Annotated in this window: 43 protein-coding genes (1 of these 43 cut by a window edge); 32 read left to right on the forward strand and 11 right to left on the reverse strand. The window is 64.7% G+C overall.

The window, feature by feature from the left end; all coding sequences use genetic code 11:
• The 8 genes from VSR34_RS26275 to VSR34_RS26310 form a co-directional block, all read left to right on the forward strand.
• Positions 1-826: the 3' portion of a LysR substrate-binding domain-containing protein gene (locus VSR34_RS26275; protein ID WP_028231278.1), read on the forward strand. The gene continues 107 nt to the left of window position 1, outside the view; only the last 826 of its 933 coding nucleotides appear in the window; its start codon lies beyond the left edge, outside the window; the stop codon is at positions 824-826.
• Positions 827-971: 145 nt separating this feature from the next.
• On the forward strand, positions 972-1760 hold the full coding sequence (locus tag VSR34_RS26280) for a TIM barrel protein (protein WP_028211500.1): 789 nt from the start codon (positions 972-974) through the stop codon (positions 1758-1760).
• A 53-nt stretch (positions 1761-1813) separates the two neighbouring features.
• Complete coding sequence (locus VSR34_RS26285) at positions 1814-2797, forward strand: sugar kinase (RefSeq protein WP_342963995.1); 984 nt, start codon at positions 1814-1816, stop codon at positions 2795-2797.
• A gap of 113 nt (positions 2798-2910) precedes the next feature.
• Entirely contained in the window at positions 2911-4194 is a 1284-nt protein-coding gene (locus VSR34_RS26290) for an MFS transporter (protein ID WP_028211502.1), read from the forward strand.
• Positions 4195-4215: 21 nt separating this feature from the next.
• Entirely contained in the window at positions 4216-5181 is a 966-nt protein-coding gene (locus VSR34_RS26295; protein ID WP_028231279.1) for a D-glycerate dehydrogenase, read from the forward strand.
• Entirely contained in the window at positions 5178-6266 is a 1089-nt protein-coding gene (locus tag VSR34_RS26300; protein ID WP_042288869.1) for a substrate-binding domain-containing protein, read from the forward strand. The genes VSR34_RS26295 and VSR34_RS26300 overlap by 4 nt, the downstream gene beginning before the upstream one ends.
• Before the next feature lie 170 nt (positions 6267-6436).
• Positions 6437-7246 carry a YhfC family intramembrane metalloprotease gene (locus VSR34_RS26305; protein WP_342963996.1) on the forward strand — a complete coding sequence of 270 codons (810 nt, stop codon included), beginning with the start codon at positions 6437-6439 and terminating at the stop codon, positions 7244-7246.
• 35 nt (positions 7247-7281) lie between these two features.
• On the forward strand, positions 7282-7647 hold the full coding sequence (locus VSR34_RS26310) for a DUF3022 domain-containing protein (protein WP_028211506.1): 366 nt from the start codon (positions 7282-7284) through the stop codon (positions 7645-7647).
• Positions 7648-7706: 59 nt separating this feature from the next.
• On the opposite strand, the gene VSR34_RS26315 is transcribed toward VSR34_RS26310, so the two are convergent.
• Together VSR34_RS26315 and VSR34_RS26320 are read right to left on the reverse strand one after the other, a co-directional pair.
• Complete coding sequence (locus VSR34_RS26315) at positions 7707-8141, reverse strand: PGDYG domain-containing protein (protein ID WP_342963997.1); 435 nt, start codon at positions 8139-8141, stop codon at positions 7707-7709.
• A 235-nt stretch (positions 8142-8376) separates the two neighbouring features.
• Positions 8377-8928, reverse strand: a complete 552-nt coding sequence (locus VSR34_RS26320) for a Spy/CpxP family protein refolding chaperone (protein WP_342963998.1) — start codon at positions 8926-8928, stop codon at positions 8377-8379.
• Positions 8929-9163: 235 nt separating this feature from the next.
• On the opposite strand from VSR34_RS26320, the gene VSR34_RS26325 reads away from it, so the two are divergent.
• Positions 9164-9628 carry an Lrp/AsnC family transcriptional regulator gene (locus VSR34_RS26325; RefSeq protein WP_028211509.1) on the forward strand — a complete coding sequence of 155 codons (465 nt, stop codon included), beginning with the start codon at positions 9164-9166 and terminating at the stop codon, positions 9626-9628.
• Positions 9629-9833: 205 nt separating this feature from the next.
• Positions 9834-10937 (forward strand): saccharopine dehydrogenase C-terminal domain-containing protein, encoded by a 1104-nt coding sequence (locus VSR34_RS26330; protein ID WP_342963999.1) that lies wholly within the window; start codon positions 9834-9836, stop codon positions 10935-10937.
• 4 nt (positions 10938-10941) lie between these two features.
• Here the strand turns inward: VSR34_RS26330 and VSR34_RS26335 are convergent, their stop codons facing one another.
• Positions 10942-11553: an ATP-binding protein gene (locus tag VSR34_RS26335; RefSeq protein ID WP_028211511.1), complete on the reverse strand. Its 612-nt coding sequence runs from the start codon at positions 11551-11553 to the stop codon at positions 10942-10944.
• A complete protein-coding gene (cydX, locus tag VSR34_RS26340; protein ID WP_051381430.1) occupies positions 11550-11723 on the reverse strand; it encodes a cytochrome bd-I oxidase subunit CydX in 174 nt (57 codons plus the stop codon). The genes VSR34_RS26335 and cydX overlap by 4 nt, the downstream gene beginning before the upstream one ends.
• A gap of 164 nt (positions 11724-11887) precedes the next feature.
• On the opposite strand from cydX, the gene VSR34_RS26345 reads away from it, so the two are divergent.
• The 9 genes from VSR34_RS26345 to VSR34_RS26385 all read left to right on the forward strand — a co-directional run bounded on the left by VSR34_RS26345 (position 11888) and on the right by VSR34_RS26385 (position 22967).
• Positions 11888-12331, forward strand: coding sequence for a hypothetical protein (locus VSR34_RS26345; RefSeq protein ID WP_028211512.1), 444 nt, complete (start codon positions 11888-11890; stop codon positions 12329-12331).
• Positions 12332-12451: 120 nt separating this feature from the next.
• On the forward strand, positions 12452-13429 hold the full coding sequence (gene corA / locus VSR34_RS26350) for a magnesium/cobalt transporter CorA (protein ID WP_342964000.1): 978 nt from the start codon (positions 12452-12454) through the stop codon (positions 13427-13429).
• Positions 13430-13608: 179 nt separating this feature from the next.
• Positions 13609-14568 (forward strand): sugar ABC transporter substrate-binding protein, encoded by a 960-nt coding sequence (locus VSR34_RS26355; protein WP_028211514.1) that lies wholly within the window; start codon positions 13609-13611, stop codon positions 14566-14568.
• Between the two features lie 289 nt (positions 14569-14857).
• Complete coding sequence (locus VSR34_RS26360) at positions 14858-16567, forward strand: sugar ABC transporter ATP-binding protein (RefSeq protein ID WP_081723438.1); 1710 nt, start codon at positions 14858-14860, stop codon at positions 16565-16567.
• Positions 16567-17646, forward strand: a complete 1080-nt coding sequence (locus VSR34_RS26365; protein WP_028211515.1) for an ABC transporter permease — start codon at positions 16567-16569, stop codon at positions 17644-17646. The genes VSR34_RS26360 and VSR34_RS26365 overlap by 1 nt, the downstream gene beginning before the upstream one ends.
• Positions 17647-17795: 149 nt before the next feature.
• Positions 17796-18833, forward strand: a complete 1038-nt coding sequence (locus tag VSR34_RS26370) for a LacI family DNA-binding transcriptional regulator (RefSeq protein ID WP_028211516.1) — start codon at positions 17796-17798, stop codon at positions 18831-18833.
• 84 nt (positions 18834-18917) lie between these two features.
• Entirely contained in the window at positions 18918-19859 is a 942-nt protein-coding gene (rbsK, locus tag VSR34_RS26375; RefSeq protein ID WP_036018720.1) for a ribokinase, read from the forward strand.
• A gap of 167 nt (positions 19860-20026) precedes the next feature.
• Positions 20027-21808, forward strand: coding sequence for a methyl-accepting chemotaxis protein (locus VSR34_RS26380; RefSeq protein WP_342964001.1), 1782 nt, complete (start codon positions 20027-20029; stop codon positions 21806-21808).
• Between the two features lie 397 nt (positions 21809-22205).
• The gene (locus tag VSR34_RS26385) at positions 22206-22967 is read left to right on the forward strand and encodes a hydratase (protein ID WP_028211519.1); all 762 of its coding nucleotides are present in this window, start codon (positions 22206-22208) and stop codon (positions 22965-22967) included.
• Positions 22968-23097: 130 nt separating this feature from the next.
• Here the strand turns inward: VSR34_RS26385 and VSR34_RS26390 are convergent, their stop codons facing one another.
• A complete protein-coding gene (locus VSR34_RS26390; RefSeq protein WP_155836833.1) occupies positions 23098-23481 on the reverse strand; it encodes a hypothetical protein in 384 nt (127 codons plus the stop codon).
• Between the two features lie 298 nt (positions 23482-23779).
• On the opposite strand from VSR34_RS26390, the gene VSR34_RS26395 reads away from it, so the two are divergent.
• The 11 genes from VSR34_RS26395 (at position 23780) to VSR34_RS26445 (ending at position 43425) form a co-directional block, all read left to right on the forward strand.
• Positions 23780-25702, forward strand: coding sequence for a PrkA family serine protein kinase (locus tag VSR34_RS26395; protein WP_028211520.1), 1923 nt, complete (start codon positions 23780-23782; stop codon positions 25700-25702).
• A gap of 178 nt (positions 25703-25880) precedes the next feature.
• Complete coding sequence (locus VSR34_RS26400) at positions 25881-27149, forward strand: YeaH/YhbH family protein (RefSeq protein WP_342964002.1); 1269 nt, start codon at positions 25881-25883, stop codon at positions 27147-27149.
• Positions 27146-28870 (forward strand): SpoVR family protein, encoded by a 1725-nt coding sequence (locus tag VSR34_RS26405; protein WP_028211522.1) that lies wholly within the window; start codon positions 27146-27148, stop codon positions 28868-28870. The genes VSR34_RS26400 and VSR34_RS26405 overlap by 4 nt, the downstream gene beginning before the upstream one ends.
• Before the next feature lie 201 nt (positions 28871-29071).
• Positions 29072-30748: a SulP family inorganic anion transporter gene (locus VSR34_RS26410; protein WP_028211523.1), complete on the forward strand. Its 1677-nt coding sequence runs from the start codon at positions 29072-29074 to the stop codon at positions 30746-30748.
• Between the two features lie 207 nt (positions 30749-30955).
• The gene (locus VSR34_RS26415) at positions 30956-32362 is read left to right on the forward strand and encodes a GH1 family beta-glucosidase (RefSeq protein WP_342964003.1); all 1407 of its coding nucleotides are present in this window, start codon (positions 30956-30958) and stop codon (positions 32360-32362) included.
• A 209-nt stretch (positions 32363-32571) separates the two neighbouring features.
• A complete protein-coding gene (locus VSR34_RS26420) occupies positions 32572-33810 on the forward strand; it encodes an ABC transporter substrate-binding protein (protein ID WP_028211525.1) in 1239 nt (412 codons plus the stop codon).
• Positions 33811-33818: 8 nt separating this feature from the next.
• Positions 33819-34763: a sugar ABC transporter permease gene (locus tag VSR34_RS26425; protein WP_028211526.1), complete on the forward strand. Its 945-nt coding sequence runs from the start codon at positions 33819-33821 to the stop codon at positions 34761-34763.
• On the forward strand, positions 34760-35689 hold the full coding sequence (locus tag VSR34_RS26430; protein ID WP_028211527.1) for a carbohydrate ABC transporter permease: 930 nt from the start codon (positions 34760-34762) through the stop codon (positions 35687-35689). The genes VSR34_RS26425 and VSR34_RS26430 overlap by 4 nt, the downstream gene beginning before the upstream one ends.
• 9 nt (positions 35690-35698) lie before the next feature.
• Positions 35699-36793, forward strand: a complete 1095-nt coding sequence (locus VSR34_RS26435) for an ABC transporter ATP-binding protein (protein ID WP_342964004.1) — start codon at positions 35699-35701, stop codon at positions 36791-36793.
• Between the two features lie 35 nt (positions 36794-36828).
• A complete protein-coding gene (locus tag VSR34_RS26440; protein ID WP_028231286.1) occupies positions 36829-37836 on the forward strand; it encodes a substrate-binding domain-containing protein in 1008 nt (335 codons plus the stop codon).
• 336 nt (positions 37837-38172) lie between these two features.
• The gene (locus VSR34_RS26445) at positions 38173-43425 is read left to right on the forward strand and encodes an AAA family ATPase (RefSeq protein ID WP_342964005.1); all 5253 of its coding nucleotides are present in this window, start codon (positions 38173-38175) and stop codon (positions 43423-43425) included.
• Positions 43426-43598: 173 nt separating this feature from the next.
• Here VSR34_RS26445 and VSR34_RS26450 read toward each other — a convergent pair whose 3' ends face one another.
• Both VSR34_RS26450 and VSR34_RS26455 read right to left on the reverse strand, forming a co-directional pair.
• On the reverse strand, positions 43599-44174 hold the full coding sequence (locus VSR34_RS26450) for an isochorismatase family cysteine hydrolase (protein WP_342964006.1): 576 nt from the start codon (positions 44172-44174) through the stop codon (positions 43599-43601).
• A 178-nt stretch (positions 44175-44352) separates the two neighbouring features.
• A complete protein-coding gene (locus VSR34_RS26455) occupies positions 44353-44574 on the reverse strand; it encodes a hypothetical protein (protein ID WP_028211532.1) in 222 nt (73 codons plus the stop codon).
• 267 nt (positions 44575-44841) lie between these two features.
• Between VSR34_RS26455 and VSR34_RS26460 the strand changes: the two genes are divergently transcribed.
• Entirely contained in the window at positions 44842-45036 is a 195-nt protein-coding gene (locus VSR34_RS26460) for a hypothetical protein (protein ID WP_342964007.1), read from the forward strand.
• Positions 45037-45054: 18 nt separating this feature from the next.
• Here VSR34_RS26460 and VSR34_RS26465 read toward each other — a convergent pair whose 3' ends face one another.
• Positions 45055-45504 (reverse strand): hypothetical protein, encoded by a 450-nt coding sequence (locus VSR34_RS26465; protein ID WP_028211534.1) that lies wholly within the window; start codon positions 45502-45504, stop codon positions 45055-45057.
• Positions 45505-45643: 139 nt separating this feature from the next.
• Here VSR34_RS26465 and VSR34_RS26470 point away from each other — a divergent pair, with 139 nt between their 5' ends.
• On the forward strand, positions 45644-46192 hold the full coding sequence (locus VSR34_RS26470) for a hypothetical protein (RefSeq protein ID WP_028211535.1): 549 nt from the start codon (positions 45644-45646) through the stop codon (positions 46190-46192).
• 96 nt (positions 46193-46288) lie between these two features.
• Here the strand turns inward: VSR34_RS26470 and VSR34_RS26475 are convergent, their stop codons facing one another.
• The 3 genes from VSR34_RS26475 to VSR34_RS26485 form a co-directional block, all read right to left on the reverse strand.
• Positions 46289-47233 carry an FAD-binding protein gene (locus VSR34_RS26475; protein ID WP_342964008.1) on the reverse strand — a complete coding sequence of 315 codons (945 nt, stop codon included), beginning with the start codon at positions 47231-47233 and terminating at the stop codon, positions 46289-46291.
• Between the two features lie 10 nt (positions 47234-47243).
• Positions 47244-47993 carry an electron transfer flavoprotein subunit beta/FixA family protein gene (locus tag VSR34_RS26480; protein ID WP_028211537.1) on the reverse strand — a complete coding sequence of 250 codons (750 nt, stop codon included), beginning with the start codon at positions 47991-47993 and terminating at the stop codon, positions 47244-47246.
• 40 nt (positions 47994-48033) lie between these two features.
• Positions 48034-48425, reverse strand: a 392-nt coding sequence (locus VSR34_RS26485) for a 4Fe-4S dicluster domain-containing protein (protein WP_342964009.1), incomplete at its 5' end; no start/stop codon positions are given.

Here is a 48425-nt window from a genome sequence, read left to right on the forward strand (position 1 = left end):
GCGGCTCTTGCAGGAGGAGATCGGGGAGCCGCTCTACCAGCGCGACGGCCGCGGCGTGCGCCTGACACCCACGGGGGCGCAACTCGCGGGCTATGCGGCCCGCTTGCGCGACACGTGGCGCGACGCGCTTGCTTACCGCGACGCGCTGCGGGGCCTCGAGCGCGGCACGCTGCGCATCGGCGCGACCACCACGCCCGCGAGCTACCGGCTCCCCTACCTCGTCGCGCAATTCCACGCGCACTATCCGCACGTCAAGCTCGAAACTTCGAGCGGCAACACGAGCGACGTGGTGAGCATGCTCGGCGCAGTCGATATCGCGCTGATCGAAGGGCCGGTGGGCGAGCAGTTGCCGCCCGACACGGCTGTGCATCCGTGGCTCGAAGACGAGATCGTCGCTATCGTGCCCCGCTCGCACGCGCTGGCGTCGCAGCAGGCGGACGCGCAAGGCGAGCCCGGCGTACCGATGCCGTCGATCACCGTGGAAGCGCTCGCCGAGTGGCCGCTGGTCTTGCGTGAAGACGGCTCGGGCGTGCGCCAGGTGGTCGAGCGCGCGTTCGCGCGAGTGGGGGTGCCCATGCGCGTGGCGCTGGAGATCGCTGGCGTGGAGGGCGTGAAGGAGGCCGTGCGGGCGGGCATGGGCATCGGCTTCGTCTCCGCGATGTCGATGCGCCATGAGGACGGCGCCTTGCGGCAAATCCGTCTTGGCCCCGAACCGCTTGCACGGCGGTTCTCGATCCTCGTGCCGCATGCGGGCGCGGCTTCGCGCGTCGCGCAGCGCTTTCTCGAGCTGTGTCTCGCCGATATCCCCGGGGTGCCGTCCGCCTGACCCAGGGCAATCCAGAATGGCGCGCTCAACGGCCAGCGCGCACTATCCGACGAAATCACCCGGCGCGCAGGCGCTTTTTTTCGGACTGGGTTTGGAACCGGTTCCAAGAAAGCGGCGCGCCGAAAGCAGGCAGAGGAACAGGGCAATGGCGGAAGTGGCAATCGTGGCGAGCGCGTTCGGCGCGCAGGCAATCTGGCGCGACGGGCATGCGGCGTGGAGCCGGACGGCGCGGCGCGCGGGCGCGCAGGCCTTCGAGGTGCGCCGCGAGTTGATGGACGATGCGCAAGTGCAGCCCGAAGCGCTGCGCGCGCTCGGTCTCGCGCTTGCGGGCGAGGGTTTGTGGCGCGTCTGGTCCACGCCGGACTCGCTCTATGGCGAGGACGGTGCGCTCGACGAAGCGGCGCTCAGCGCGGCGGTCGCTGCGGGCCGCGCGCTCGGGGCGCGTTTCGTCAAGCTGCAACTGGGTGGTTTCTCCGGCGATGCTCACGCGGCGCGCCTCGCGGCTCTGCTCGAACAGCTCGGCGCGCGTACCGGTGAAGCGGGCGACGGCCCTCGTGTCGTCGTCGAGAACGGCCAGCTCGAGCAGGGCGGCAAGCTCGCCCAGTTCATCGATCTCTTCAACGCGTTGCGCGACGGCGGCGCGGGCGGCGTGATCGCGATGACGTTCGATATCGGCAACTGGCAATGGCCGGGCGAGCCGCCGCTGCTCGCGGCCGCGGCGCTCGCGCCGCACGTCGAGTACATCCACTGCAAGGCCGTGGCGGGCGAGGGCGCGCGCCGTTTCGTCACCGCACCAGCCGACGACGACCCCCTGTGCCGCGCCGCCCTGGCGTTGCTGCCCGGCCACGTGCCGCGCGGCATCGAATTCCCGTTCGACCCTGCGCGCGTTGCCGACGCCGCCGCCCACTACGTCGAGTGGCTCGCCGCCGCTTGAGCGAAGCGCACCGCCAACGTCCCCAGACCACGCATACGATTCAGGATCGCCTCATGACCACACTCGATGTCATCACCTACGGCGAAGCGATGGCGATGTTCGTCGCCACCGAGCCGGGGCCGCTCGCCCAGGTCGGGCACTTCACGAAGCGCGCGGCGGGCGCGGAGCTCAACGTCGCGACCGGCCTCGCGCGCCTTGGCTTCAAGGTGGGCTGGATGAGCCGCGTGGGCGCCGACTCGTTCGGCCAGTTCGTGCGCGACGTGCTCGCGCACGAAGGCGTCGACGCGCGCTGCGTGACTACCGATTCCCGCTTTCCGACCGGCTTCCAGCTCAAGTCGAAGAACGACGACGGCAGTGATCCGGCCATCGAATATTTCCGCCGAGGCTCCGCGGCAAGCCAGCTCTCGACCAGCGACTACCAGGCCGATTACGTGCTCGGCGCACGCCATTTGCACCTGAGCGGCGTGGCGCCCGCGATCTCCGTGTCGTCGCGCGAACTCGCGTTCAAGCTCGCGCGCGAAATGCGCGCCGCGGGCCGCACGATCTCGTTCGACCCGAACCTGCGCCCGACGCTGTGGAGCTCGCAGGCCGAGATGGTCGCCACGCTCAACGAACTCGCGAGTTTCGCCGACTGGGTGTTGCCGGGCGTGGGCGAAGGCCGCGTGCTGACGGGCTCGGACGATCCCGAAGCGATCGCGCGGTTTTATCTTTCGCGCGGCGCGCGCGCGGTGATCGTGAAGCTTGGCGCCCAGGGCGCGTACTACGCGAGCGCAGACGGCGAGCAGGGCCGCGTGGCGGCGCAGCGCGTCGAGCGCGTGGTCGATACGGTGGGCGCCGGCGACGGCTTCGCCGTGGGCGTGGTGAGCGCGCTGCTCGAAGGGCGCGCGCTGGCCGAAGCGGTCGCGCGCGGCAATCGGATTGGCGCGCTGGCCGTGCAGGTGATCGGCGACTCGGAAGGCTTGCCGACGCGTGCGCAGCTCGATGCGCTCGAAGGCGCGCAGCCGCGTGCGGGCACTGCCGCCGTGGCCGCAGCGTAGCAGAGCGGTAAAAAGCGGCGCAACGCGGAGCGAATTCGCTAGGCGTGCGCCAACCGACATGAAACAAGAGGGCAGCACTGCCGGTGCCAGGCCCCGTTCAACTGGAGACACCGATGACCTCAACCTCGCTCGCACCGCGCCGCTGGTGGGCAATCATGCCGATCGTGTTCATCACGTACAGCCTTGCCTACCTCGACCGCGCCAACTACGGTTTCGCCTCGGCGGCCGGCATCAACAAGGATCTCGGCATCAGCCCGGGGCTCTCCTCGCTGATCGGCGCGCTGTTCTTCCTCGGTTATTTCTTCTTTCAGCTGCCGGGCGCCGTGTACGCCGAACGCCGCAGCGTGCGCACGCTCGTGTTCGTGAGCCTCGTGCTCTGGGGCGGCTGCGCCGCGCTCACGGGCGTCGTCACGAACATTCCGTCGCTCATGGCGATCCGCTTCGTGCTTGGCGTGGTCGAGGCCGCCGTGATGCCAGCCATGCTCATCTTCATCAGCAACTGGTTCTCGAAGTCCGAACGCTCGCGTGCCAATACGTTCCTCATCCTCGGCAACCCGGTCACGGTGCTGTGGATGTCGGTCGTCTCCGGCTATCTCGTGCACTCGTTCGGCTGGCGCCACATGTTCATCGCCGAAGGCGCGCCCGCCATCCTGTGGGCCGTGTGCTGGTGGTTCCTCGTGCGCGACAAGCCCGCGCAGGTGAGCTGGCTCTCCGACGATGAAAAGCGCGTGCTCGACGCCGCGATGCGCGCCGAGCAGGCCGCCATCAAGCCGGTGCGCAATTACGCCGAAGCGTTTCGCACACCGGCCGTGATGCTGCTCTCGGCGCAGTACTTCTGCTGGAGCATCGGCGTATACGGCTTCGTGCTGTGGCTGCCCTCGATCGTGAAGAACGGCTCGGCGCTCGGCATGGTCGAGACCGGCTGGCTTTCCGCCATGCCGTATCTCGCGGCGACCATCGCCATGCTCGCCGCCTCGTGGGCCTCGGACAAGCTCGACAACCGCCGCGCCTTCGTGTGGCCGTTCCTGCTGGTCGGCGCGCTCGCCTTCGCGGGTTCGTACGCGCTCGGCTCGACGCACTTCTGGGTCTCGTACGCGCTGCTCGTGGTGGCGGGCGCGGCGATGTACGCGCCGTATGGCCCGTTCTTCGCGATCGTGCCCGAGCTGCTGCCGAAGAACGTGGCAGGCGGCGCGATGGCGCTCATCAACAGCATGGGCGCGCTCGGCTCGTTCGTCGGTTCTTATGTGGTCGGCTATCTGAATGGCGCGACGGGCTCGCCTGCGGCATCCTATGCGTTCATGAGCGCGGCGCTGCTCGTTTCGGTCGGCCTCACGCTCGCCGTCAAGCCGCAGCGCGAGGCCGCGCGTGGCTACGCCACGGCGGTTCACGGCAAATAACGCACATCACCTGGCTGACCCATGAAGCAGAAAATCGTTGTCTACAAAGCCGTGCCCGCCGATGTGGCCGACTACCTGCGCGAGCACGCCGAAGTCGTAACTGTCGACGCCGACGCGCCCGGCGCGCTGGCCGCCGCGCTCAAGGACGCCGACGGCGCGATCGGTGCGAGCGTGAAGATCACGCCCGACATGCTGGAGGGCTCGCGCGTGAGGGCGCTCTCCACGATTTCGGTGGGCTACGACCAGTTCGACGTGCCCGATCTCACGAAGCGCGGGATCGTGCTCGCACACACGCCCGACGTGCTGACCGAATCGACGGCCGACACCGTGTTCTCGCTCATCCTCGCGAGCGCTCGCCGCGTGGTCGAGCTGGCCGACTGGGTCAAGGCGGGGCACTGGAAGGGCAGTATCGGGCCCGCGCAATACGGCGTGGAGGTGCAGGGTAAAACGCTCGGCATCGTGGGGCTCGGACGCATCGGCGGCGCCGTCGCGCGGCGCGCGGCGCTCGGCTTCGACATGAGGGTGCTCTACACGAACCGCAGTCCGAACGAAGCCGCCGAGCGCAACTATGGCGCGCGCCGCGTCGAGCTCGACGAACTGCTCGCGAGCGCCGATTTCGTCTGCCTCCAGGTGCCGCTCACCGCGGCCACGCGTCACCTGATCGGTGCCGAAGAGCTCAGGAAGATGAAAAGGAGCGCGATTCTCATCAACGCCTCGCGCGGCGCGACCGTCGACGAGCCGGCGTTGATCGCGGCGCTCGAAGCGGGCACGATCCACGGCGCGGGCCTCGACGTGTTCGAGCACGAGCCGGTCGATCCCGCTTCACCGCTTTTGCGCATGCCCAACGTGGTGGCGCTGCCGCACATCGGTTCCGCCACGCACGAGACACGCCACGCCATGGCGCGCTGCGCGGCCCGGAACCTCGTCGCGGCGCTCGCAGGCACGCTCGACGTGAACATCGTCAACCGCGAGGTGCTCGCGCGATGAGCGCGGGACCGGGGCGCCCCGATGGCGTGGATGGTGCGGAAAAGCGCGCTGGGGCCGCGCCTGCGCGCCGCGCCACCATCAGCGATGTGGCGCGTGAGGCCGGCACCGGCAAGACCAGCATCTCGCGCTATCTGAACGGCGAGCTGGGCGTGCTATCGCCCGATTTGCGCGCACGCATCGAAGCGGCGATCGAGCGCCTCGACTATCGCCCCAACCAGATGGCGCGCGGGCTCAAGCGTGGGCGCAACCGGTTGCTCGGCCTGTTGCTCGCGGATCTCGCCAATCCCTATTCGGTGGAGGTGCTCCAGGGCGTCGAGGCCGCATGTCATGCGCTCGGCTACATGCCGCTCATCTGCCACGCGGCGAACGAGATTGAAATGGAGCGGCGCTATCTCCAGTTGCTCACGACGTATCGCGTGGAAGGCGTGATCGTCAACGCGCTCGGCGTGCGCGAGTCGATGCTCAAACCCGTGGGCGGCGGCGGCATTCCCGCCGTGCTGATCGACCGGACCGTAGACGGTCTCGATGCCGATATGGTCGGTCTCGACAACGCGGCGGCCGTGCATCTTGGCACGAAGCATCTCCTGTCGCGCGGCTACCACGACATCGTGTTCGTCGTGCAGCCGTTCGCGCAGGTCAGCTCGCGGCGCGAACGCGAAGCGGCGTTTCGCGAATCGATGCAGGCCTCCGGGGGAGCGGCACGCGGCCTCACGCACGTGCTCGATCTGCAGGACGAAGCGGCTGTGCAAATCTCGCTCGCGGCGCTCGATGCCCGTCTGGCCCGCGCCGCCGCAAGCGGGGCGCGCTGCGCGCTATTCGCGGCGAACGCGCCGGTGGCGCTGCGCCTTGCGCTCCATCTGAAGGCGGCGCTCGGCGCGCACTGGCAGCAGCGCGTGGCGCTCATCGCCATCGACGATCCCGACTGGGCCGAGCTTGCCGGCATCACCACGATACGCCAGCCGACGCGCGAGATAGGCTACCGCGCGGTGGAGTTCTTGCACGAACGCATCGAGGGTGCCGCCCTCGCGGCCCGCTCGGCGGCGTTCGAGGGCGAGCTCGTGGTGAGGGCGTCGACATTAGGGTGATTACAGCGGCAGCCAGAACGCCTTTTGTGCATGGACCGCGCGGCAGGAAACCACGCAATGGACACTAGACGCACGTCGCCGCGCCGCCAGGGCTGCGCGCCGTGGCCGATATCTGCGATCATTCGGGCTGCGGTGCGCGTCGATGCGTGCCGAACGTCATAAGGAAGCCCATGTCCGTAGCCCCGATCACGCTCGTCTGCCTCTCGCTCGCGACGCTGTTCGTCGCCGCCTTGCCCGTATCGCTCTATCGCCGGTTGCGCCAGCCGCTCGCGCTCGACTGGCGCGATACGATCGCGGGCGTCGCCGTCTTCGCGTTCTTCGCGGCTGTGATCGAGCGTGCCCTCAACGACTACGTGCTGCACGGGAACGCCGCCACCGCGCAACTGATGGCGAATCCCGTCTTCTTCGTCCTGTACGGCGCGTTCGCCGCGGGCGTGTGCGAGGAAGTCGGGCGTTATATCGCCATGCGCCTCATCGAGCGCCGCGCTGCGCGCAAGCCCAACATCCCCGCAGACAGCGCCGCGTTCGGCTACGGTATCGGCCATGCCGGTGCGGAGGCGTGGTTCGTCGGCGTGCTCGTGCAACTGCAATGGATCGTGTTCGCGGTGCTCGCCAATCGCGGCAATCTAGACGAGCACCTTTCCAACCTCACGCTGGACTCTGTCCTGCGCGTGCATCTGATTCTTTCGAGCCTTTCGCCGCTTTTCGCGGGCGTGTTCGCGATCGAGCGCACGGCGGCATTCGTGTTCCAGATCGCATTGTCGGTGCTGATGTGGCGCGGCGTGCGGGCGGGATGGAAGGGGATTCTGCCGCTCGCGATTCTGGTGCACGCGCTCATCGACGTGCCCGCCGCGATGTACCAGGCGCGTCTCGCGCCGCTCGCGGCCGTGGACGGCTTTTATGCGGTGGCGGCTGCCGTGGTCGCCGTCGCGCTTTTCAGGACGTGCCGCCGCGAGCGGCGCGTTGCGCGCGCCGCGTGAGCGCGCGTGTTCCATCACTCACTTTTCTGGCGTCAATGGAAGCCTATCTGTTTGAATGCGCGAGCCCCGAATTCGATGAGCTCGCACGTGTGATCGCCGACATCTTCCCCGAGCAGACGCGCTTTGCCGAAGAACGAAGTGAAGAAGGCGTGCCGCAACTGGCCGTGCATTGGGTTGCCATGCGCTTCGGCTCGAAGGCGCGCCGCATGGTGCTGACCATCGCGCTCGCGCCCGCCGCGCTCGCCCGCTATCGTGCGTTGCCGCCGCGGCTGCGCGGCCGCAGCTTCGCCGTGCTGCGCGCCTACGTGGAGGCGACGATCGAATCACTCGAGGAACAGCACGCGAAGGGCGAGGACGTGCCGCGCGAGGTGACGATCGCGCTGGACGAAGAATTTGCCTGAGGTTGCTTGAAGCGACGAAGGAAGGGGCGCGGCGCGCCCGCTCCGTGATCGCCAGAGGCTCAGTCGGCGAGGCGGTAGACCTTGGCGAAACGGGCGGCCTGCACGACGCCGTAGTCGCCAGGCGCGTATTGCATGACCCAGTCGCCGGCCACGCCGCTCAGGCGGTCGCCGCCGGCCGAGCGCACGAGCGTGAAGGGTTCGTCCATGCGCTTTGCGAGCACCACGACCTGGCGATTGCGATACGCGCCTGCTTCGCCGTGGGGGAGCGCATCGCTGGCCGGCAGGTATTTCGCGTCGAAGCGTTCGCGCGAGACGACCCAGCGGTCGCCGGTCGACCCGGTGATGATCGCGTCGCCAGGCGCATAGCGGTTCGGGCCTTCGAGGCTCATCAGTTCGCCGGCAAGCGCCGCGAACTCGACGCTCACGGTTTCGTCCTTGACGACGCGCTGGGCGGCGGCGTCGCCGCGCAGGTCGAGTTGGGTCAGTTCAATCATGGTGGCAGCAGCGGACCTGCTTCCCAAAAGTCGTGTTCCAGGGAAGCGACGGACGGGCGAGTGCGCCGGTCCGTCGCGTGGCCCGCAAGGGTAACCTGGATTGGACTGCCGCGCACGAATGGCAGCACGGGCGCCGGGCCGATCGACGGGGCGCTGCGCCCGCCTCGGACCGAATGCCGGGCTTAACTGCGAGACTTAACTGCGAGACTTAACTGCGAGACTTAACTGCGGGGCTTTACTGCGCAGCCGGCGTGCTGGCCGGCTCGGCGTCGCTTGCCGCGGCGCCTGGCGAAGACTTGCTCTTGTGCTTCGGCTTCGTCGCTTTGCCCGACTGGCCATGCTCATGCTCGTGGCCGTGGCGGAAGGTCTGGTCGGCGAGCTTCTTTTGCTCGGGCGAAAGGCTCGTGTAGAGCGGCTCGAATGCGGTGACGAGCTTCTGCATGTCTTCGGCGTGCGCCTGGGCGATCTGCGCGTACTGCTTCATGTCGTCGAGTGCGTTGCGCGTGTTTTCGGTTTCCATGCGCTGCTTGTAGAGCGCGCCCATGGTTTGGCCGTTGCTGCGCATGACGTCGGCGAACGTCTTCCACTGCGGCTCCTGCTCGGGCGTGATCTTGAGCTGCGTGTGCAGCCACGTGATGCGCTCCTCGACACGCTGCTGATGCTGCGCGGCGCGCACATCGGCGCTCGATGCGGCCGCGACGGTGGCCGAAGCGGCAGGCGCGGCGCTTTGCGCGAACGCGCCGCTCATCGAGAGCGAGGCGGCAAGGATGACAAGCGCTTTTTTCATTGTGACTCCTCGAATCGTTTCGTAGCGGGTGTTTCGTAGCGGGTGTTTCGTAGCGATAGCACGGCCAGAACGGCTGCAGCCGCTATTAGTATCACGTTATCGCTTCGCTACGCCCCGGCTGCGACACTTGCTTACAAACGAAACGCGTGGAAATACCCGTCGCGCATGGGACACGACGCGCCTGGCCTCGCGCGATAATGTCCGCCTTCCGACTACCGATACCGACCGCCTCCCGATGAGACCCCCGCGCCTCGATCAACTCGACGACCTCGACCGCAGCCTCGTTGCGCTGCTGCAGGAAAACGCCCGTGAGAGCGTTGCGAATCTCGCGCGGCGCCTCGGCGTCGCGCGCACCACCGTGCTCGCGCGGATCGCGCGCCTCGAGCGCACGCAGGTGATAGCCGGTTATGGCGTGCGGCTCGGCCAGGACGTGCTCGATGCGAGCCTGCAGGCGTGGGTGGGGCTCATCATCGCGCCGCGCCACGGGCCGGACGTGCAAAAGCGGCTCGGCAAGATGCCCGAAGTGCAGTTGCTCTGCGCGGTGAGCGGAGAGTACGACTACGTTGCATGGCTGCGCGCCGATTCGCCCGACCGGCTCAACGACCTGCTCGACCAGATCGGCGGCATCCCGGGCGTGGAGCGCACGACCACGTCCATCGTGCTCGCGCGCAAGATCGATCGCGGTTCCGTGACGGGCTGAAGTGGGATGCCGTCGCGGCTGAAAAGCGGCGCGTTGCGCATCGAAATCCGCGCTTTTCGACATTCCGACGAAGTTCATGGTCAGAATGACGAAAACTGCGGTCGTAGCGCATCGTTTTGCATCTAGGAACCGTTTTTGACTCTCCCTAGACTGTGTTTGAGCGGGCGCTGCCCATCCCCAAGCATAGAAAACCAAAGGAGAGGACATGAAAGTCGCAATTGCAGGCGCCGGTTTGATCGGCCACACCATTGCCCATATGCTGCGCGAAAGCGGCGACTACGAAGTGGCCGCGTTCGACCGCGATGCGAAAGCGCTCGAGCCGCTCGCGGCGCAGGGCATCCCGACCGCGCGTGTCGATTCCGGCGACGCCGCCGCGCTGCGCGGCGCGCTCGAAGGCTATGACGTGCTCATCAACGCGCTGCCGTATTACCTGGCGGTGAACGTCGCTTCGGCGGCGAAAGGCGCGGGTGTCCATTACTTCGATCTGACCGAGGACGTGCGCGCCACCCACGCAATCCGCACGCTGGCCGATGGCGCCGATCATGTCTTCATGCCGCAATGCGGCCTGGCGCCCGGCTTCATCGGCATTGCGGCCCACGCGCTCGCGAGCCGCTTCACGGAAATCCGCGACGTCAAGATGCGCGTGGGTGCGTTGCCGCAGTTCCCCACCAACGCGCTCAAGTACAACCTCACGTGGAGCGTGGACGGCCTGATCAACGAATATTGTCAGCCATGCGAAGCGATTCGCGACGGGCGCACGCAGTGGGTGCAGCCGCTGGAGGGTCTCGAGCATTTCTCGCTCGACGGCGTGGAGTACGAAGCATTCAATACGTCGGGTGGCCTCGGCACGCTCTGCGAGACGCTTTCGGGCAAAGTCGAGTCGCTCGACTACAAGTCGGTGCGGTATCCGGGCCATCGCGCGCTCATGCAGTTCCTGCTCGAAGACCTGCGCCTTTCGAGCGACCGCGACACGCTCAAGGCCATCATGCGCCGCTCGGTGCCCGCCACCGAGCAGGATGTCGTGCTCATCTTCATGACCGTCACCGGCATGCGCGATGGCAAGCTCGTCCAGGAAGTGTTCACGCGCAAGATCTTCGCGAAGACGGTGTGCGGCGTGCCGATGAGCGCGATCCAGATCACCACGGCCGGCGCGATGTGCGCCGTGCTCGACCTGTTCCGCGAAAAGCGCCTGCCGCAAGCCGGATTCGTGCGTCAGGAGCAGGTCTCGCTCCAGCAGTTCCTCGCGAACCGCTTCGGCCAGGTGTACGAAGGCTCGACGCTCGAGGCTCGCGCAAAGGTGCCGGCCTGACGGCTTACGGCGCTGACTGTCCTGTGCCTGGCCTGCCAGCCGATACGATGCGCTGCAGCAACGCATCGTAGTCGGCTTCGGCGGGCGCGGTGTTGTCGAACAGGATGAGACCGTCGAGCTGCGCCCCCGACGGCATGAAGCGCCGCTTCCGGTATTCGTCCCAGTGAGCGAGCTTGTAGGCGTCGATCGGATGCGCCCGCGCGATGATGCGCTCGTGCGCCGTTTCCTCGCTCGTATGGATCCACACCACGGTGATCGCAACCTGCGGTCCGACATTCAGCCACGCGCGATCGAACAGCTTGCGATCGCGCACTTCCCGCGAGAGCGGTCCCACCACGAGCACGCTCACCCCCAGTTCGAGGTTCTCGCGAGCGGTGTCGATGAGCCCCTGGTACTCGGGGTCGCGTAGATGCTGCAAGAAGAGGGGGCTGTCGCGGTCGTTCGGGTCCTGCGTGAGCGCGCCCATCGCGGCCGCGCTATAGCGGCCGTAAAGCGTGTCCTTGTCCAGCAGGCAGAACGGCTCGCCGGTCTCGCGCGCGAGCGGGCCGAACAGGCGTTTGGCGAGCGACGTCTTGCCGGTTCCGGCGTGGCCGCAGAGGAAAACCAGTCGCGTCACGGGCGGGGTGCCTCGCCCCGCTGCGTGTCGGCCTGCTGGGAGCCGGCTTTTTCCGCGCCGCCCGGGCCGTGCCCGTCGAGGAACTTGCCGTTGGCGTCGAGCCACATCACGTTGATGATGCCGAAGCCGAGCGCCACGCCGATGCCGAGGATCCACGAGAAGTACCACATCGCTTTTGCCTCCCCTACGCTCATGTTGCGCGCTGTCGCGCGATCTCCGAAGCATATAACATCGATCATCGGCACGACGCGCCCGTGCGGATATCATGGGCCCGAACCGGGCAACGAAGCCAACGAAGCCACCGAAGGCCAGGCAAGACAAGGGGAAAGCGCCCATGCCATCGCGCAGGTTGCTTGCATGCATCGCCGCCGTAGCGGCGCTAACCACTGTGACGGTGCTCGGGCTCGGCGGCTGTGCCGAAGAACCTGCGCCGGCGCAGCCATTCAAGGCCGTGCCGGCCGAGCGTATCTTGCGGCCAGGCTATACGGAGGCGGGCGAGGGCCTCGTCGCCGTGGACGTGCGCCGCGAGCGCACGCGCAACGTCATCGTGAAGTTCCGCGACGCGCCGGTCTACATCGACGGCGAGCCCGTCACCGACCTGATGGACGGCGAGCACGTCACGTTCTACCTCAAGCCCGGTATTCACCGCATCGGCGTGACGACGCAGTTCGATCCCGTGCTCGAACTGCGTTTCCTCGTGGATCCGCGCTATTCGAACCGTGCGAGCGTTACATTCGACAAGGATCATCGCATCGGCATTCGGCGCGTCGCGCAGTAGGTTGCGTGGAGATGATGGGGAACCGCGCGTGGGCGCCGCCGGTCCACTGAACACCTTACACTGGTCAACCGGTGCAACTCGAAGCGGCGCGGGCGCGCCCCGCCGTCCGGAATAAACGACATGCTCATCAACTGCGTCGCGTATCAAGGCGGCAAGAAACTGGCCGACGTCCCGGTCGAGGCCATCAGCGACTATCTGGTCAAGCCGGAATGTTTCGTCTGGGTGGCGCTCAAGGACCCCGACGCCGGCGAAATGGCGGCGATGAAGGAGGAGTTCGGCCTGCACGCGCTCGCCATCGAAGACGTGATGAACGGCAACCAGCGGCCGAAGATCGAGGAATACGGCAACACGCTATTTTGTGTGCTCCACACGCTCGAACTCGACGACGACGGCGAGGTCATCACGGGCCAGGTGAATGTCTTCGCCGGCCCCAATTTCGTGCTCTCCGTGCGCCACCGCGCGCAGCAGGGCTTCGCCGATGTCCGCGCGCGCTGCGAGCGCGAGCCCGAGCTGCTGCGCGAAGGCTCGGGTTTCGTACTCTATGCGCTCATGGATAGCGTGGTCGACCGCTACGCGCCCGTCATCGAAACGCTTTCGGCCGAGATCGAGGAACTGGAGGACCGCATCTTCGAGAAGCACGACCTCGCGGGCTCGCGGGCGATCATCGAGGATCTCTATTCGCTCAAGCGCCGCCTCGTGATCCTGGCGCACCATGTCACGCCGCTCGTCGACGCCGTGGGCAAGCTCGTGGGCGGTCGTATCCCGCAGATCTGCGTGGGCATGCAGGCTTATTACCGCGATGTCTACGACCACCTCGTGCGGGTGTCCAACATGATCGACGGGCGCCGCGAGATGATCGTCACGGCCATCCAGGTGAGTCTCGGCATGATCTCGCTTGCGGAAAACGAGGTCACCAAGCGGCTCGGCTCGTTCGCCGCGCTGTTCGCCGTGCCGACGATGATCGCGGGTATCTACGGCATGAACTTCGAGCACATACCGGAGCTTCATTTCAGATTCGGCTACCAGATCTGCCTCGCCGTCATGCTCCTGATCGACGTATTCCTGTTTTTCCTCTTTCGCCGGATCAACTGGCTCTGAAGGGGCCGGGCGTCCCTCGGCTCGCGCTGCTGCGGCGCCGCATGGCCGCCGCTGTTGCCATCGACATCGCGAAGTTGACACCACGAAGCGCCTGCACCGAGAATGGGCCGGCAGAGAACGTTTGCGCATAACCAGAAAGCAGGGCCCATCCGGGCCCGACAAACCGGAGCCTTTCGAAAATGAACTCCCGCATTCGCCGCCGCATCCTTCTTGCCAGCACCGCGCTCGCCACCACGGCCGTCACCGGCACATGGCCGCTCGCCGCCCGTGCGCAGGCACGCAAGCCGAAGGTCGCGCTCGTCATGAAGTCGCTCGCCAACGAGTTCTTCCTCACCATGGAGAACGGCGCGAAGGAATACCAGAAGCACAACTCCGCCGACTTCGATCTCATCACCAACGGCATCAAGAACGAAACCGACACGGCCGCGCAGATCCAGATCGTCGAGCAGATGATCGTCTCGAAGGTCGACGCCATCGTGCTCGCGCCAGCCGATTCGAAGGCGCTCGTGCCGGTCGTGAAGAAGGCCGTGGACGCCGGCATCATCGTCGTGAACATCGACAACAAGCTCGATTCCGACGTGCTCAAGTCCAAGGACCTCAACGTGCCATTCGTCGGCCCCGACAACCGCAAGGGCGCGCGCCTCGTCGGCGACTATCTCGCCAAGCGGCTGAAGGCGGGCGACCCGGTGGCCATCGTGGAAGGCGTCTCCACCACGACCAACGCGCAGCAGCGCACCGCGGGCTTCAAGGACGCGATGCAGGCCGTCGGCGCGAAGATCGTGTCGACGCAGTCCGGAGAGTGGGAGATCGACAAGGGCAACGCGGTGGCCGCCGCCATGCTCAACGAGTATCCGGACATCAAGGCGCTCCTGTGCGGCAACGACAACATGGCCATCGGCGCCGTGTCGGCCGTGCGCGCCGCGGGCAAGCAGGGCAAGGTGTACGTGGTCGGCTATGACAACATCGGCGCCATCAAGCCGATGCTCAAGGACGGCCGCGTGCTCGCCACCGCAGACCAGTTCGCGGCCAAGCAGGCCGTGTTCGGCATCGATACGGCCTTGAAGGCGCTCAAGGAGCACAAGAAGCAGTCGGAGCTTTCGGGTATCGTCGAAACGCCCGTGGTGCTCGTCACGAAGTAAGCCGGCGCGGCCGCGCGGCCCGAGCGCCGCCCCCGCGCCGCCCCGATACATGGCGGCGCGAGGGGCTCTTACGCGTGCAAATCAATAAACGCTCAAGAATCCCGCCGCGCGGCCGTTATTTGTACCGGGATGGCCGCATGGGCGGCCGTCTGTCGCCGAGCGGCGAATCGCTGCCCGGCGCGCCGTTTGAGGCCGCTCTACCGGAGCGTGCGGCGGCGCAACCCGCAGCATCCGGGCTGCGCATGCGCCGGTTCGACCCGGCGGCGCCGCTCGCGACTACAGGATCGTGATGGATGCAAATGCCCCCGATGTAGGGTCACCTTCGCCCGCCGTGCTTGCGGTTTCGGGCGTCGGCAAGACCTACGAGCAGCCGGTGCTCGCCGACGTCAGCCTCGCGCTGCACGCCGGCGAAGTGCTTGCGCTCACGGGGGAAAACGGCGCCGGCAAGAGCACGCTCTCGAAGATCGTGAGCGGCCTCACGGCGCCGAGCACCGGCAGCATGACGCTGATGGGACGCCCGTACGCGCCGGCGAGCCGCCGCGAAGCCGAGGCGCTCGGCGTGCGCATGGTCATGCAGGAGCTGAACCTGCTGCCCACGCTCACCGTCGCGGAGAACCTTTTTCTGGATCGCCTGCCGCAGTCGGGGCCGCTGCGCTTCGGCTGGATCGATCGCAAGCGGCTGCGCGAGAACGCGCGGACGGCGATGGCGCAGGTCGGGCTGGAGGCGATCGACCCCGATACGCTGGTGGGCGAGCTTGGCATCGGGCATCAGCAGCTCGTGGAGATCGCGCGCAACCTGATCGGCGCCGCCGATGGTCCGGGCAGCGCGGATGCCATGCGCGTGCTGATCCTCGACGAGCCCACGGCCATGCTCACGGCTCGCGAGGTCGAGCTGCTGTTCGAGCAGATTGCGCGGCTGAAGGCGCGCGGCGTGGCGATCGTCTACATTTCGCACCGGCTCGAAGAACTCGAGCGCATCGCCCAGCGCGTCGCGGTGTTGCGCGACGGCAAGCTCGTGCGCGTCGATGCCATGTGCAACCTCACGCCCGAGCGCATCGTGGCGCTGATGGTGGGGCGGGAGCTTGGCGAGCGCATCGATCTGGGCCAGCGGCGCATCGGCGCACCGCTCCTGAAGGTGGAAGGGCTCACGCGGGCGAAGGCCGTGCGCGAGGTGTCGTTCGAAGTGCGCGCGGGGGAGATTTTCGGCATTTCGGGGTTGATCGGGGCGGGCCGAACGGAGCTGATGCGGCTCATCTACGGGGCCGACCGCATGGAGCGCGGCACCGTGGCGCTGGCGCCGCGGCCCGGCGCGGCGCCGGAGCCGGTGCAGATCGCTTCGCCCGTCGACGCCGTGCGTCTAGGCATCGCGCTCATCACCGAGGACCGCAAGGGCGAAGGGCTGCTGCTGCCGCAGCCGGTCGCTGCCAACGTGACGTTAGGCAACGTGCGCGCCGTGTCGCGCTACGGCGTGGTGGACGCCGCCCGCGAGAATACCCTCGCGCGCACGCAGATCGACGCGCTGCGCATCCGCACGGCCGGGCCCGCGCAGCCGGTGGGCGAACTCTCGGGCGGCAACCAGCAGAAGGTCGTGATCGGCCGCTGGCTCGCGCGCGACATCACACAGTCGATGCGCGTCGTGCTGTTCGACGAGCCCACACGCGGCATCGACGTCGGCGCGAAGTTCGACATCTACGCGCTGCTGGGCGCGCTCGCACGCGAGGGACGCGCGCTCGTGGTGGTGTCGAGCGACCTGCGCGAGTTGATGCTGATCTGCGACCGGATCGGCGTAATGTCGGCGGGGAAGATGACGGCCATCTACGGTCGCGACGAATGGAGCCAGGACAAGCTGCTGGCCGCCGCTTTCGCCGGTCTGCGCGCCGAGGATGCGCTGCTGGCCGACGCCGCGGATTTGCCTGGGACGCCTGGCGTGGCCGGCATGCGAGCCAGCGTGCAAACGCGAAACGCGCAGCAGGAAAACGACCCACGAGGGAGCGCTTGATGACGAACGAGCCATTGCGCGGGCAACCGTCGCCCCAGGGCGACAAAAGCGGTGGACGAACCGGTTCGTCCCAAAGTCTGTCCGCCAGCGTGCCGGATTCGGCCGCACATGCTGCAGCGGCGAGCGGCAAGCCAGTGGGCACGCGCTTTGGCCTGTCGAACTACCTGGGCCTCGCGCTCGCGCTGGTGGCGATGATCGTGCTGTTCTCGCTGCTGAGTTCGCACTTCCTCACGTACGATACGTTCAGTACGATCGCCAATCAGATACCCGATCTGGTGGTGATGGCCGTGGGCATGACCTTCGTGCTGATCATCGCGGGAATCGATCTCTCGGTGGGCTCCGTGCTCGCGCTGGGGGCCTCGGTGGTGAGCGTGGCGGCGCTCAAGTGGGGCTGGGGCGCGCTGCCGGCGGCGCTGCTCGGTCTGCTCGCCGCGGCGGCCACGGGTACGCTCACGGGGGCGGTCACGGTGGGATGGCGCATTCCTTCGTTCATCGTCTCGCTGGGCGTGCTCGAAGCGGCGCGCGGCCTTGCGTATCAGATGACGAATTCGCGCACCGCGTATATCGGCGACGCGTTCGACTTCCTCTCGAACCCGATCGCCTTCGGCATCTCGCCGGCGTTCCTGATCGCGGTGGCCGTGATGGTGATCGCGCAGCTGACGCTTACGCGCACGGTCTTCGGCCGCTATCTGGTCGGCATCGGCACCAATGAGGAAGCGGTGCGTCTGGCGGGCGTCGATCCGAGACCCTACAAGGTGATCGTCTTCGCGTTGATGGGCGCGCTTGCGGGGCTCGCGGCACTCTTCCAGATCTCGCGCCTCGAAGCCGCCGATCCCAACGCGGGCGTGGGTCTGGAACTGCAGGTGATCGCGGCGGTGGTGATCGGCGGCACGAGCTTGATGGGCGGGCGCGGCTCGGTGATCAGCACGTTCTTCGGCGTGTTGATCATCTCGGTGCTGGCCGCCGGGCTCGCCCAGATCGGCGCGAACGAACCCACCAAGCGCATCATCACTGGCGCGGTGATCGTCGTCGCGGTCGTGCTCGATACGTATCGCAGCCGGCGAGGCAGCAAGCGGTAGCAGGACATAACAACGTTTACGAGGGCGCGGCCCGCAGTGCAACGCGGGCCGGCGGAAATGACCGGGAAAGCGACGCCTGACCATACCAACAACGGGCGCGCATAGAGCCGGCAGCAACAGGGCTGCAGAAAAGCAGGAGCAACATACAGATGGCGACGATCAAGGATGTGGCCGCCGTGGCGGGGGTATCTTTCACGACGGTGTCGCATGTGGTGAACAACTCGCGTCCGGTGTCGGCGGACGTGCGGGCCAAGGTCGAGCGCGCGATCCGCGACCTGAACTACGTGCCGTCGGCGGTCGCGCGCTCGCTCAAGGCGCGCGCCACGGCGACAGTGGGGCTGCTCGTGCCGAACGGCACCAATCCGTATTTCGCGGAGCTGGCGCGCGGCGTGGAAGATGCGTGCGCGCGCAAGGGCTACTGCGTGTTCTTCTGCAACTCCGACGACGATCCGGCCAAGCAGCGCAACTACCTGCGCGTGCTGCAGGAAAAGCGCATCGACGGCCTCATCGTCGCCTCGGCCGGGGACGACGCCGTGCTGGCCTCGACGCTCGCCGATGCCCGCGAGCCGCTCGTCGTCATCGACCGCAACATCGAAGGGCTCGACGCCGATCTCGTGCAGATCGACCACGAGCGGGGCGCCTGGCTCGCCACGCGGCACCTTCTCGAGCTCGGACACTCGCGCATCGGCTGCATCACCGGGCCGGTCACCGCCGCGGTGAGCGCGATGCGCATGCATGGCTTCCTGCGCGCCATGTCCGAGCGCGGCGTGGAGATCGCGCCGGACGCGATCGTCGAAAGCGATTTTTCCGGTGCGGGCGGCTACCGCGCGGCGGCGCAGCTGTTCGACACCGTGCGGCCGACGGCGATCTTCGCCGGCAACGACATGATGGGCATCGGGGCATTGCGCGCGGCGGCCGAGCGCGGGTTGCACGTGCCGCGTGACTGCTCGATCATCGGTTTCGACGACATCGAGCTCGGCCACTTCACCTGGCCCACGCTCTCCACAGTCGGCCAACCGGCGCGCGCGCTCGGCGACATGGCGGCGCTCACACTGATCGAGCGCATTGCGAGCGCCCGCGCGGATGACGCGAAGGTGCGCCGCCGCGTGATGCCGCCCACACTCTTCGCCCGCGAATCGACAGGGCCGTGGAGCGGGGCGGAGGATGTTGCGCCGCTTGCGGCCTGAGCCAGGGACGGCCCGGGCCATTGGCCCATAACCCAAACCGCGCCCGACGCGGTGCCCGACACCAGCAGCCATCGAGGAGGCGTCGTGACGACTGATGCATCAAAGCCAGCGGGCGCGCGCGGGCGCGTGGCCGTGGTGGGTAGCCTGAACATGGATCTCGTTGCGCGCGCGCCGCGGCTGCCGAACCCCGGCGAGACGCTAGCGGGCAGCGCATTCGCGCAGGTGGCGGGCGGCAAAGGCGGCAACCAGGCCGTGGCTGCGGCACGCCTCGGCGCCCACGTGGCGATGATTGGCCGAGTGGGCGCGGACAGCAACGGCGACGTGCTGCGCGCGGGGCTCGTGGCCGAAGGCATCGACTGCGGCGCGCTCGAAACGTCCGCGAGCGCGCCGACCGGCGTGGCACTCATCATCGTGGACGACGCGAGCCAGAACGCCATCGTCATCGTTGCCGGGAGCAATGGCGAACTCACGCCTGAGACGATCGCGCGCCACGAGGCCGTGCTCGCGCAGGCCGATGTGGTGGTCTGCCAGCTCGAAACGCCCACCGATGCCGTGGCGGCCGCGCTTGCCGCCGCGCGGCGTCTCGGCAAGATCACCATCCTCAATCCGGCGCCTGCCACCGGACCGCTGCCGGCGGCGTGGCTCGCGCTCGTCGATTATGTCGTGCCAAACGAACTCGAGGCGGCGATGCTGACCGGCTTGGCGGCGGGCACGCCGGACGAGGCCGCGCGCGCCGCGCTTGCGCTGCGCGAGGCGGGCGCGCACAACGTGCTCGTGACGCTCGGCGCACGGGGCGTGTGCGCGCTGCTCGACGGCGCGGCGCCCGTGCATTTGCCCGCGCCGCGGGTGAGGGCCGTTGACACCACGGCGGCCGGCGACACCTTCATTGGCGCACTGGCGGCGCGTCTGGCCACGGGCGCGGCGGCGCTCGATGCCATCGCGTTTGCGCTGCGTGCGGCGTCGATATCGGTTACGCGCGCGGGCGCGCAGCCGTCCATCCCCACGTTTGCCGAAGTGGCGGGCTGAGCGGCTCTTTACATTTTTGGTCGCACAGTGCCCTCGGTGTAAATCCCTAATACTTCATACCATATACAGATTTCAAGGCCCTGAAGCCCTTTGCCGTTAACGCCGCTTAGAGTGCCAACTCAATATCGGGCATCGAGCCCGGTCACAACACAAGCATTGGGGGCGACATGGGCAAGGGCATCAGCATCAAGGCGCGCATCGGTATCACAATGGGTTTCCTGGCGACGTTGATCGTCGTCATTAGCAGCGTGGGTCTGCTCGGCCTCACGCGTTCGAACGAAGCGTACCGCGAGACGTTCACGGACCAGATGCCCAGTTCGCACGCGGTCAACCTGGCCGAAATCTACGCGGCGCGCGAGCGCCTTGCACTCGACCGCGCCGTCTTCGAGGCCGGCACGCCCGACGCCGCCGCGACGATCGAGCGTGCGCACATGCTGCGTGGCGTTTCGGACGACTTCTGGAAAAAATACACGGCGCTGCCGCACAACGGGGAGGAACAGCGCCTCGCTCAGGACGTCGCGGCCCGGCGCGAAGCCCTGCATCATGTCGCGGACCAGTTCGGCGCGAACGTCCAGTCGGGCGACCAGGCTAAGGTGGTGGCAGGCGCCAAGGCGCTCAAGGAGGCCTACGACGCGCTCTCCAAAGCGGACGCCGTCCTCGACAAGTTTCAGATGACGCAAGCGCAAAAGGGCTTCGACGAGGCTGAGGCGGCATTCTCGCAACTGCGCATCGCGGCCATCGCTGCGCTTCTGGTAGGCATCGGCGCGGCGGTGTACTCGTTCTTTTCATTGCGCCGCGCCATTGCCGAGCCGCTTCGCGACGCGCTCGGCGCGTTTCAGGCCATCGCGGCCGGCGACCTCCGCCGGCCCGTGGTCGTGCGGCGCAACGATGAAATGGGCGAACTGCTTGGCGGTGTCGCGCGAATGCAGCGCAGCCTGACGGAAACGGTGCGCTCGGTGCGCGCCGGCACGGACTCGATCGCCACGGCCACGCGTGAGATCGCCGCGGGCAATATCGACCTGTCGTCGCGCACCGAAGAGCAGGCTACGGCGCTGCAGCAGACCGCTTCCAGCATGGAGCAGCTCACGGGCACCGTGAAGCAGAACGCCGACAATGCACGCCAGGCCAGCACCCTCGCAGCCAATGCCTCGGAGATTGCCAACAAGGGCAGCTCCGTCGTCACGCAGGTGGTCGGCACCATGGGCGAGATCAACGAGAGCTCGGCCAAAATCGCCGACATCATCACCATCATTGAAGGCATTGCGTTCCAGACCAATATCCTTGCGCTCAATGCAGCCGTCGAGGCGGCGCGCGCGGGCGAGGAAGGGCGCGGTTTCGCCGTGGTGGCGGGAGAGGTGCGCAGCCTGGCCCAGCGATCGTCGGCGGCGGCCAAGGAGATCAAGGGGCTGATCGACACGTCGGTCGAGCGTGTCCAGGCCGGCTCGGCGCTCGTCGACGAGGCGGGCCGCACGATGTCCGAAATCATCGGCGCCGTGCAGCGCGTGACCGACATCATGGGCGAGATTGCTGCGGCTTCGCAGGAGCAGTCGGGCGGGATCGACCAGGTCGCGCGCGCCGTCACGCAGATGGATGAAGTGACCCAACAGAATGCGGCGCTTGTCGAGGAGGCGGCGGCCGCGGCGCAGTCGCTCGAGGACCAGGCGGGCCGGCTGCGCGCGGCCGTCGCTGTGTTCAGCCTCGATGACGGCGCGCTCGCCCCAGCGTCGGATCAGCCTGCGCTGGGGCGAGCGCCGCACACGGCGGCTTCGCGTCCAGTTTCTCGTCCGGCTTCCGCTGGCGCCGTCGCGGCCGCCATGCCCGCCATGGCAAAGCGCGCACCGCGCCGGACGTCTGCGGGCGCCCAGGCGGTTGCCCGGCCGGCCGCCGTCGCCTCCGCAAGCGGGGTGCCGGCCGGCGCCGCCACGAATGGCGACTGGGAGACGTTCTGAACGCCTTCCGGGCTCCTTTCCAGCCCGTCATGCGCGGCACTTGAGGCTGCCGCGCCTGCCAGCCAGCCGCTGCGACGCAGCGGCTTTTTTGTGCCTTCGACCACGCTGAACGGCCCCCCGATGCGCCATGCGCGCGCCGTTACGGTACATTGTCAGCCGTGTCACCTTCGCGGCCGGGTTGGCGCGCTACACTGCGGCGCCCAGCGGCGCTTGCCAGCGACATCGCCTGGAGCGGGGCGCTCGCCCGAGCCCGGGCCTCACGAGGTGGGTTCCGGGAAAGCGATGGTATCCAAGGGCCCGCGCCGCTGCGCAACGGAGGGGCGCACTGCGCCATGCAGGACTGATTGCGCCGGCCTTCAGCGCCGGCGCCGCTCGACAGCACAAAAAGGAACCCGACATGACGCATGACGATCTCGCGCAACGCCTCGTGACTGCGCGCCGGCATCATCATCTGATCGAAACCCTGGAGCCGGAACGCGTGCCGCCGGACGCAGCCACGGCTTACGCGATTCAGCAGAAGGTGCTCGCCGGGCTCGAAACGACCACGGGCGGCTGGAAGGTCGGCGCTCGCACGCCGGGCGGTCCCGCATCGGGCGCGCCGATCCCGGCGCCCCACGTGCACGCCTCGCCGGCGCGGCTGGAGCGCCGTCTGTTCTTCCGCGTGCTGGTGGAGCTGGAAATCGCGTTTCGTTTCTCGGAGCCGATCGCACCGCGTGCCGAAGCTTATGCACGCGACGAGGTGCTCGCTCGTGTTGCCCAGGTGCTGCCGGCAATCGAAATCGTCGACAGCCGTTTCGCGCAATGGCCCAATGTCGCACCGCTCGCGCAGCTCGCCGACGCGCAGAACAACGGCGCACTCGTGACAGGTCACGCGCTGGCGTACCCGACGCTGGCCCGCGCACTCGATTTCGTCGCACCGGAGCTCGAACTGACGTTCGACGGCGTCTCCCTCGTGCCCGAGGCGCCTGGTAACCCTGCCGGCGACCCGCGCGAACTGCTCGTCTGGTTCGTCAATCATTGCGCCGCGATGGGCATCATGATCGAGCCCGAGTGGACGATTACGACCGGCACCTATGTGGGTGCGCACCGCATCGATAGTCCCGGGCTCCTGCACGGTCACATCGACGGATTGGGCGAAGTCGAGGTCCAGTTCGTCTAGTTCTCTTTGCTGCGCCTGAGGGGCGCGAGATGTAACAGAAGTGCGCCACGTTTTCCGCAGTCACACCAGCTTGTCACATTTACCCGACGAAGGGCCGCCGCGCTTTGCGTGGCGGCCTTTTTTATGCGCCTCATGCGGCGGCCGGGCGCAGACCCGGGAACCTGTCACGTGCGTCATGTTCAGAGTGGGTTCGCACATCGTGTGTTTTTTGGCGCGGGAAAACCACTACGCCGGCCAAGGCTGTCGGCGCCGGTTCAGGCTGCCGTCGAATGCGCGGCAGGTCACCGACGCTGGCGAGATCGACGCGTAAAACGGGAAAAAAATGGCCTTGATGCGCGCGCACAACGTCTGCGGAGTCATGCTTCGGTGGTTGCGGGCTAACGGTTCGTAACAAGCGGGTGTGCACCGACGCCGTGCTGATGCGTTTGATGAAGTAGCGCTGCGTATACCGAACTCCGCCGAACTCCGCGCAGTGCACATGACGCGGCGAAAACCAGTCGATAAACTGGCGCAACGACGTACTGCACCCTGTATTGCAGCGAACGCGCTGCCCGACGAATCATGGCGACAGGTGGGCACGAGATGTGAGAGGGAGCGCAATTCCGGTCTGAAATTTGCACCAGCGGGAAGATGATTGTAAGTCGTTGCCGGGCGTGCTCCAAGCGCTCAATAATGCTTAGCTTCGAAGGCACATCAGGCGCGATTTGACGGTGCGAAAAATTTCAAAAGGGTTTAGGATGAATTTGAGCGATGTCGTTTCCGAATAGCGCGCCGCGCACGACATCGGTCGCAGATCTAGGCGAGGAGGTAGCATGGATATCTACAGCAGCTTCGCGACCCGCTTCGAAAAAACGCGAGAGGAGGAGTTCTCGCTCGAGGAGTATCTCGCGCTCTGCAAGGAAGATCCCAATGCGTACGCCACCGCTGGCGAACGCATGCTGACGGCAATCGGCGAACCCGAACAGATCGACACACGCAACGATCCGCGCCTGTCGCGCATCTTTGCGAATAAGGTCATCAAGGTATATCCAGCATTCCGCGAGTTCTATGGCATGGAGGACGTGATCGAGCAGGTCGTCGCGTACTTCCGCCATGCGGCGCAAGGACTCGAAGAGAAGAAGCAGATCCTCTATCTGCTCGGCCCGGTGGGCGGCGGCAAGTCTTCCATCGCCGAGCGTCTGAAGCAGCTCATGGAGCGCGTGCCGTTCTACGCGATCAAGGGCTCGCCCGTGAACGAATCTCCGCTAGGGCTTTTCGACTACGACGAAGACGGTCCCATACTCGAAGAGCAGTACGGCATTCCGCGCCGCTATCTGAGGAGCATTCTGAGCCCGTGGGCGGTGAAGCGCCTGCACGAGTACAACGGAGACATCCGCAAGTTCCGCGTGGTGCGCCGCTTCCCTTCCATCCTGCGTCAGATCGGCATCGCGAAAACCGAGCCTGGCGACGAGAACAATCAGGACATCTCGTCGCTCGTCGGCAAGGTGGACATCCGCAAGCTCGAGCAATACGCGCAGGACGACGCCGACGCCTACAGCTACTCGGGCGGCCTGTGCCTCGCGAATCAGGGCCTGCTCGAATTCGTCGAAATGTTCAAGGCGCCGATCAAGGTTCTGCACCCACTGCTCACGGCCACCCAGGAAGGCAACTTCAAGGGCACCGAAGGATTCGGCGCGATTCCGTTCAACGGCATCATCCTCGCGCACTCGAACGAGTCGGAGTGGAAGGCGTTCCGCAACAATCGCAACAATGAAGCCCTGCTCGACCGTATCTTCGTGGTGAAGGTGCCGTACTGCCTGCGCTATTCGGAAGAGATGAAGATCTACGAGAAGCTGTTGCGCAATTCGTCGCTTGCCGAGGCCGTATGCGCGCCTGGCACGCTCAAGATGATGGCGCAGATGTCGGTGCTCACGCGCTTGCAGGAGCCCGAGAATTCCAGCCTCTTCTCGAAGATGCAGGTGTACGACGGCGAAAATCTCAAGGACACCGATCCAAAAGCGAAGTCCTACCAGGAATACCGCGACTTCGCCGGTGTGGACGAAGGCATGAACGGGGTCTCCACGCGTTTCGCGTTCAAGATCCTGTCGCGCGTGTTCAACTTCGACTCGACGGAAGTGGCCGCGAATCCGGTGCACCTCATGTACGTGCTCGAACAGCAGATCGAGCGCGAACAGTTCCCGCCGGAAACCGAGCAGAAGTATCTGTCGTTCGTGAAGGACGTATTGGCGTCGCGCTATGCCGAGTTCATCGGCAAGGAGATCCAGACCGCTTACCTCGAATCGTATTCGGAATACGGGCAGAATATCTTCGACCGCTATGTCACCTACGCCGACTTCTGGATCCAGGACCAGGAGTTCCGCGATCACGACACGGGCGAAAGCTTCGACCGCGCGGCGTTGAACGCCGAACTGGAGAAGATCGAGAAACCAGCGGGCATCAGCAACCCGAAGGACTTCCGCAACGAGATCGTGAACTTCGTGCTGCGCGCGCGCGCGGCGAATGCCGGCAAGAATCCGGCGTGGATCAGCTACGAGAAGCTGCGCGTGGTGATTGAGAAGAAAATGTTCTCTAACACGGAAGAACTTTTGCCTGTTATCTCGTTCAATGCCAAAGGATCGGCGGAAGAGCAGCGCAAGCACGAAGACTTCGTCAACCGCATGGTGGCGAAGGGCTATACGCCGAAGCAGGTCCGGTTGTTGTGTGACTGGTATCTGCGCGTGCGCAAGTCGTCATGAACGAAGTGGCTTTACCGTCCGAACGCGCCGCCGCCATGCAGTTGCGGCGGCGCACCAGGACCTCCGGCGGGGCGCAGGCTGCGGGGCCATGAGCGGGTGAACGCGGCACGCACGATGGCAGACGCGGCAATGAACACTGCGCACCTCGCCCATTCGAAACTCGAGCGGGAGACTGGATGTGCTTCATCAAATCATCGACCGCAGGCTGGCCGGCAAGAACAAGAGCATTGCCAATCGCGAGCGCTTTTTGCGCCGTGTGAAGAACTATATTCGTCACGCCGTCTCGGAAGCCGTGCGTGACCGCAGCATCAAGGACATACAGAACAACCAGAGCATCACCATTCCACGCAAGGACATCGCCGAGCCCTCGTTCCGGCACGGTCCCGGCGGCAGGCGCGAGATGGTCCATCCCGGCAACGAGGACTACATACGCGGCGACCGCATTCCCCGGCCGCAGGGCGGCGGGGGCGGTGGCGGCAGCCAGGCGAGCAACGAGGGCGAAGGTCAGGACGACTTCGTGTTCGAACTTTCGCGCGAAGAATTCATGCAGTACTTCTTCGACGACCTCGAACTGCCGCGCCTCGTCAAAACCCATCTCATGGCCGTGCCCACGTGGAAGAACATCCGCGCGGGATGGGCGGCCGAGGGTACGCCCAACAACATCGACGTCGTACGGTCTTTGCGCAGCGCGCTGGGTCGGCGCATCGCGCTCGGTGCCCCGCTCGTCAACGAACTGCACGAACTCGAAGAGCAGCTCGAAGCGCTCAAGACCGACCCGGCGGACAGGCGCGAAGAAATCGCGCGGCTCGAAGAGCAGATTCATCACCTGCGCGGGCGCATCTGGCGCATTCCGTTCATCGATCCGTTCGATCTGCGTTACGTGAATCGGGTGAAGCAGCCGCAACCGTCCAGCCAGGCCGTGATGTTCTGCCTGATGGACGTGTCGGGCTCAATGGACGAGCAACGCAAGGATCTTTCCAAGCGCTTCTTCATCCTCCTTTACCTGTTCCTCAAGCGCAATTACGAAAAGATCGAGGTGGTGTTCATTCGCCACCATACGCGCGCCGAGGAAGTGGACGAGGACACTTTCTTTCATTCCACCGAAAGCGGCGGCACGGTCGTGTCGAGTGCACTGGAGCTGATGAAAAAAGTGATCGAGGACCGTTATTCGCCAAGCGACTGGAACATCTACGGCGCTCAGGCTTCGGACGGCGACAATTGGACTGACGATTCACCCAAGTGCCGCAAGTTCCTCGCGGATGACATCCTGCCGCAGGTGCGCTATTTTGCGTATATTCAGGTGACGCCGGAGGAGCAGAACCTCTGGCTCGAATATGCGCAGCTCGCACTGACCGAACCGCATCTGGCGATGAAGAAAGTCGACACCGCGGCCGACATCTATCCGGTATTCCGGGAGCTGTTTGAAAAACAGGTGGAGCATTCATGACGACACGCCACCTGCACAATGAGGCGCGCGGCTACCAGCCAGAGCGCCGGAAGACGAGCGGCCACGCAAAAGGGCATCATGGCGAACGCGACGAGGAGCGCAAGCTCGACCCTCGCGAAGACGCCGAAGCGCCCGACCTAGCCGCCGAGGCTGCTCGCCACAAGGAGCATGGGCTCGCCCAGCAAAGGGAAGTGCAAATGAACGTAGCCGACCGACGGCCGTTGCCGTGCCCATCCGACTGGACCTTCGAACTCATCGAGGAGTACGACACACACATCTCCCATGTTGCAGAGCAATATGAACTTGATGTGTACCCCATTCAGCTCGAACTGATCAGCGCCGAGCAGATGATGGACGCCTACGCGTCCGTCGGCATGCCTGTGAACTATCGGCACTGGTCGTTCGGGAAGCATTTTCTCTCGACCGAGAAGAGCTACCGCCGCGGCCAGATGGGTCTCGCCTACGAAATCGTCATCAACTCGAATCCCTGCATTGCCTACCTCATGGAAGAGAACACCATGACGATGCAGGCGCTCGTGATCGCGCACGCCGCGTACGGGCACAACTCGTTCTTCAAGGGCAACTATCTGTTCCGTTTATGGACGGATGCGCACGCCATCATCGATTACCTCGTCTACGCCAAGAACTACATCGCCGAATGCGAGGAGCGTTATGGTCTCGACCGCGTGGAAGAGTTGCTCGACTCGTGCCACGCGCTCATGAACTACGGCGTGGACCGCTACAAGCGGCCGCAAAAGCTCTCGCTCGAACGCGAGGCGGCGCTGCGCCGGGAACGCGAGGCTTATCTGCAGTCCCAGGTCAATGAACTGTGGCGCACGCTGCCCAAGCAGCAGATGCCCATTACCGAGGAAGTGGACGAGCGCTTCCCCCCCGAGCCGCAGGAAAACCTGTTGTATTTCGCCGAAAAGAACTCGCCGCTGCTGGAGCCCTGGGAGCGCGAGGTGATTCGCATCGTGCGCAAGATCGGGCAGTACTTCTACCCGCAGCGGCAAACCCAGGTCATGAACGAAGGCTGGGCGACGTTCTGGCATTACACGCTGCTCAACACGCTCTATACGCAGGGCAAACTCGAAGACGGCTTCATGATGGAGTTCCTGCATTCGCACAGCAACGTGATCTACCAGCCGCCAGTGACGAAGCCGTATTACAGCGGCATCAATCCTTATGCGCTCGGGTTCTCGATGATGAGCGACATCCGTCGCATTTGCGAGAACCCCACGGAAGAGGACCGCAAGTGGTTCCCCGAACTGGCCGGCAGTCCGTGGCTCAAGGCACTGCACTACGCGATGCGCAACTTCAAGGACGAGAGCTTTATCGCGCAATATTTGTCGCCGCATCTGATCCGCGAAATGCGGCTCTTCTCCGTGCTCGACGACGACATGCGCGACGCGCTCGAAGTGTCTGCCATCCACGACGAAAGCGGCTACCAGTACGTGCGGCAGGCGCTTTCGAGGCAGTACGACATGCATCACCGCGAACCGAACATCCAGGTGTGGTCGGTGAACACGCGTGGCGATCGCAGCCTCACATTGCGCCACTTCATGAGCGACAACCGCCACCTGTCGGGCGACACTGACGAAGTGCTGCGCCACATGGCGCGCCTGTGGCAGTTCGACGTGTTCCTCGAAAGCGTGGATGAGAACGGCACTGTGAGGAAGCGCTATGAATGCCGCTATATGCCGCCGCCGGTCCGGTTATAACGGCTAGCGTTGTTGTCCCATTGCCGTACGATCGAGCCTGGCAAACACGAGGCCAGCCTGCGGGCTGGCCTCTTTCTTTAATGCACGTCCATCGACGTTGCAATCGACCGTGTGCCGGAACGCCCCCGCGCGCTAAGATACTGCGCCTGTGAACCTTTGACCAAGAACCTCACGCAGAGGCGGATCTCAAAAGGATGGGGTATGGCATTTGAATTCTTTCGCGGGGTGCGGCCGCTCACGCGCGCCTCGGCGTTGCGCGATGCGTTGGCAGGCGTGCAACTCGCATCGATGAATGTCCCGCAACTGCTTGGCTACGCCCGTATCGCGGGGATGCCTGCTGTCACAGGCCTTTACACGGGCTTCCTGCCACTCGTTGCGTTTGCACTCTTCGGCGCGTCGCGCCATCTCGTGGTCGCCGCCGACTCGGCTACGGCCACCATTTTCGCGAGCCGTCTCTCGACCATGGCGGTGCCTTCGAGCGCAGAGTATGTTGCGCTCGCCGGCATGACCGCCTTGCTCACCGCCGTGATGCTGGTGATCGCCCGCGCCTTTCGGCTGGGCTTTCTCGCAGACTTTCTCTCGCGCACCGTGCTCGCGGGTTTCCTCACAGGCGTAGGCGTACAGGTGGGCGTGGCGATGTTCGGCGACATGCTCGGCATCACCGTCAATTCGCGCCGCACTGTCTTGCAGATCAAGCAGATCGTCACGCAGTTGCCCGCCATCCACTGGCCGACGCTCGCCATCGCCGCAGCCGTCGTCGCCGTCATTCTGGTCTTCAAGAAGGTTCGGCCGCGCTGGCCGGTGCCGCTCGTCGCGGTGGCGGGCAGCATCGCCGCGAGCGCCGCGCTGAACTTCGCGGGTCATGGCATTGCAGTAATCGGCCCGGTGGAAGGCGGCTTGCCTCGCGTGAGCTTTCCCGCCGTGGACTGGTTTCAGATGATCGACCTGTTGCAGGTGGCAGCGGCATGCTTCGTCATCATCGTTGCGCAGAGCGCCGCAACGAGCCGCGCGTTCGCCGAGCGCTACGGCGAGCGCACCGACGAGGACGCCAATCTCCTCGGCCTTGCCGCGGCGAACGCGGCGGCGTCGATCAGCGGCGCCTTCGTCGTGAACGGCAGCCTCACGCAAACCGCGATGGCCGACCAGGCCGGCGCGCGCAGCCAGTTCGCACAACTCGTGTTCGCGGCAGTGGTGGTGGTCGTGCTGCTCTTCTTCGGCCGACTGCTGCAATATCTGCCGCACTGCGTGCTGGCCGCGATCGTCTTCACGATTGCCGTGGGGCTCGTGAACATCCGGCAGTTGATCGACATTCGACGCGAAAGCCCCGGTGAATTCTGGCTCGCGGTGACAACGGCGATTGCCGTTGTCGTGATCGGCGTCGAGAACGGCATCCTGATCGCGATTGCGCTTTCGCTGCTGCGTCACGTGCGCCACAGCTACCGGCCGCACACCATGGTGCTCGTGCCGAACGAGGAGGGCCACTGGCTGCCCGAGCCCGCACGAGCAGGGCAGCTCACGGCGCCGGGGCTGATCGTCTATCGCTTCGGCGCGGACCTGTTTTATGCGAACGACCATCTGTTCGTCGACGAGCTGCGCATGTTGATCGAGCGCGCGCCGTCCCCCGTCCATTGCTTGCTCGTGGACGCGGCGGCGATTACCGATCTCGATTATTCCGCGGGACGCGCCGTAATCGACCTTTGCGCGGACCTCACGGAGCGGGGCGTGAAGGTGATTTTCGGGCGCGTGAATCGCTACCTGCTCTCGGACATGGACCGGCACGGCATCACGCCCGTCATCGGTCGCGCAAATATCTTCCCGACACTGCACGAAGCGCTCGCGGCAGTGCGCCCAGATCTCGGATCACGCTCGGATGTCTGAAAGACATGCGCAAAGCTAGGGATCAATACGCGCCGTAGTCGGCGCGTGACGTGAAGAAACTACATACCAGCGTCCATAAAAACCCCGATTGTCCGTTGGAATTCGGCGCTGCTATCGTGCGTTCAAGCGCTGTGGAAGCGCTTCCACTCGAACCCGATCCGGCAGCGCTGAGGAAGTGCAGCCGGTGTTTCATGCGCAGGAGGCTCCGTGATCCAGGATACCGCTGCTGTGCCGCATACGACCGCTGCAACCGCCGACGATCCATTCACTCCATCTGCCAGTTCGGCGTTGTGGCGCAGCGACTTCCTCCTCGGCGCGGCCACAGCCTCGTATCAGATCGAGGGCGCCATCCACGAAGACGGGCGCCTGCCGTCGATCTGGGACACCTTCAGCGCCACTCCGGGCAAGGTGCTCGCGGGCGACACCGGCGCCGTGGCATGTGATCACTACCACCGATGGGAGGCCGATCTCGATCTGCTCGAGAGCCTGAACTTCGAGGCGTACCGCTTTTCGATCGCGTGGCCGCGCGTGATGGACGAGGCGGGGCGGCCCAATGCGAAAGGCGTCGCGTTCTACAAACGTCTGCTGGAGCGCCTGAGGGAAAAGGGCGTGCGCACCTTTGCCACGCTCTACCACTGGGACTTGCCGCAGCACTTGGAGGACCGCGGTGGCTGGCTCAACCGCGACACTGCGTATCGCTTCGCCGACTACGCCGACCTCATGAGCCGTGAGCTGTCCGGCCTCGTCGACGCGTGGATGACGCTCAACGAGCCGTGGTGCTCGGCTTACCTCGGTTATGGCAACGGCCATCATGCGCCGGGGCTCGCCAACGCCCGTTATGCCACTCAGGCCATGCACCATCTCCTGCTCGGGCACGGCCTCGCGACCGCTGTGCTGCGCGCGAACGATCCGGGCTCGACCAAGGGCATCGTGGCGAACGTGGGGCGTGGCACGCCCGACTCGTCATCGCCGGAAGATGTGCGCGCCGCGCGCCGTTTCGAGGTGCAGCACAACGCATGGATTCTCGATCCGCTGCTCAAGGGCGCGTATCCGGCAGAACTATTCGAGCTGTGGCCGGGCACCGAGCCGCTCGTGCTCGAAGGCGATATGGAGACGATCGCGGCCCCGCTCGATTTCCTCGGCATCAACTACTACTTCCGCACCAACGTGAAGAGCGACGGTGCGCACGGCTTCGTCGAGGTGCCGCTGAAGAATGTCGAGCGCACGCAGATGGGGTGGGAGGTCTATCCCGACGGACTGAGCGACCTGCTGACCGGCTTTGGCCGCACGTATGACAACCTGCCGCCCATCTACATCACGGAGAACGGCATGGCTTCGGACGACCGCGTGATTGACGGCCACGTGAACGATACGCAGCGCATCTCGTTCCTCAAGCGCCATCTCGCGGCGGTGGATGCGGCGATCAAGGCCGGCATCGACGTGCGCGGATACTTCGTCTGGTCGCTGCTCGACAATTTCGAATGGGCCTTCGGCTATGAACGACGCTTTGGCGTCGTGCACGTCGATTACGACACGCAGGTTCGCACGCCCAAGCGCAGCGCGGAACTCATCGCCCAATTCATCGCGCAGCGGCGCGCGCTCGATGGTGCGTGAAGGGATTGCAGGACGTTTGACGAGGGAAGGGCAACAACTAGCGTGACAACCACGGCACGGCATGCGACGCTCGTGGGCATGCCGCCTGACGTGCCGTGGCCGCGGAACATCCAGACCAGGAGCTTTGCAGCCCAACCCGGAGCAACCGCAGCCCTGCATGGGGCAGGCGTACGTGCTGAAGCACCCGCTCCGGACCGACAGGAGACGCAATGAAGCACAATGCACCCGTTCTGCGCGGCATCGTGGCCGCTCTCGCGCTGGCCGGCGCACTCGCGGCAGAGGCCGCGGAGCCGCTGAAGGCCAACGTGATTCACTGGTGGACGTCGGGCGGCGAGTCGGCCGCGATCAAGCAGTTCGCGCTCGCCTACGATCAGGCGGGTGGCAAATGGGTGGACAACGCGATCGCCGGTGCGGACCAGGCGCGTGCAACGGCGATCAACCGTATCGTCGGCGGCGATCCGCCCACCGCTGCGCAGTTCAACACGTCGAAGCAGTTTCACGATCTCATCGACCAGGGACTCCTGAACAATGTCGATGCGGTCGCAACGAAGGAGAACTGGAGCGGCACGTTTCCCGAATCGATTCTCACGGCGATCAAGGTCAAAGGGCATTACTATGCGGCGCCCGTGAATATTCACATGCAGGACTGGTTCTTCTATTCGAAGCCGGCATTCGCGAAGGCCGGGATCAAGGGCGAACCGCAGAATTTCGACGAACTGTTCGCGGATCTCGACAGGCTCAAGGCGGCCGGCCTGATTCCGCTCGCGCTGGGCGGCCAGGCATGGCAGGAGAAAATCACTTTCGACGCGATCTTCGCCGACATGGATCGCGATCTCTACATGAAGGTCTACCGCGACCGCGACGCGAACGCCGTGAATTCGCCCGCGTTCCGCAACGTCCTCACGACCTTCAAGCGGTTGCATAATTACGTGGATGCGGGTTCGCCTGGCCGCAACTGGAACGATGCCACGGCGCTCGTGATTTCGGGCAAGGCGGGTATGCAGATCATGGGCGACTGGGCCAAGGGCGAGTTTTCGGCTGCGAACCAGGTAGCCGGCAAGGACTTCGGATGCTTCCCCGGTTTTCCGAAGTCTCCCTACATGATCGCCGGCGACGTGTTCGTGTTCCCGAAGACCGACAACGCGGAGCAGGTGAAGGCGCAGCAACTGCTCGCCACGGTGATGACGTCGCCCCCCGCGCAGGTCGCGTTCAACCAGCGCAAGGGCTCGATCCCGATCCGTCCGGACGTGGACACGTCGGGCTTCGACATTTGTGCGAAGGAGGGCATGGCGCTCATGAAGGACAAGTCGCGGCAACTGCCGAATCCGGAAATGCTGATTCCGCCCGATGTCCAGGGCGCGCTCCAGGATGTGATCACGAACTTCTGGAACAAGAGCCAGTCTGCCGACGACGCGCAGAAGGCCTTTGCCACTGCAATCAAGAGCTGAGCCCGATTATGTACGCCGCCAGGGTGCATCCGGCCAGGCGCCAGGCGGGGCAAACGCGTAGCGGGCGCCCCGCGCGCCGGCGCCTTTCGCTCGCCGCCTGGGTCGCGCTCGCGCCGATGGCGGCGACCGTGCTCTTCGCGTATCTCGGGACCATGCTGTGGACGGCGCGCGTGTCGCTCAGCCTCTCTCGCTCGCTGCCGTCCAACACCTTCGCGGGTGTGACGCAGTACGTGCGGCTCTTCCAGAACGACCGCTGGATCCTGTCGCTGCAGAATCTCGCCATCTACGGCGCATGCTTCATCGCGGCGTGCCTCGTGATCGGGCTTCTGCTCGCGATCTTCATCGACCAGCGCGTGGCGGCGGAGGGCGCGCTGCGCACCGTGTTTCTTTATCCGTATGCGATGTCGTTCGTCGCAACGGGGCTCGTCTGGCAGTGGATCCTCAATCCCGAACTCGGCGTCCAGGCCGTGCTGCGGCAGCTGGGATTCGAGCACGCGAGGTTCGACTGGATCGTCACGCAGCGTTTTGCGATCTATACGCTCGTGATCGCCACGGTGTGGCAGGCATCGGGTCTCGTCATGGCGCTGATGCTCGCGGGCTTGCGCGGCATCGACGACGAGATCTGGAAAGCGGCGCGCCTCGACGGCATCCCGCGCTGGCGTGTCTACGCGAGCATCGTCGTGCCGATGCTCAAGACCTCGCTTTCCACCGCGTTCGTGCTGCTGTTCGTGATGGTGGTGAAACTCTACGACGCCGTGGTCGCGATGACGCAGGGCGGCCCGGGCACGGCGAGCGAGGTGCCTGCCAAGTTCATCATGGACTATCTGTTCAATCGCGCGAACATCGGGCTCGCTTCGGCGGCGTCAATCGTACTGCTCGCCACCGTGCTCGCGATCCTTGCGCCGTTCTTCTACGCGCGCAGCCGCACGGCGCTCAAAGGAGACCGCGCATGAGCACACCGCTGGCCGATCCCCGGGGCACCGCGCCTGCAGCGGCGGTGCGCGCGCGGAGAGGGCGCAAGCCCCGCAGCCGCGTCACGCCGGCGCGACTCGGCGTCTACGCGTTTCTCTTCACGGCAGCGCTGTTTTTCCTGCTGCCGCTCTATGTGATGCTCGTGACCTCGGTAAAGCCGATGGACGAAATCCGTCTCGGCCATCTGCTCGCGCTGCCGGTGCACTTCACACTTGCCCCGTGGCGCGATGCGTGGTCCTCCGCGTGCACGGGCCTCGATTGCGGCGGCATTCGCGTAGGCTTCTGGAATTCGGTGCGCATCGTCGTGCCAAGCACGTTCTTTTCTATCGCCGTGGGTGCGGTGAACGGCTATGCGCTGTCGTTCTGGCGGCCGCGGGGCGCGGGGGTGCTGTTCGGCATCCTGCTCGCAGGCGCGTTCATTCCCGTGCAGGTCATGGTGTACCCGCTCGTGCGCGTACTGGCTTTCGTGCATCTCTTCAGTTCGCTCGCCGGCATCGTCGTGATCCATACGATCTTCGGCATGCCGGTCATGACGCTGCTGTTTCGCAACTACTACGCGTCATTGCCGCAGGAGCTCTTCAAGGCGGCGCGCATCGACGGCGGCGGCTTCTGGCGCATCTTCACGCAGCTCATGCTGCCGATGTCGGTGCCCATCATCGTCGTGGCCATCATCATGCAGGTCACCGGCATCTGGAACGACTACATCCTCGGCCTCGTGTTCGCGGGCACGAAAAATCTGCCGATGACGGTGCAGCTCAACAACATCATCAACACCACGACGGGCGAGCGCATCTACAACGTCAACATGGCCGCGACGATTCTCACGTCGGCCGTGCCGCTCGCGATCTATTTCATCTCGGGACGCTGGTTCGTGCGCGGCATCGCGTCGGGCGCGGTGAAGGGCTAGGAGCAGGGCATGGGCAATCTCACGAATGTTTGCGTACGCAACCTGCGGATCGAACTCGGCGCGAACACTGTCATCGATGAACTCGATCTCGATGTGCGCGCGGGCGAATTCGTCGTGCTGCTCGGGCCTTCGGGATGCGGAAAATCGACGTTGCTTCACAGCATAGCGGGCCTCGTCGACGTGACCGACGGCAGCATCGAGATCGGCGGCGAGGACATGACATGGGCCGACCCGAAAGACCGCGGCGTGGCGCTCGTATTCCAGTCGTATGCGCTGTATCCGACGATGAACGTGGAGCGCAATCTCTCGTTCGCACTCCGTATCAATGGCACGCCGAAAGCGGAGATCGACCGCCGCGTGAAGCGCGCCGCCGAAATGCTGCAGCTCGGGCCGCTGCTCTCGCGCAAACCGGCGCAGCTATCCGGTGGGCAGCGCCAGCGCGTCGCGATCGGGCGTGCGCTCGTGCGCGAGGCAGATGTGTTCCTGTTCGACGAACCGCTTTCGAATCTCGACGCCAAGCTGCGCACCGAGTTGCGCCGCGAGCTGAAGCAATTGCACCAGCAGTTGGGCGCGACAATGATCTATGTGACGCACGACCAGGTCGAAGCGATGACGCTCGCCACGCGCATGGCGGTGATGAAGGGCGGGGCGATCCAGCAATTCGGCACGCCGGCAGAAGTGTACGCGCGCCCCGAGAACCTCTTTGTCGCGACCTTTCTTGGCGCGCCGCCGATGAACCTGCTGCAGGGAAGGCTCGAAGCCGCCGAAGGCCGCCTGCGTTTTCGCGGGCAGGGTGTCGACGTCGATGTCTCGGCGTACGCGTTCAAGGGCACGCCCGATCCGACACGTGCCTGCGTGCTGGGTGTGCGCCCGGAGGACGTGCACGTGGGCGCGGTACGCCCGAACGAAGCGGCGTGGGAAGGGCGCTTGACGCTGGTGGAACCCATGGGCAATCATCGTGTGGTGTGGGTCGAATACCATGGCGCGCAGATCGCGTCGATCGATCAGGGCAAAACGCCGCTTGCGAGGGAAGCCGGCGTGCCGTTTTCCTTCGACGGCGCGCATGTTTCGCTGTTTGACGAAGAGACGGGCGCACGCATTTGATGGACACAACCAGCACCAAAAGAGAGACCAGGAACGTGGCGACCCTGAAAGACGTAGCAGCGCTAGCCGGCGTGGGCCTTTCGACAGCTTCGCGCGCGATATCGGGCAACGGTCCGGTATCGGCGGATGCGGCCGCGCGTGTGCAGGCCGCAATCGAGCAACTCAATTTCCGGCCATCGTCGATCGGCCGGGCAATGGCCACGAAGCAGCTCGGCATCATTGGCATTTTCGTGCCCACCTTTTTCGGCTCGTACTACGGCACGATCCTGAAGGAAACCGATACGCAGTTGCGCGCCGTGCGGCGTCACGTGGTGGTCGCGACGGGTTGCGGGGAGGCTTCGCCGCGCGAGCAGGCCATCGAGGCGGTGCGCTTTCTGATCGGCCGCGATTGCGACGGCGTGGTGGTCATCAGCCATGATCTCTATGACGACGATTTGCAGATGCTGCACGCCATGCACCCGCGGATGGCTTTCCTGAACCGCTCGTTCGATCAGTTACCCGAAGCATCCTTTTGCGCCGACCATTTTCACGGCGGCGAGCTGGCCGCCCGAACGCTCATCGAGCATGGTCATCGCGCGCTTGCGGTAATCGGCGGGCCGTCCACGTCATCGGACAATGCGGCGCGCCTGCACGGCTTTTTCGCGGAGCTCGCGCGCCACGGCATCGAACGCAAGACCGTGCCGCATATCGTCTCGGACTTTTCGCCGGAAGGCGGCTATCTGGCGGCCGGTACGCTCCTCGCGCGCAAGCACCGCTTCACCGGGCTCTTTTGCGCGAACGACACGATGGCCATGAGCGCACTTGCGCGCCTGCAACAAGCCGGGTTGCGCGTGCCCGAGGACGTCTCTGTGATCGGCTACGACGACGATTATTCAGCGGCCTACATGGCGCCCGCGCTGACGTCGGTGCACATTCCTACCGCCGAGCTCACCCGTAACGCCGTGCGCTGGCTCATCAACCAGTGCTACGGCACGCAGTGGCCGATCGAGCGCACCTTTCCCGTGAGCGTCACGATGCGCGATTCGGTGGTGCGGGCGAAGTGACGTATGCGGCGGCGGGAAGGCTGGCGTCCCGCAGATCGGATGGGCCATATGTGGTGCCGATGCTGCGTTTTTCATATTTAACATAAGACAAATTAGCGAAGTTTTTTTTGTTACGGCTTTTTTGAAATGTCCGGTTCTGGCTCATTAGAGATGTCCGGCGGGACGGACGTTAGTGCCGATTCGCGAGCGCTACGCAGATCCACGTCCCCTGGCCGGCGATCTGTCAACTTGTGAACGGCGCACCGGTTCACCTCGCCAACTTCAAAGACGCCTCTGTCTCATCGCAGCGTGCAAGGTGTATCGTGACAGGTGCCCGCTACAGCATCGACTGCGCAGATGCCGCCCGTTACCGGCAACGCCCCGGGAAAAGTTGCAACACGCAAAAGCGGGGAGCGCTTCCCGCAGAATACAAACAGCCGCCAGATGGGCGGAGCAAGGCAGATGAATGCTGTGCACGGTTCCGGCTCGGATAGTAGCCTCCAGACGTTGTGGGAGGACGGCGAGCGCATGTTCTGTCGCGCACGGCCACCGGGCGGCAGTCAAACTGTTCTAATGGCGAAATGCGCTGAGGAATATCCTGCGTCCGCCACCCTCGATCGCCTCGCCCACGAATTCGCGCTGAAGGACCAACTCGACCGTGCCTGGGCAGTGGTGCCAACGGAACTGGTGCGCGCTGACGGGCGCGTAGTCCTCGTGTTCGACGATCCTGGCGGCGAGTTGCTCGAGCGGCAGATCGGCACCCCGATGGAAACGGGAAGCGTCCTGGCCATCGCCGTGGCCATCGCGGCAGCATTGGGAAAGCTCCACCAGTGCGGCCTGGTCCACAAGGATCTCAAGCCGGCGCATATCCTCGTGAACTGCATGGATGGCCAGGTGCGGCTCACCGGCTTCGGCATCGCCTCGCAGCTGCCGCGCGAGCGTCAGCTGCCCGAGCCGCCCGAAACCATCGCCGGTACCCTCGCCTACATGTCGCCCGAGCAGACCGGACGGATGAATCGGTCGATCGATTCACGCAGTGACCTCTACGGATTCGGCGTCGTGCTCTATCAGATGCTGACCGGCGTGCTGCCGTTCACCGCCGCCGATCCCATGGAGTGGGTGCACTGTCACGTCGCCCGAAAGGCGGTACCGCCCAACGCGCGGGTACAGACGGTTCCGCGAGCACTCTCGGAACTCGTGATGATGCTGCTTGCCAAGACACCCGAGGAGCGCTACCAGACGGCAGCCGGCGTCGAGTGGGATCTGCGTCACTGTCTTGCCGAATGGCGGCGCCAGCACCGCATCGATGACTTCCCGCCAGGCAGACACGACACGCCCGATCGACTGCTGATTCCCGAGACGCTCTATGGGCGGGAGCGCGAGGTCGGAACCCTGGTCGCGGCATTCAGCCGTGTCGCCAGCAACGCCACGGCGGAGCTAGTGCTGGTTTCCGGGTATTCCGGTATTGGCAAGTCCGCCGTCGTCAACGAATTGCACAAGGTGCTTGTTGCGCCCAGGGGTCTTTTCGCTTCGGGCAAGTTCGACCAGTATAAGCGCGACATACCCTACTCAACGCTGGTGCAAGCGTTTCAGTGCCTGGTCCGGTCGCTTCTCGGCAAGCGTGAAACAGAACTGGCGATCTGGCGCGACGCTCTGAGGGAGGCGCTGGCGCCGAACGCGCGCCTCCTGACTGACCTGATCCCCGAACTCATACTCATCATCGGCGATCAGCCGCCCGTCCCGGAACTCGAGCCGAACCAGGCGCAGCGCCGATTCCAGCTGGTCTTCCGGCGCTTCATGGGTGTCTTTGCCCAAAGCGACCATCCGCTTGCGCTGTTTCTCGATGATCTGCAATGGCTCGATGCCGCAACGCTTGACCTGCTCGAGGATCTCCTCACCCACCCGAACCCGCAACATCTGTTGCTCGTCGGCGCCTATCGCAGCAACGAGGTAGATCCATGCCATCCGCTCATGCGCAAGCTTCAGGCAATCAGGCGAGCGGGCGTAGCGATCAACGAAATCGCGCTTGGGCCGCTCGACTGCGAAAACGTGAAGCAACTGGCTGCAGATGCCCTTCACGTTGAGCCCGAATTTGTCTATCCATTCGCGCAACTCGTGCATGAGAAGACGGGTGGCAACCCCTTCTTCGTCATCCAGTTTCTACACACGCTCGCAGACGAGAACCTGCTCACCTTCGATCACAGGACGGTTCGCTGGACGTGGGACCTTCACCGCATTCACGGCAAGGGTTACACCGACAATGTGGCGGACCTGATGATCGCAAAGCTCACTCGCCTGCCCGCTGAGACGCAGCGTGCGCTGCAACTGTTCGCCTGCCTCGGCAATACGGCGGGGATCGAGATGCTCTCGAAGGTGCTGGAGTTACTCGCTGGCCTGCGCGCGAAAGCGGCGACCGCCTATGAGTCGGCGCTCAGCTACCTTTCGATCGGCGCAGAGCTCGTCGGGCACGAAGGCTGGGCCCGCAGGCAGGACCTGCTCTTCCCCTTGGAGCTGAACCGTGCCGAATGCGAATTCCTGACCGGCAGGGTATCGGCATCTGAAGAACGATTGAACCTGCTTTCGCGTCACGCCGCGAACATGCCTGAACGCGCGAATGTCACATCGCTGCGCGTCGATCTCTACATGACGCTCGATCAGGCGAGTCGCGCGGTCGCGGTCACACTCGACTATCTCCGGCATGTGGGCCTCGACTGGTCGCCCCATCCTGCCGAATACAAAGCGCAGGAAGAATACGGGCGAATCTGGGCCCAGCTTGGAAACCGCACCATCGACTCGCTCATCGACCTGCCGCTGATGACCGATTCGCAATCGCTGGCAACCATGGACGTCCTGACCAAGGTCATGCCGGCGGCGTTGTTTACCGATGGCAATCTGTGGTCCCTGGTGGTCTCGAGAGCCGTCAATCTCAGCCTGGAGCGCGGCAATTGCGATGGTTCCGCGTCGGCCTATATCCGCCTCGGCATGATGGCCGGCGCACGTTTCGGCCACTACGACGTCGCATTCCAGTTCGGGAAACTGGGTTTCGACCTTGTCGAACGTCGCGGGTTGATCCGGTTCCGGGCAAGAGCCTATATGCATTTCGGCAACGTTATCTTGCCGATGGCCAGACATCTGCGGGAAGGCCGGGAACTGATGCGCCGCGCGCGCGATGCGGCCACGGATACTGGCGACCTGGTCTGCGAAGCCTACTGCCATACGCATATGACGACGAATCTGCTAATCGGTGGCGATCCGCTTGCCGATGTGCAACGCGAGGCGGAGGCCAGCCTCATGTTCGCGCAAAAGACATGTTTCGGGTTCGCCGTCGACGTCAGCGCGACCCAGCTCGCCCTGGTGCGAACGCTGCGCGGTCTGACGCCCACATTCGGCTCATTCGACGAAGAGCAGTTCGATGAGAAGCAGATCGAGCGTCATTTCCTCGAGAATCCGGACCTCGTCATTGCCCATTGCTGGTACTGGATTCGCAAACTGCAGGCGCGCTTCTTTTGCGGCGATTACGCGGGCGCCGTAGACGCCGCGTTGAGAGCACAAGGCTTGCTGTGGACGTCCGCGTCTTATCTGGAGGAAACGGAATATCACTTCTACAGCGCCCTGTCGTTAGCCGCCTGCGACGGTCCAGTCTCCAACCGCAAGCGGGAGAAGTCTCTCGAAGCGGTGGAAGCCCACCACCGGTACCTGCAACTACGAAGCCAGGCCTCCCCCGAGAATTTCGGGAACTGCGCCGCACTGGTTGCCGCCGAGATAGCGCGCCTCAAGGGCCGCGACATCGAAGCAATGCGCCTCTATGACGAAGCTGTTCATTCGGCACGCACAAGCGGCTTCGTACAAAACGAGGCGCTCGCAAACGAACTTGCGTACCGTTTTTACACGGCACGTGGTTTTGAAAAGATTGCACGTGTGTACCTGCACGACGCGCGACAAGGCTACCGACGTTGGGGCGCCGACGGCAAGGTGCGGCAACTCCAGGAAACGCATCCGTATCTAAGGGAAGAACAGCGCGCTCCCACGCCAACGAGTACGATCGGGGCGCCTGTTGAACACCTCGACCTGGCGACCGTGATCAAGGTGTCGCAGTCGATCTCGGGCGAGATCGTGCTGGACAGGCTGATCGACATGGTCATGCGCACGGCAATCGCGCAGGCGGGCGCCGAGCGCGGCTTGCTGATTCTTCCCGAAGGCGTTGAACTGAGAATCGCAGCAGAGGCCACTACGAGCGGTGAAACGCTTGAGGTGAAGTTGGGCGACGTGCCAGTGAGTGCGACATTACTGCCTGAGTCGGTGCTCTACCATGTACTGCGCACGGGCGAGAGTGTCATCCTCGACGATGCTTTGGCGGCACCCGCATTTGCCGTGGATCCTTACATCCACCGGCACCGTATCCGCTCGATGCTTTGCCTGCCATTGATGAACCAGGCCAAGCTCATTGGTGCGCTCTACCTCGAAAACAACCTGACTACCTGCGCATTCGCGCCGTCCCGGATCGCGGTGCTCCGGCTGCTCGCTTCACAGGCTGCGACTTCACTGGAGAATACCCGCCTCTACCGCGACCTGGCCAAGCGTGAAGCCAGGATCCGGCGTCTCGTTGATGCGAACATCATCGGCATCATCGTGTGGAATGCGGATGGCGATATTCTCGAGGCCAATGATGCATTTCTGCGAATGGTAGGCTACGAGCGCGCGGATCTTGTTTCTGGTCGCGTACGGTGGCGTGATCTGACGCCACCCGAATGGCGCGAAGACGCCGAACGTGCGCTGGCACAGATCGCGCAAAGCGGACGCGCACAGCCCGCTGAGAAAGAGTACGTCAGGAAGGACGGCACCCGGGTGCCTGTTCTGGTGGGTCGGGCCGCGTTCGACGTCAGTGGCGAGGAAGGGGTCGCCTTCGTGGTCGATCTGACCGAGCGCAAGGAAGCGGAGCTTCGCCTGCGCGAGTCCTATGAAATGCTCAGGGAACTGACTTCCCGTCGTGAGACGGCCCGCGAGGAGGAACGCAAACACATCGCTCGGGAAATGCATGACGAACTCGGTCAACATCTCACTGCGCTTCGCCTGAAGGCATCCGTGCTGCGCATGCGGCTTGGCAAGGACAACCTTGAACTGGTTGAACAGTCGGACGCACTGACGACACTCGTGGACGAAACCATGCAGGTCGTTCGGGGCGTCATCGCGTCGCTGCGCCCCGCGGCACTGGACACGGGTATCGTTGCGGCTTTGGAATGGCTGGCAGCCGGCTTCAATCGCAGTCACCGCACGGTGTGCCGGCTGCGCGTGGAGGACGAGAATATCGCTGTGAACGAGCAGCGGGCAATCGTGCTGTTTCGCGTTGCCCAGGAGGCACTGACCAATGTCGCGCGCCATGCAGAGGCTAGTGAGGTCATCATCGCGCTAACACAAACGCACGGCGCCTGCGTGCTCGAAGTGCTCGACAATGGCTTGGGATTCGATCCGCAAGCGACCAGAAAAAGGTCGTTCGGGCTAGCCGGAATGGAGGAGCGTGTTCAGATGCTGGGCGGCCAGATCGAAATCACGAGTTCGCCGGGAAGGGGCACCAGGATCAAGGTGACCCTCCCCGACAAGCCGGCTCCGTGAAACCGCTCCGGAGGGAGAGCGTACCCGTATCGGGCGATAAATCCCGATGGTCACCCACGCGGGTAGCTCGGCAAGGCGCCGCGCGCTTGCCAAACGCGCGGCATTGACGTCCATTGCCCCTTACGCGAACGCTGTGAAGAACCCGCGGCGTTCTTCAGCTTAGAGTTTTGCTTCTAGGCGAGCAACGTCAAGGCATCCGCGAGCGAGAGCACCGTCGTACGCGACTCGAATGCAGTGGAGAATAGACGCTCATGGACCACCAGATCCGGGTCATAACAGCAATCCTTGACGGTGTACAACCGGAAATCCGCATCGCTCGCGTACGCGACCGATGACAGCACGACGCCCGTCGAAGCAATGCCCGCCATGATTAGCGAATCGATGCCTCGTGCCGTGAGTCGTGCCTGCAGATCCGTGCCGAAGAAGACGCTTGCGCGGTGCGCGATGATGAGCGGCTCAGTGGCCTGCCGGTTCAACTCCGGCGCGATCTCGTCGTCGACAAATAGCCCGAGCCGTTTGATCCCCTGCCCGTTCCTGTTCAATGGACTGACTTCCGGATATCCGGGCTGAAACCGCAGGTTGGCGAAATAGACGTCGACGCCCTTGGCCCGCGCTGCGTCGCACAGTTCTCGCGTGTGGCTGAGCAAGGTTCTCGCGACCGATGGAAAGAGCCCCAGAACGTCGGTCTGATAGTGCATGACGACAAGCGCGGTTTTACCCGGCACGATGGCAGGAATCTGTGAACTCACACGTGGCTCCCGATTCGTAGCGCCTTCATTTTCTCTTCCCGGTCGATGCCGGTCATATTCGCACACGAGAACCTGAAATGCGCCAGCAGTGCCCCTTTTGCGTGGGTCGCAGCCGAATGTTCGGATATCTGGCTTTGTGACTAGAGGCTTTATCTCGCAGACCATGCGCGCCGTATCGTCACGCGAGGGCGTGACCCACGTCATCGGGAAGATTATCGAGCGCGCGGCTGCCATCGAGGCGCGCTTCGCTTTCGCCGCCAAAAGCCGTTTCGCTATAGGCAATGAGCTTGAAGCCGCTGCCCGCGGACCTGGGGATAGTGATACCCCAATGCCAGCCTCCCTCCTGCTCGAAGACATGTAGCACCGGAGATGCATGCAACTCGGAAGATCGATTCGTCATGTCACGCCCTCCTTTAGAAAGCAGCGAGGCAGCCGGCAGACTCGTTCAGTGTAGGCATCATTTTGCTGCGGTGCAATAAATATCGACGTCGGAGCCAGATCCTACGCCATTTGGCGTCGTCAACCCGCAACAAAGCGCAACAGGTGGCAACGAGAAGCAACCATCGGAAACACGTTCAAAGGCACGTGCGCAGCGCCCGCCAGAGGGGTGCCGACGACATGGTGCCGACGACATGGCGACGACAGCCAGCAAGACATCGAAGAGCAAATGGCCGGCTATCGTACTGGTCGTGCTCACGCTGCTGTTTCACCGACGATGCCTACGCCACGCCAGCCAGTCATTGCAGAGCAGGTTGCGCTGTTCGCGCTGCGTGGGGAGATCATCGCGCAGGACATCGCATTGACGAAGGCGCTCGGCGGCGGATCTCGCTCCGACTCGCCCGTCGAGCTGAAGCCGCGCTGACCAACGCGCAGCCGGCTCTCAGAACTGCTCCGCCCGAAGCGATGCGAATTCCGCACGGCACGCATCACTAAACGGGCCGAGTATGTCTAGCGAGCCATCCGCGAGCATCTGGCGCAACTCGACGAAGCTCCTGTCGGGGGCAAGATAGGTGTCGAGGATCCTGCCGCCGATCCGCTCGGCCTCCAGGGCGACGGCACGCGAAGACTGCACGCGCATGCGGCTGATCCTTGCGTACAGATGGACGAGGTTCTGGAGGTCCGGTTCGTGGTGCTGCAACGCGTCGACGTAACAACGCGTCGCCTCTTCGATGAATTCCTTGTAGAGATCCTGGCGGCGAATACGGTCGTGTGCCATCCATTCCGCGCGCGCCTGGGTGCGCTGCGTGAGCCACGACGCCAGCACTGAAGTCAGGCCGCCGATCGCAGCGCCCACGAGTGCCGCGAGTGCGGAAATCACCGATGCATTCATTTGATGCCTCTCGTTGTCCTTCGGCTGAGGCTCATATTAGCGCCGTGAGCCGCGCGCAAGCCCGAAGCTGCACTCAGCCCTGGGTCTGCCGCAAAACGGTATATACTGTTTATATCGTTATTGAACGGAAGGAATAGCCATGAGCGCAGTCACCCCACGCAAGCCGACCAGGAAGGCTTTTTATTTTCCTAAAGCGGCTGACAAGTCACCGTCCGAAGCGACGCCGGAAGTTGCTCAGGAGCCCGTAGCGCAAGCCGAAACCAAAGCAAAGCCGCTCAAGAAAACCAACGCGGCGAAGTCCGCCACAGCCACCGCCGCACGCAAGTCCGGCACGACAAAGTCGAAAACAGGCGCGAAAACAAAGGCAAAGGCAAGCGCAAAACCGGACGCGGCCACTCCCGCCGCCGAAGCGGCCAAGAAGCCGGCACGGGAGGCCGTCGCCAAAGCGAAGAACAAGCACGCAAAGAAAGAGAAAGTCGTGCGCGACAGCTTCACCATGCCCAAGGCGGATTACGAGCGTCTCGCAGCGCTCAAGCAGACATGCATCGAAGCGGGTGTCTCGGTGAAGAAAAGCGAGTTGCTGCGTGCCGGACTACAGTTGCTCGAAGCGTCTTCGACAAAGCGCCTCGTGGCCGCGATTGCCGCGCTCGAGACCGTCAAGACGGGCCGCCCCGCGAAGAACGAATAAGGCGGCATCCGCAGAGTAGTACGCCACGAAAAGCAAACCCCACGCTTGCACGACAAGCGTGGGGTTGTCGATTGCGCGCCAGCGCGCCTCGCGCGCTCAGAGCGCTGCGACGAGTTCGGGAACGGCCTCGAACAGGTCTGCTTCCAGCCCGAAGTCGGCCACGCCGAAGATCGGCGCTTCGGCATCCTTATTGATCGCCACGATCACCTTCGAGTCCTTCATGCCGGCAAGATGCTGGATCGCGCCGGAAATCCCGCATGCGAAATAGACCTCGGGCGCGACGATCTTGCCGGTCTGCCCCACCTGCCAGTCGTTCGGCGCGAAGCCCGCATCCACGGCCGCGCGGCTTGCACCGAGCGCTGCGCCAAGCTTGTCGGCGAGCGGCGTGAGCACGGCGTCGAACTTCTCGCTGCTGCCAAGCGCGCGCCCGCCGCTGACGACGATGCGCGCGTCGGCAAGCTCAGGCCGCTCGCTCTTCGTGACGGTACGTTCGACGAACGCGCTCAGGCCGCTATCGGCAACCGCCGCGACGCTTTCGACCTGCTCCGCGCCGCCTTGCGCGGCCGCTGCGTCGAAGGCCGTCATGCGCACCGTGATGACTTTCACCGCTTCCGCGCACTGCACCGTCTGAATCGCGTTGCCGGCGTAGATCGGGCGCTCGAAGGTGTCCGCGCTGACCACGCGCGAAATCTCGGAGACCTGCGCGACGTCGAGCAGCGCGGCCACGCGCGGCGCGACGTTCTTGCCCGTGCTCGTCGCCGCGAAGAGGATGTGACCATAGCCGGGGACGACGGCCAACACTTGCGCAGCGAGGTTTTCGGCGAGCGCATCGGCCAAAGCGGCGCTGTCGGCATGCAGCACCTTGGCGACACCGGCGATGCCAGCCGCGGCTGCCGCCGCGCCCGCCGCATTGTGTCCCGCCACGAGCACGTGAATCTCATCGCCGCATTGGCGCGCGGCCGTCACCGTATTGAGCGTCGCCGACTTGATCGAGACGTGATCGTGCTCCGCAACGACCAGTATGGGTTTACCAGCAGTCATTGGCATTCCTTCAGATAACTTTCGCTTCGTTCTTCAGTTTCGCGACCAGGGTCGCGACGTCGGGCACCTTGACGCCTGCCGCGCGGCCCGCGGGCTCCGCGGTCTTGAGCGTGGTGAGACGCGGTGCGACGTCCACGCCGAGTTGCGCGGGCGTGGTCGTGTCGAGCGGCTTTTTCTTGGCCTTCATGATGTTGGGCAGCGTGGCGTAGCGCGGCTCGTTCAGGCGCAGGTCGGTCGTCACGATGGCAGGCAGCGCGAGCTGCACGGTTTCGAGGCCGCCGTCGATCTCGCGCGTCACGCGCGCCTTGCCGTCGACGATCTCCACCTTGCTCGCGAACGTGGCCTGGGGGCGCGCCGTGAGCGCCGCGAGCATCTGGCCCGTCTGGTTGCAGTCGTCGTCGATCGCCTGCTTGCCGAGAACGACGAGCTGCGGCGCCTCCTTGTCGATCAGCGCCTTGAGCAGCTTCGCGACCGCGAGCGGTTCGAGCGCAGCGTCAGTCTCGACGAGCACGCCGCGGTCGGCGCCGATGGCCATGGCCGTGCGCAGCGTCTCCTGGCAGGCCGCGGGACCGCACGACACGGCCACCACTTCGGTTGCCGCGCCCTGCTCTTTCAGGCGCACGGCCTCTTCCACGGCGATTTCGTCAAACGGATTGATGCTCATCTTCACGTTCGCGAGATCGACGCCCGAGCCGTCCGCCTTGACGCGCACTTTCACGTTGGCGTCCACCACGCGTTTGATTGCTACCAACACCTTCATGTCTTCCTCCAGATCCAGGCGCGATTGAACAGCGCCCGCTTTACATATTCGGATAATTCGGACCACCGCCGCCTTCGGGCGTGACCCAGACGATGTTCTGCGTCGGGTCCTTGATGTCACAGGTCTTGCAGTGCACGCAGTTCTGCGCGTTGATCTGCAGACGGTCGCTGTTGTCGTCGTTCTTCACGAACTCGTAGACGCCTGCCGGGCAGAAGCGCGCCTCGGGTCCCGCGTACGTTTGAAGGTTGATACCGACCGGCACCGTGATGTCTTTCAACGTAAGGTGCGCGGGCTGGTTCTCCTCATGGTTCGTGTTCGAGATGAACACGGAAGAGAGCCGGTCGAACGTGAGCTTGCCGTCCGGTTTCGGATACTCGATCGGCTTGCACTGCGACGCCGGTTTCAGCATCTCGTGATCGCGATGCTGGTGAT

The organism is Paraburkholderia sp. JHI2823, assembly GCF_038900695.1.
In the GTDB taxonomy this organism is placed as follows: domain Bacteria; phylum Pseudomonadota; class Gammaproteobacteria; order Burkholderiales; family Burkholderiaceae; genus Paraburkholderia; species Paraburkholderia mimosarum.

Coding starts and splice junctions, on each gene's coding strand:
- VSR34_RS26465 (WP_028211534.1), bottom strand. CDS start 45,504: ATGAATGCATCGGTGATTTCCGCACTCGCGGCACTCGTGGGCGCTGCG.
- VSR34_RS26305 (WP_342963996.1), top strand. CDS start 6,437: ATGTCCGTAGCCCCGATCACGCTCGTCTGCCTCTCGCTCGCGACGCTG.
- VSR34_RS26395 (WP_028211520.1), top strand. CDS start 23,780: ATGGATATCTACAGCAGCTTCGCGACCCGCTTCGAAAAAACGCGAGAG.
- VSR34_RS26425 (WP_028211526.1), top strand. CDS start 33,819: ATGTACGCCGCCAGGGTGCATCCGGCCAGGCGCCAGGCGGGGCAAACG.
- cydX (WP_051381430.1), bottom strand. CDS start 11,723: ATGTGGTACTTCTCGTGGATCCTCGGCATCGGCGTGGCGCTCGGCTTC.
- VSR34_RS26475 (WP_342964008.1), bottom strand. CDS start 47,233: ATGACTGCTGGTAAACCCATACTGGTCGTTGCGGAGCACGATCACGTC.
- corA (WP_342964000.1), top strand. CDS start 12,452: ATGCTCATCAACTGCGTCGCGTATCAAGGCGGCAAGAAACTGGCCGAC.
- VSR34_RS26285 (WP_342963995.1), top strand. CDS start 1,814: ATGACCACACTCGATGTCATCACCTACGGCGAAGCGATGGCGATGTTC.
- VSR34_RS26300 (WP_042288869.1), top strand. CDS start 5,178: ATGAGCGCGGGACCGGGGCGCCCCGATGGCGTGGATGGTGCGGAAAAG.
- VSR34_RS26460 (WP_342964007.1), top strand. CDS start 44,842: ATGGCCGGCTATCGTACTGGTCGTGCTCACGCTGCTGTTTCACCGACG.
- VSR34_RS26325 (WP_028211509.1), top strand. CDS start 9,164: ATGAGACCCCCGCGCCTCGATCAACTCGACGACCTCGACCGCAGCCTC.
- VSR34_RS26455 (WP_028211532.1), bottom strand. CDS start 44,574: ATGACGAATCGATCTTCCGAGTTGCATGCATCTCCGGTGCTACATGTC.
- VSR34_RS26435 (WP_342964004.1), top strand. CDS start 35,699: ATGGGCAATCTCACGAATGTTTGCGTACGCAACCTGCGGATCGAACTC.
- VSR34_RS26345 (WP_028211512.1), top strand. CDS start 11,888: ATGCCATCGCGCAGGTTGCTTGCATGCATCGCCGCCGTAGCGGCGCTA.
- VSR34_RS26360 (WP_081723438.1), top strand. CDS start 14,858: ATGGATGCAAATGCCCCCGATGTAGGGTCACCTTCGCCCGCCGTGCTT.
- VSR34_RS26295 (WP_028231279.1), top strand. CDS start 4,216: ATGAAGCAGAAAATCGTTGTCTACAAAGCCGTGCCCGCCGATGTGGCC.
- VSR34_RS26320 (WP_342963998.1), bottom strand. CDS start 8,928: ATGAAAAAAGCGCTTGTCATCCTTGCCGCCTCGCTCTCGATGAGCGGC.
- VSR34_RS26420 (WP_028211525.1), top strand. CDS start 32,572: ATGAAGCACAATGCACCCGTTCTGCGCGGCATCGTGGCCGCTCTCGCG.
- VSR34_RS26315 (WP_342963997.1), bottom strand. CDS start 8,141: ATGATTGAACTGACCCAACTCGACCTGCGCGGCGACGCCGCCGCCCAG.
- VSR34_RS26365 (WP_028211515.1), top strand. CDS start 16,567: ATGACGAACGAGCCATTGCGCGGGCAACCGTCGCCCCAGGGCGACAAA.
- VSR34_RS26280 (WP_028211500.1), top strand. CDS start 972: ATGGCGGAAGTGGCAATCGTGGCGAGCGCGTTCGGCGCGCAGGCAATC.
- VSR34_RS26430 (WP_028211527.1), top strand. CDS start 34,760: ATGAGCACACCGCTGGCCGATCCCCGGGGCACCGCGCCTGCAGCGGCG.
- VSR34_RS26385 (WP_028211519.1), top strand. CDS start 22,206: ATGACGCATGACGATCTCGCGCAACGCCTCGTGACTGCGCGCCGGCAT.
- VSR34_RS26330 (WP_342963999.1), top strand. CDS start 9,834: ATGAAAGTCGCAATTGCAGGCGCCGGTTTGATCGGCCACACCATTGCC.
- VSR34_RS26355 (WP_028211514.1), top strand. CDS start 13,609: ATGAACTCCCGCATTCGCCGCCGCATCCTTCTTGCCAGCACCGCGCTC.
- VSR34_RS26380 (WP_342964001.1), top strand. CDS start 20,027: ATGGGCAAGGGCATCAGCATCAAGGCGCGCATCGGTATCACAATGGGT.
- VSR34_RS26410 (WP_028211523.1), top strand. CDS start 29,072: ATGGCATTTGAATTCTTTCGCGGGGTGCGGCCGCTCACGCGCGCCTCG.
- VSR34_RS26445 (WP_342964005.1), top strand. CDS start 38,173: ATGCCGCCCGTTACCGGCAACGCCCCGGGAAAAGTTGCAACACGCAAA.
- VSR34_RS26370 (WP_028211516.1), top strand. CDS start 17,796: ATGGCGACGATCAAGGATGTGGCCGCCGTGGCGGGGGTATCTTTCACG.
- VSR34_RS26480 (WP_028211537.1), bottom strand. CDS start 47,993: ATGAAGGTGTTGGTAGCAATCAAACGCGTGGTGGACGCCAACGTGAAA.
- VSR34_RS26310 (WP_028211506.1), top strand. CDS start 7,282: ATGGAAGCCTATCTGTTTGAATGCGCGAGCCCCGAATTCGATGAGCTC.
- VSR34_RS26290 (WP_028211502.1), top strand. CDS start 2,911: ATGACCTCAACCTCGCTCGCACCGCGCCGCTGGTGGGCAATCATGCCG.
- VSR34_RS26470 (WP_028211535.1), top strand. CDS start 45,644: ATGAGCGCAGTCACCCCACGCAAGCCGACCAGGAAGGCTTTTTATTTT.
- VSR34_RS26405 (WP_028211522.1), top strand. CDS start 27,146: ATGACGACACGCCACCTGCACAATGAGGCGCGCGGCTACCAGCCAGAG.